At 56.8% G+C, this 55,635-nt stretch carries 57 protein-coding genes and 1 riboswitch (1 of these 58 only partly in view); of the genes, 39 read left to right on the forward strand and 18 right to left on the reverse strand.

Features of this window, described 5'->3' with window-relative positions; all coding sequences use genetic code 11:
• A partial coding sequence (locus ABNS66_RS05155; RefSeq protein WP_348655238.1) for an acyl-CoA dehydrogenase C-terminal domain-containing protein occupies positions 1-781 on the forward strand: 781 nt, incomplete at its 5' end.
• Between the two features lie 119 nt (positions 782-900).
• Positions 901-1,089, forward strand: coding sequence for a DUF3094 family protein (locus ABNS66_RS05160; protein WP_204996244.1), 189 nt, complete (start codon positions 901-903; stop codon positions 1,087-1,089).
• Between the two features lie 48 nt (positions 1,090-1,137).
• Here the strand turns inward: ABNS66_RS05160 and ABNS66_RS05165 are convergent, their stop codons facing one another.
• Positions 1,138-2,904, reverse strand: a complete 1,767-nt coding sequence (locus ABNS66_RS05165) for a CocE/NonD family hydrolase (RefSeq protein ID WP_286840153.1) — start codon at positions 2,902-2,904, stop codon at positions 1,138-1,140.
• A gap of 133 nt (positions 2,905-3,037) precedes the next feature.
• Here ABNS66_RS05165 and ABNS66_RS05170 point away from each other — a divergent pair, with 133 nt between their 5' ends.
• The 3 genes from ABNS66_RS05170 to ABNS66_RS05180 are packed head-to-tail and all read left to right on the forward strand — an operon-like array spanning position 3,038 to position 5,064.
• Positions 3,038-3,541: a GNAT family N-acetyltransferase gene (locus ABNS66_RS05170; RefSeq protein ID WP_286840155.1), complete on the forward strand. Its 504-nt coding sequence runs from the start codon at positions 3,038-3,040 to the stop codon at positions 3,539-3,541.
• Positions 3,534-4,259, forward strand: coding sequence for a Sir2 family NAD+-dependent deacetylase (cobB, locus tag ABNS66_RS05175; protein WP_286840158.1), 726 nt, complete (start codon positions 3,534-3,536; stop codon positions 4,257-4,259). Before ABNS66_RS05170 ends, cobB begins: the two co-directional genes overlap by 8 nt.
• Positions 4,260-4,281: 22 nt before the next feature.
• On the forward strand, positions 4,282-5,064 hold the full coding sequence (locus ABNS66_RS05180) for a PhzF family phenazine biosynthesis isomerase (RefSeq protein ID WP_286840160.1): 783 nt from the start codon (positions 4,282-4,284) through the stop codon (positions 5,062-5,064).
• Here the strand turns inward: ABNS66_RS05180 and ABNS66_RS05185 are convergent.
• Positions 5,061-5,951 (reverse strand): AraC family transcriptional regulator, encoded by an 891-nt coding sequence (locus ABNS66_RS05185; protein ID WP_286840162.1) that lies wholly within the window; start codon positions 5,949-5,951, stop codon positions 5,061-5,063. The genes ABNS66_RS05180 and ABNS66_RS05185 overlap by 4 nt on opposite strands.
• 163 nt (positions 5,952-6,114) lie before the next feature.
• Between ABNS66_RS05185 and ABNS66_RS05190 the strand changes: the two genes are divergently transcribed.
• The 7 genes from ABNS66_RS05190 to ABNS66_RS05220 all read left to right on the forward strand — a co-directional run bounded on the left by ABNS66_RS05190 (position 6,115) and on the right by ABNS66_RS05220 (position 13,265).
• Positions 6,115-7,554, forward strand: coding sequence for an aldehyde dehydrogenase family protein (locus ABNS66_RS05190; protein ID WP_286840164.1), 1,440 nt, complete (start codon positions 6,115-6,117; stop codon positions 7,552-7,554).
• A gap of 27 nt (positions 7,555-7,581) precedes the next feature.
• On the forward strand, positions 7,582-8,742 hold the full coding sequence (locus ABNS66_RS05195; protein ID WP_286840166.1) for an acyl-CoA dehydrogenase family protein: 1,161 nt from the start codon (positions 7,582-7,584) through the stop codon (positions 8,740-8,742).
• Positions 8,739-9,527, forward strand: a complete 789-nt coding sequence (locus ABNS66_RS05200) for an enoyl-CoA hydratase (protein ID WP_286840168.1) — start codon at positions 8,739-8,741, stop codon at positions 9,525-9,527. The genes ABNS66_RS05195 and ABNS66_RS05200 overlap by 4 nt, the downstream gene beginning before the upstream one ends.
• Positions 9,527-10,642, forward strand: coding sequence for an enoyl-CoA hydratase/isomerase family protein (locus ABNS66_RS05205; protein WP_286840169.1), 1,116 nt, complete (start codon positions 9,527-9,529; stop codon positions 10,640-10,642). The genes ABNS66_RS05200 and ABNS66_RS05205 overlap by 1 nt, the downstream gene beginning before the upstream one ends.
• A gap of 43 nt (positions 10,643-10,685) precedes the next feature.
• The gene (mmsB, locus tag ABNS66_RS05210) at positions 10,686-11,573 is read left to right on the forward strand and encodes a 3-hydroxyisobutyrate dehydrogenase (RefSeq protein WP_286840172.1); all 888 of its coding nucleotides are present in this window, start codon (positions 10,686-10,688) and stop codon (positions 11,571-11,573) included.
• 434 nt (positions 11,574-12,007) lie between these two features.
• Positions 12,008-12,568, forward strand: a complete 561-nt coding sequence (locus ABNS66_RS05215) for a hypothetical protein (RefSeq protein ID WP_286840175.1) — start codon at positions 12,008-12,010, stop codon at positions 12,566-12,568.
• 160 nt (positions 12,569-12,728) lie between these two features.
• Entirely contained in the window at positions 12,729-13,265 is a 537-nt protein-coding gene (locus ABNS66_RS05220) for an N-acetyltransferase (RefSeq protein WP_286840177.1), read from the forward strand.
• Between the two features lie 65 nt (positions 13,266-13,330).
• Here the strand turns inward: ABNS66_RS05220 and ABNS66_RS05225 are convergent, their stop codons facing one another.
• Entirely contained in the window at positions 13,331-13,813 is a 483-nt protein-coding gene (locus tag ABNS66_RS05225; protein ID WP_286840179.1) for a nucleoside deaminase, read from the reverse strand.
• On the reverse strand, positions 13,806-14,510 hold the full coding sequence (locus tag ABNS66_RS05230; RefSeq protein WP_286840181.1) for an NAD(P)H-dependent oxidoreductase: 705 nt from the start codon (positions 14,508-14,510) through the stop codon (positions 13,806-13,808). The genes ABNS66_RS05225 and ABNS66_RS05230 overlap by 8 nt, the downstream gene beginning before the upstream one ends.
• A 133-nt stretch (positions 14,511-14,643) precedes the next feature.
• Here ABNS66_RS05230 and ABNS66_RS05235 point away from each other — a divergent pair, with 133 nt between their 5' ends.
• Positions 14,644-15,495 carry a LysR family transcriptional regulator gene (locus tag ABNS66_RS05235; protein WP_286840183.1) on the forward strand — a complete coding sequence of 284 codons (852 nt, stop codon included), beginning with the start codon at positions 14,644-14,646 and terminating at the stop codon, positions 15,493-15,495.
• A gap of 47 nt (positions 15,496-15,542) precedes the next feature.
• On the opposite strand, the gene dsbG is transcribed toward ABNS66_RS05235, so the two are convergent.
• Positions 15,543-16,322 carry a thiol:disulfide interchange protein DsbG gene (gene dsbG, locus ABNS66_RS05240; RefSeq protein ID WP_286840185.1) on the reverse strand — a complete coding sequence of 260 codons (780 nt, stop codon included), beginning with the start codon at positions 16,320-16,322 and terminating at the stop codon, positions 15,543-15,545.
• 69 nt (positions 16,323-16,391) lie between these two features.
• Complete coding sequence (locus ABNS66_RS05245) at positions 16,392-16,685, reverse strand: glutaredoxin domain-containing protein (protein WP_286840186.1); 294 nt, start codon at positions 16,683-16,685, stop codon at positions 16,392-16,394.
• Positions 16,686-16,883: 198 nt separating this feature from the next.
• Here ABNS66_RS05245 and ABNS66_RS05250 point away from each other — a divergent pair, with 198 nt between their 5' ends.
• On the forward strand, positions 16,884-17,870 hold the full coding sequence (locus tag ABNS66_RS05250; protein ID WP_286840188.1) for a carbon-nitrogen hydrolase family protein: 987 nt from the start codon (positions 16,884-16,886) through the stop codon (positions 17,868-17,870).
• A 59-nt stretch (positions 17,871-17,929) separates the two neighbouring features.
• On the opposite strand, the gene ABNS66_RS05255 is transcribed toward ABNS66_RS05250, so the two are convergent.
• From ABNS66_RS05255 to ABNS66_RS05265, 3 genes are all read right to left on the reverse strand, one after another.
• Entirely contained in the window at positions 17,930-18,115 is a 186-nt protein-coding gene (locus ABNS66_RS05255) for a DUF6435 family protein (protein WP_286840190.1), read from the reverse strand.
• Positions 18,116-18,273: 158 nt separating this feature from the next.
• On the reverse strand, positions 18,274-19,176 hold the full coding sequence (locus tag ABNS66_RS05260) for an NAD(P)-dependent oxidoreductase (RefSeq protein ID WP_286840192.1): 903 nt from the start codon (positions 19,174-19,176) through the stop codon (positions 18,274-18,276).
• A 35-nt stretch (positions 19,177-19,211) separates the two neighbouring features.
• Complete coding sequence (locus ABNS66_RS05265; RefSeq protein ID WP_286694657.1) at positions 19,212-19,622, reverse strand: nuclear transport factor 2 family protein; 411 nt, start codon at positions 19,620-19,622, stop codon at positions 19,212-19,214.
• Between the two features lie 100 nt (positions 19,623-19,722).
• Between ABNS66_RS05265 and ABNS66_RS05270 the strand changes: the two genes are divergently transcribed.
• Positions 19,723-20,580, forward strand: a complete 858-nt coding sequence (locus ABNS66_RS05270; RefSeq protein WP_286840194.1) for a LysR family transcriptional regulator — start codon at positions 19,723-19,725, stop codon at positions 20,578-20,580.
• Positions 20,581-20,728: 148 nt separating this feature from the next.
• A complete protein-coding gene (locus ABNS66_RS05275; protein ID WP_286694655.1) occupies positions 20,729-21,193 on the forward strand; it encodes a YiiD C-terminal domain-containing protein in 465 nt (154 codons plus the stop codon).
• A gap of 26 nt (positions 21,194-21,219) precedes the next feature.
• Here ABNS66_RS05275 and ABNS66_RS05280 read toward each other — a convergent pair whose 3' ends face one another.
• The 4 genes from ABNS66_RS05280 to ABNS66_RS05295 form a co-directional block, all read right to left on the reverse strand.
• Positions 21,220-21,522, reverse strand: a complete 303-nt coding sequence (locus ABNS66_RS05280) for a hypothetical protein (RefSeq protein WP_286694654.1) — start codon at positions 21,520-21,522, stop codon at positions 21,220-21,222.
• 171 nt (positions 21,523-21,693) lie between these two features.
• Entirely contained in the window at positions 21,694-21,993 is a 300-nt protein-coding gene (locus ABNS66_RS05285; protein WP_204996271.1) for a helix-hairpin-helix domain-containing protein, read from the reverse strand.
• A 110-nt stretch (positions 21,994-22,103) separates the two neighbouring features.
• Positions 22,104-23,999, reverse strand: coding sequence for an amidohydrolase family protein (locus ABNS66_RS05290; RefSeq protein WP_286840195.1), 1,896 nt, complete (start codon positions 23,997-23,999; stop codon positions 22,104-22,106).
• A 21-nt stretch (positions 24,000-24,020) separates the two neighbouring features.
• On the reverse strand, positions 24,021-24,611 hold the full coding sequence (locus ABNS66_RS05295; RefSeq protein WP_286840197.1) for a TetR/AcrR family transcriptional regulator: 591 nt from the start codon (positions 24,609-24,611) through the stop codon (positions 24,021-24,023).
• A 120-nt stretch (positions 24,612-24,731) separates the two neighbouring features.
• Here ABNS66_RS05295 and ABNS66_RS05300 point away from each other — a divergent pair, with 120 nt between their 5' ends.
• From ABNS66_RS05300 to ABNS66_RS05310, 3 genes are all read left to right on the forward strand, one after another.
• A complete protein-coding gene (locus tag ABNS66_RS05300) occupies positions 24,732-25,649 on the forward strand; it encodes an alpha/beta hydrolase (protein ID WP_286840198.1) in 918 nt (305 codons plus the stop codon).
• Positions 25,650-25,835: 186 nt separating this feature from the next.
• Positions 25,836-27,056, forward strand: a complete 1,221-nt coding sequence (locus tag ABNS66_RS05305) for an argininosuccinate synthase (protein ID WP_204996275.1) — start codon at positions 25,836-25,838, stop codon at positions 27,054-27,056.
• A 123-nt stretch (positions 27,057-27,179) separates the two neighbouring features.
• The gene (locus tag ABNS66_RS05310; RefSeq protein ID WP_286840200.1) at positions 27,180-30,122 is read left to right on the forward strand and encodes a choice-of-anchor I family protein; all 2,943 of its coding nucleotides are present in this window, start codon (positions 27,180-27,182) and stop codon (positions 30,120-30,122) included.
• A gap of 71 nt (positions 30,123-30,193) precedes the next feature.
• Here ABNS66_RS05310 and ABNS66_RS05315 read toward each other — a convergent pair whose 3' ends face one another.
• Together ABNS66_RS05315 and ABNS66_RS05320 are read right to left on the reverse strand one after the other, a co-directional pair.
• Positions 30,194-30,733 carry a response regulator transcription factor gene (locus ABNS66_RS05315; RefSeq protein ID WP_204996277.1) on the reverse strand — a complete coding sequence of 180 codons (540 nt, stop codon included), beginning with the start codon at positions 30,731-30,733 and terminating at the stop codon, positions 30,194-30,196.
• Between the two features lie 11 nt (positions 30,734-30,744).
• The gene (locus tag ABNS66_RS05320; RefSeq protein ID WP_286840201.1) at positions 30,745-32,004 is read right to left on the reverse strand and encodes an ATP-binding protein; all 1,260 of its coding nucleotides are present in this window, start codon (positions 32,002-32,004) and stop codon (positions 30,745-30,747) included.
• 142 nt (positions 32,005-32,146) lie between these two features.
• On the opposite strand from ABNS66_RS05320, the gene ABNS66_RS05325 reads away from it, so the two are divergent.
• The 4 genes from ABNS66_RS05325 (at position 32,147) to ABNS66_RS05340 (ending at position 37,720) form a co-directional block, all read left to right on the forward strand.
• Positions 32,147-33,190 carry a transporter gene (locus ABNS66_RS05325; protein ID WP_286840202.1) on the forward strand — a complete coding sequence of 348 codons (1,044 nt, stop codon included), beginning with the start codon at positions 32,147-32,149 and terminating at the stop codon, positions 33,188-33,190.
• A gap of 86 nt (positions 33,191-33,276) precedes the next feature.
• Positions 33,277-33,816: a hypothetical protein gene (locus tag ABNS66_RS05330; RefSeq protein WP_286694645.1), complete on the forward strand. Its 540-nt coding sequence runs from the start codon at positions 33,277-33,279 to the stop codon at positions 33,814-33,816.
• Between the two features lie 30 nt (positions 33,817-33,846).
• Positions 33,847-34,003: riboswitch (cobalamin riboswitch) on the forward strand.
• Between the two features lie 109 nt (positions 34,004-34,112).
• Positions 34,113-36,218 carry a TonB-dependent receptor gene (locus tag ABNS66_RS05335; protein WP_286840203.1) on the forward strand — a complete coding sequence of 702 codons (2,106 nt, stop codon included), beginning with the start codon at positions 34,113-34,115 and terminating at the stop codon, positions 36,216-36,218.
• An 11-nt stretch (positions 36,219-36,229) separates the two neighbouring features.
• Positions 36,230-37,720, forward strand: coding sequence for a PepSY-associated TM helix domain-containing protein (locus ABNS66_RS05340; protein ID WP_286840205.1), 1,491 nt, complete (start codon positions 36,230-36,232; stop codon positions 37,718-37,720).
• Here ABNS66_RS05340 and ABNS66_RS05345 read toward each other — a convergent pair.
• The gene (locus ABNS66_RS05345) at positions 37,705-37,983 is read right to left on the reverse strand and encodes a peptidylprolyl isomerase (protein ID WP_286840207.1); all 279 of its coding nucleotides are present in this window, start codon (positions 37,981-37,983) and stop codon (positions 37,705-37,707) included. The two genes, ABNS66_RS05340 and ABNS66_RS05345, sit on opposite strands and share 16 nt — an antisense overlap.
• Positions 37,984-38,064: 81 nt before the next feature.
• Between ABNS66_RS05345 and ABNS66_RS05350 the strand changes: the two genes are divergently transcribed.
• The 16 genes from ABNS66_RS05350 to ABNS66_RS05425 all read left to right on the forward strand — a co-directional run bounded on the left by ABNS66_RS05350 (position 38,065) and on the right by ABNS66_RS05425 (position 53,317).
• Positions 38,065-38,817 (forward strand): hypothetical protein, encoded by a 753-nt coding sequence (locus tag ABNS66_RS05350; RefSeq protein ID WP_286840209.1) that lies wholly within the window; start codon positions 38,065-38,067, stop codon positions 38,815-38,817.
• A gap of 28 nt (positions 38,818-38,845) precedes the next feature.
• On the forward strand, positions 38,846-39,529 hold the full coding sequence (locus ABNS66_RS05355; protein ID WP_286840210.1) for an NAD(P)H-binding protein: 684 nt from the start codon (positions 38,846-38,848) through the stop codon (positions 39,527-39,529).
• Positions 39,530-39,750: 221 nt separating this feature from the next.
• Positions 39,751-39,957 (forward strand): cold-shock protein, encoded by a 207-nt coding sequence (locus ABNS66_RS05360; protein WP_168448358.1) that lies wholly within the window; start codon positions 39,751-39,753, stop codon positions 39,955-39,957.
• Between the two features lie 161 nt (positions 39,958-40,118).
• Entirely contained in the window at positions 40,119-41,504 is a 1,386-nt protein-coding gene (gene dbpA, locus ABNS66_RS05365; RefSeq protein WP_286840213.1) for an ATP-dependent RNA helicase DbpA, read from the forward strand.
• Positions 41,505-41,840: 336 nt separating this feature from the next.
• Complete coding sequence (locus ABNS66_RS05370) at positions 41,841-42,530, forward strand: YoaK family protein (RefSeq protein WP_286840216.1); 690 nt, start codon at positions 41,841-41,843, stop codon at positions 42,528-42,530.
• Entirely contained in the window at positions 42,523-42,900 is a 378-nt protein-coding gene (locus tag ABNS66_RS05375) for a nuclear transport factor 2 family protein (protein WP_286694637.1), read from the forward strand. Before ABNS66_RS05370 ends, ABNS66_RS05375 begins: the two co-directional genes overlap by 8 nt.
• Positions 42,900-43,982, forward strand: a complete 1,083-nt coding sequence (locus tag ABNS66_RS05380; RefSeq protein WP_286840220.1) for an endonuclease/exonuclease/phosphatase family protein — start codon at positions 42,900-42,902, stop codon at positions 43,980-43,982. The genes ABNS66_RS05375 and ABNS66_RS05380 overlap by 1 nt, the downstream gene beginning before the upstream one ends.
• Before the next feature lie 134 nt (positions 43,983-44,116).
• Positions 44,117-44,746, forward strand: coding sequence for a class I SAM-dependent methyltransferase (locus ABNS66_RS05385; RefSeq protein ID WP_286840221.1), 630 nt, complete (start codon positions 44,117-44,119; stop codon positions 44,744-44,746).
• A gap of 30 nt (positions 44,747-44,776) precedes the next feature.
• A complete protein-coding gene (locus ABNS66_RS05390) occupies positions 44,777-45,922 on the forward strand; it encodes a hypothetical protein (RefSeq protein WP_286840223.1) in 1,146 nt (381 codons plus the stop codon).
• 33 nt (positions 45,923-45,955) lie between these two features.
• Complete coding sequence (locus ABNS66_RS05395) at positions 45,956-46,351, forward strand: DUF6010 family protein (RefSeq protein ID WP_286840226.1); 396 nt, start codon at positions 45,956-45,958, stop codon at positions 46,349-46,351.
• A 90-nt stretch (positions 46,352-46,441) separates the two neighbouring features.
• Positions 46,442-47,179: a sulfite exporter TauE/SafE family protein gene (locus tag ABNS66_RS05400; RefSeq protein WP_286694632.1), complete on the forward strand. Its 738-nt coding sequence runs from the start codon at positions 46,442-46,444 to the stop codon at positions 47,177-47,179.
• A 74-nt stretch (positions 47,180-47,253) separates the two neighbouring features.
• Complete coding sequence (locus ABNS66_RS05405) at positions 47,254-48,435, forward strand: acetyl-CoA C-acyltransferase (RefSeq protein ID WP_286840229.1); 1,182 nt, start codon at positions 47,254-47,256, stop codon at positions 48,433-48,435.
• A 48-nt stretch (positions 48,436-48,483) separates the two neighbouring features.
• Positions 48,484-48,915: a group II truncated hemoglobin gene (locus tag ABNS66_RS05410; RefSeq protein WP_286840232.1), complete on the forward strand. Its 432-nt coding sequence runs from the start codon at positions 48,484-48,486 to the stop codon at positions 48,913-48,915.
• A 54-nt stretch (positions 48,916-48,969) separates the two neighbouring features.
• Entirely contained in the window at positions 48,970-50,016 is a 1,047-nt protein-coding gene (locus ABNS66_RS05415) for a hypothetical protein (RefSeq protein ID WP_286840234.1), read from the forward strand.
• Between the two features lie 69 nt (positions 50,017-50,085).
• Positions 50,086-52,170 carry a TonB-dependent siderophore receptor gene (locus ABNS66_RS05420; RefSeq protein WP_348655239.1) on the forward strand — a complete coding sequence of 695 codons (2,085 nt, stop codon included), beginning with the start codon at positions 50,086-50,088 and terminating at the stop codon, positions 52,168-52,170.
• 1 nt (position 52,171) lies between these two features.
• Positions 52,172-53,317, forward strand: coding sequence for a PepSY-associated TM helix domain-containing protein (locus ABNS66_RS05425; protein WP_286839241.1), 1,146 nt, complete (start codon positions 52,172-52,174; stop codon positions 53,315-53,317).
• Here the strand turns inward: ABNS66_RS05425 and ABNS66_RS05430 are convergent.
• Together ABNS66_RS05430 and ABNS66_RS05435 are read right to left on the reverse strand one after the other, a co-directional pair.
• Positions 53,314-54,624: a DEAD/DEAH box helicase gene (locus tag ABNS66_RS05430; protein WP_286839239.1), complete on the reverse strand. Its 1,311-nt coding sequence runs from the start codon at positions 54,622-54,624 to the stop codon at positions 53,314-53,316. The genes ABNS66_RS05425 and ABNS66_RS05430 overlap by 4 nt on opposite strands.
• A 225-nt stretch (positions 54,625-54,849) precedes the next feature.
• A protein-coding gene (locus tag ABNS66_RS05435) for a TonB-dependent receptor (RefSeq protein ID WP_348655240.1) crosses the window boundary here: on the reverse strand, positions 54,850-55,635 show its 3' portion. The gene runs 1,299 nt beyond the window's last position; only the last 786 of its 2,085 coding nucleotides appear in the window; the start codon falls outside the window, past its right edge; the stop codon is at positions 54,850-54,852.

Consider the following 55,635-nt stretch of genomic DNA (forward strand, 5'->3'; position numbering starts at 1 on the left):
TGCCGACCCAATCGTTGTACACCCCGATGTTCGCCGCATGCTGCTCACCCAGAAAGCACTGGTTGAAGCGGGTCGCGCATTTGCTGTGTATGTGGGCAAACAGTTGGACGTGTCTAAATTTGGCGACGGCGATGCCAAGGCGCTGGCCTCGGGCATGGTTGAATTGCTGACGCCTGTTGCAAAAGCCTTCCTGACCGATAAGGGCTTCGAGGGTACCGTACTGGGTCAACAGTGTTACGGCGGCCACGGCTACGTGCGTGAGTGGGGCATGGAACAGCTGGTTCGCGACGTGCGCATTGCGCAAATCTACGAAGGCACCAACGGTATCCAGGCGATGGATTTGATGGGGCGTAAGGTTGCCGCCAATGGCGCGAAAAACCTTCAGGCACTGATCGCTGAAATGCGCGCCTTTAGCGCCGACTCTGCATCGGTTGCGGGCATGGATGAATTCCTGAACCCGCTGAACGACGCGGTCGACAACCTCGAGTCGCTGACCAAGTTTGTACTTGAGCAAGCGGGCAGTGATGCCAACGCGATTGGCGCAGCCGCGAACGAATACCTGCACGTAATGGGCTTCACACTGTTCAGCTACATGTGGGCAATGATGTGTCGCACTGTGCTCAGCGGTGAAAGCCAGCAGGGTGAAGAGTTCGACAAAGCCAAGCTGCAAACCGCTCGCTTCTTCGTTCAGCGCCTGTTGCCACAGGCCAGCGCCCTGAGCGCATCAATCCGCAACGGCAGCAGCACGTTGATGGATATTGCGGAAGAAGCGTTCGCGTAAACGCGTATATCCCACAGCCTGCCGTGCCCTGCACGGCGACGGCTGGAGTTGAAGGCGGCATCCTGTGATAATGGGGCCGCCTTTTTTTATGGCGATGTATTATATTGGGGCGGTAATTGATGGAAAACGAACACAATAAGCTGTATCCCGAAGATCAGCTCAAAGTCGATGAATTTCTGAAGAAGGGTTATAACGACGTCGAGCGAAAGCCCTTTAAGCCGTTTAAATTGCTGCTGATTCTGGCTGCCTCGGTCACTTCGATGACCGTGCTGAGCCTTTGGCTGGCAACCTTTGTGGGTATTGGCTAAACGCTGCTCAACAACAAGCCGGAGGCGCGATGCCCCCCGGCTGAATCCTTACTGAGTGTGAATGGGGAGCTGTACCGTGCCATTCACGCTAACCGGCAGAGGCGGTTGCACCAGGCCCGCAGGATACAAGTAGTAGGGATGAATGCCATAGACCATCAGTCCCAGCTCATCGCCCGCCTGTAAGTCCTCGTTCACACCCACCAGCTCCAATTGCTTGGCGCCGATACCGCGCACCGGCCGTACCTGGTCGTTAACCAGCGCCGCGTCGCCGCCCCGGCGTTTACCCAGGCCAACATACAGAAGGTTGCCGTCACCGTTGCCGCCTTCCAATAGCAGGTTGGCGGTTGGAATACCGGCCAGTAAGCCGTCATTATCGACCGTGATCAGCGGAATAAACTGACCCGCCGCGAGGGTTTTATTGATCACTTCAGCGGGAATCAGATTCAGGATGTCATCCAGAGAATCGGCGATGGAGGCCGGGTCCTGTAGGCCGCCTAATACGGCCTGCAATACGCCAGCGGTTTCTCCGGGTAGGCCCGCTAACACCTCTAGCAAGGTGCCCAGTGGCAAGGCCTGTAAGAGGTTGATGACGTAGGCGGCACCGCCGGGAATTACCTGGCTGGCCGGCAGCAGGGTTGTGGTGCCACCGCGAACCACGCTGCTGAAACTGCGACCCTGCTGAGACGCCGCGTGGCTGAAGCACACGTCGGGCAGGTCTTGTTGCGGTTCGCCCATCAATTTATTGGCGAGGAAACCCAGCGCGATGGTGGTGGTGTCGAACTGCTGGTCGTCGCAGTACAGGGTTTCGTCGGTGCCAAACAGGATCATTTCACCGGCATCTTGCAGCAGCGGCAAAATATGTCCCTCGCGCTGCACAAACAAGTGGGTGTCCCGGCCTTGGCCGGTCCAGCATTCGTAATTCTCAACAGCCTCGTTGGCATTGAATAAGATATCGTTAGCGCCCTGAATAAACAGTGCGTCTGCTTTGGATAAGGTGCCGCCGTCGCTGCGCTCACCCAGGCAGTAGGACAGCGGGCCGTGCCCTGCGAGTTTATCGATAACAGATTGGTCGATATTGCCGGTGGAGTTGGCCTGCAGAAACGCCGGCCACAGGTAGTCTTCCAGGTTGCCCATCGAGGCGATGCCCAGCACGTCCAGCCAGCTGGTTTTGGGGCTGCTGTCGGCGTACAGGCTATAGGGCAGGTGGCTCCAGGTGGCCAGCGGTACAATAGCGTCGAAGCGTTTATCGACGCTTGAGCACACAGTCTGGAAGCCGCCGCCGTAAGAGAGGCCCACCGAGCCAATCAGTGGATCGCCATTGTCGCGCTTCAAATTCGGCAGATTGATTTCGGCCCAGTCGATGATGGAGGAAATGCTTTTGCAATCCACATCGGGGTCCATCACACTAATTTTCCCGGTGCTGTCACCGAAACCGCGCTGGTCGAAGCTGATCACATAGTAGCCCTTGTCCAGCCACGCTTGGCGAGCCACATCACCGGAAACATCTTTGGTTGTAAACGCTTCCAGTGGATTGGGGTTTTCCAGATTTTTTGCGCGGGAAAGACCAAAGCCGTGACCGTGCAGAATCAGCGGTACGGCTTTGCCGTTCGGGTTCTCCGGTGTGTAGGCGGTGAAGGCGATGGTTTCGCCGTCATCGGCGGTAATGGCCTGGTCGCTGAAGGTTTTTGCCTCAGCAACGCCGCCGTTACCACTTGGCGAGCCGTTATTGGTCGTTGACGAGGATGAACTGCTACCGCAGCCGCTAAGCAATAGCGCGGCGCTGATGCCGAGTACAGGCAAGAGTTTCTGGGACATAACGGTTCTCTTTATTGGTGTTTATGACACAGAGTATACGTAACGCGCGCGGCCGCTAGAAGTGTGAATATGACGCGCCAGGTAAGTGGTGCGCCGCGGGCCGTAAGCGCGTTTGGCAAGTTGGGAGAAACAAATGAAAGACTGGCAGTGTCGCCTGGCGGACTATGCCTGTGAGAGTGATTGTGAGGCGATCGTGTCGCTGATGGAGTGCTACGCCAAAGACCCAATGGGTGGTGCAGAAGCGCTGGCTCCAGAAGTGGTATCAAGTTTGTGTGATGCGCTGGCCGAGCAGCCGGGGGCGATCAGTGTCATCGCCTGGGACGGCGGGCAAGCCATTGGCCTGATCAACGCCTTTGTGGGATTTTCCACTTTCAAAGCCAAGCCGCTGTTGAATATCCACGACATTATCGTGCACCCCGCCTGGCGCCAACGCGGCGTGTGTTCGGCCATGTTGGAGCATATTCAAACACTGGCGCAGAGGCGCGGTTACTGCAAGCTGACGTTGGAGGTATTAGAGGGCAATACCGCTGCCCGGCAGAGCTATCAACGCTTTGGCTTCGTCGACTACCAACTGCGGCCGGAGTACGGCAGCGCACGCTTTATGGAGAAGCCTTTGGAGGGCGTCGTAGATGAGTAGCCAAACCCTGTCACGCATTGTTGTGTTAACGGGCGCGGGTATTTCCGCCGAGTCGGGCATACAGACCTTTCGCGCGGCCGATGGCCTCTGGGAAGAGCACCGCATTGAAGAGGTGGCGACCCCGGAGGGGTTCGCGCGTAACCCCGAGCGAGTTCATGACTTTTACAACCGTCGCCGTCAGCAATTATTGTCAGCGGATATTGCGCCCAATCCCGCTCATATTGCGCTGGCTGAATTGGAGAAACACTTTGACGGTGACCTGCTGCTGGTTACCCAAAATATCGACAACCTTCACGAGCGGGCCGGTTCGAATAAGCTGCTGCATATGCACGGTGAGCTGCTGAAGATGCGCTGCGCCAATAGCGGCCAGTGTTTTGAGATCCAGCAGGATCTGCTGCCATCACAGCATTGTGAATGCTGTAATTTGCCGCAGACACTGCGTCCCCACGTGGTATGGTTTGGCGAGATGCCGCTGTATATGGACGATATTCAGCAGGCGTTGTCTCAGTGTCAGTTATTTATTGCCATCGGTACCTCCGGGCAGGTGTATCCCGCCGCTGGCTTCGTTCATGAGGCGCGCCGTGCCGGTGCGCACAGTATTGAGGTTAATATCGAGCCGGCGAGCCCCGCCAGCGAATTTGCTGAGCATCGCCAGGGCCTTGCCAGTGTGGTGTTGCCACAACTTTGTGAAGACATACTCAAGGGCGCTTACGGCTAATGCGCTACAAGGAAAACAACACATGAAAAGTTTTATTGTCGATGCCTTCAGTGACCAGCCGTTCTCCGGTAACCCGGCCGCGGTCGTTTTACAAAACCGTCAGCTCGATGACGAAAGTCTGCAAAAGATCGCTGCGGAATTTAACCTCTCTGAAACCGCATTTCTTCAGCCGCTGGACAGCCAAGGGGAATGCTGGAGCCTGCGCTGGTTTACCCCGAAGGCGGAGGTGTCCCTCTGCGGTCATGCAACGCTGGCTTGTGCGCACGCCCTGTGGGAGCAGTGTCAGATCGGCGCCGACACCTTGCGCTTTGACACCCTGAGCGGCGAGTTGCGCGTGCAGCGTCGTGGCGATGGTATGTCGATGGACTTTCCCCTGTGTGTGACGCAAAGCTGTAGCTATGACAGCTGGCCGGCCAGCCTAACCAGTGGCGCCGTAGCGGCGGCAACGGCAGGGGAAGACCTATTGCTAGAGCTGGCGGATCAGCGTGCGGTGGAGAATTTTACGGCTGACAGCGCAGCTATCTCCGCCCTGAATGTAAGGGGCTTAATCGTTACCGCTCGCGGCGAGAAGCATGACTTCGTATCGCGCTTCTTCGCACCGGCTGTCGGTATTGAAGAGGATCCAGTAACGGGTTCGGCGCACTGCGCGTTGGCGCACTACTGGCAGCAAAAGCTCGGTCGCGATAGCTTTAATGCGCGGCAAATTTCCGCGCGCGGTGGCAACGTTGGTATTGCCATACACGGCGAGCGGGTTGTTTTATCGGGCAGTGCCCGAACCGTATTGGCCGGGGAGCTGCTGGTCTAAGGGCGTGGCGGAATAGCGCCTCGATGGCGCCGGTAGTCGCTGGGTGCAATGCCCAGCACTTTTTTAAAAAGCCGGGAAAAATAATACATATCGTCATAACCCAGTGTGGCCGCCACTTCCTTCACCGACATTGCCGTGCTGTCCAGCAGGTAGCAGGCGCGCTGTATTTTCATGTGAATAAAGTACTGAATCGGCGACTGCCCGCTCCAGGCCTTAAACTTTTTAATAAAGTGATACTTCGACATATTGGCGCTGGCTGCGAGTGTCTCTAAGTTCAGCTGGCCGTGAATATGCTCCTGCATTACCGCACGAATATGTTCCCAATCCAGGCGCTTGCCGCCACGTGAGGGTTGCTGGCGAACCAGCAGGGCGATGTAGCTCAACAGGGCCTGCAATTGGTGGCAGCCCTGAATAAACTCGGCGAGTTGATAGGCGCTGCGTCGCAACTCTGACAGGCCATCAAAAATGCGTACCACGCGGGGTTGAACGCCAATATGGATATGCGGGGTGTGTAGCTGACTGTGGCGATAAAAGTCGTCGGCCAATCGGCCGTCAAAGTGTAGCCAGTAAATGGTCCACGGTGTGTCGTCGTCCGCAGCGTACTGATGCGCCATGCCCTTGGGCAACAAAATTAAATCCCCGCTGGCAATGCTGAACTGGCGCTCGCCACTGCGCAGAACACCACTGCCATCAATGCAGTAAATCAGCAGAAAACTGTCGTGCTGATCCCGCTCCATACGGTGGCCGTGGGCATAAGGGTAGTAGCCCATGGCCAGTGGATACAGGGCCTCGCTCAGTGGGTGGGCGGCCAGTTGTTGGGCGACGCGCTGCGGCGTAAGGAAGCGCACACCATCGGGTGGAAGGGGCCAGTCAGAGGTGATGCTCATAATCATTGTCTAGCCGGAGTGGTTCTTTAGTGTAGCAATATAGTCCATCAATAGCCCAATATAGTCAATCCAGAAGCCAGCTTGGCTGTGGTTTTATAGCGACCTGTTAACAATTTCGTCCTATGCACGGTTGCTGGGGCACAGAGATCAGCAGGTAAACACCATGGAAAATACCCAACAGGCAGAGGCCAACGCCGCCGACTATATTGCAGGTTTGATGGCGCGGTCGCGCGCTGCTCAGCAGCAAATTGCGCACTACAGCCAGCAGCAGGTTGATGAATTGATCACCGCCATGGTGTGGGCGGTTGCCAAACCCGGTGTTGCCGAAGACGTGGCGCGCTTTACCGTAGAGGAAACCCAGCTGGGTAACTACGAGGGCAAGTATTTAAAAATCGCCAAGAAAACGCGGGCAACCCTGTTCGATATTTTGCACGACAAATCCGTGGGTGTGATCGAAGAAGATCGCGAGCGCAATATTGTTAAAATCGCCAAGCCTGTCGGCGTGATCGGCGCCTTGGCACCCTGCACTAACCCCGAAGCGACGCCGGTGATTAAGTCTATTTTTGCCGTAAAAGGGCGCAATGCCATCATTATTGCGCCGCACCCGCGCTCCAAGCTCACCAATAAAATGATCTGCGATCGCATGCGTGCCGCCATCGCCGCGCTGGGTGCCCCCGAGGATTTGGTTATCGCGATTGAGCAGCCCTCACTGGAAAGCACTAACGAATTAATGAAGCAGTGCGACCGCATTCTGGCCACCGGTGGCGCGGCCATGGTGAAGTCGGCCTATGCCAGCGGCACGCCTGCACTGGGCGTTGGCGCGGGCAATGCGGTGATTGTGGTTGATGACACCGCCGACCTGGAGATGGCGGCGGAGAAAATTCGTATTTCAAAAACCCTGGATCTGGCAGCGTCGTGTTCCTCCGATAACTCGGTGGTGGCGTTTGAGGCCATTGCCGACAGCCTGCTCGACAAGCTTCAGGCCGAGGGCGGCTATATTTGCAACAGCGAAGAAAAGCAGCGCTTGCAGGCGTTGATCTGGGAAGATGGCCACATCAATAGCAAAATTGTTGCCCAGCCGGCATCGGTATTGGCAGCGATGGCGGGTATCGACCTGCCCGAGGGCAAGCAGTTTTTCATCGTGCCGGAAACCGGCGCGGGGGCGGAGCATCCTTTCTCAGGGGAAAAAATGTCGGTGGTAATGGCCTTCTATCGCGTGGCCGACCTGGACGAGGCCATTGCCACCACCAATGCCATACAGGCGTATCAGGGGCAGGGGCATAGCTGCGGCATTTACTCGCGCAGCGATGACAATATCCAGCGCTATGCCGAGCAAACGTTTACCTCGCGGGTGATGGTAAATCAGCCGCAAGCGCCGTCGAATAGTGGTAATGTTTGGAATGGTATGCGCCAGACTTTTTCGCTCGGTTGTGGCAGTTGGGGCGGCAATGGCACCAACAATAATATTAGCTGGCTAGACCTGGTAAACATTACCTGGGTGTCGCGGCCGTTGGCTCAAACCAAACAGCTTCCCGCCGATGAGCAGCTGTTTGCCTCAGCGATCGCTGCCGAGCATGCCGCGGGTTTGGCGCCTGGCGCATAAGTGAGTTGTGGTTAAGGTAACGCAGTTATGGATTTTGAATTAAACGACGACCAGCAGGCCTATGCCCTGAGCGCGCGCCAGTTTGCCGAGGGCGTATTCATGCCCAACGCCGCAAAGTGGGACGCCGAACACATCTTCCCTAAAGACGCACTGCGTCAAGCCGGAGAGCTGGGGTTCATGGGCATGTATACCCCGGAATCTGCCGGGGGCTTGGGCATGAGCCGTTTGGATACCAGCCTGATTGTTGAAGAGCTGGCCCGCGGCTGCACCTCTACGGCGGCGTTTTTAACCATCCATAATATGGCCACCAGCATGATCGGCCACTACGGCCAGCCTGAGTTGGTTGAAGCGCTGTGCCCGGCTTTGGTGACTGGCGAGGCGCTGGCCTCGTACTGCCTTACCGAGCCCGGTGCCGGCTCCGATGCGGGCAACCTGCGCAGCACTGCTCGCCGCGACGGTGAGCACTACATTGTGAATGGCAGCAAAATGTTTATCTCTGGCGCCGGTGCCACCGACGTGTTGGTTGCCATGCTGCGCACCGGAGAGCCTGGCCCCAAAGGTATTAGCGCCTTTGCCATTCCCGCCGATAGTGAAGGCATCAGCTACGGTAAACCGGAAGAAAAAATGGGCTGGAACAGTCAGCCGACGGCGACAGTTACCTTCGACAATGTGCGGGTGCCCGCTGACAACCGCCTCGGCGACGAGGGGCAGGGCTTTCGCATTGCAATGCAAGGCCTGGACGGCGGCCGCATTAATATCGCCACCTGCTCTATTGGCACCGCGCAAGCCGCACTGGAAACGGCAATCGCTTACGTGAAAGAGCGTGAGCAATTTGGCCAGGCCATAGCCGATTTTCAAAACACCCAATTTACCCTGGCCGATATGGCCACACAGCTTGTTGCCGCGCGACAAATTGTCAGGCTGGCGGCGTTTAAACTCGACACCGGCCACCCGGAGGCCAGCAGCTACTGCGCCATGGCCAAGCGCTTTGCCACCGACGTGGGTTTTGACGTGTGCAATGCCGCGCTGCAGCTGCACGGCGGTTACGGCTACATACGCGAGTACCCCTTGGAGCGGCACCTGCGCGACAGTCGCGTGCATCAAATTCTGGAAGGTACCAACGAAATTATGCGGGTGATTATCGCCCGCCGAATCTTAATGGAAGGCGCACTGGAGGTGATTAAATGAGCATGAGCCCAACCGAAAAATTACAGCTTGACGTGCAGGGCCACACAGCCGTGGTAACCATCAATAACCCCGCCGCCAACACCTGGGATGCTGAATCCCTGAGTGGCCTGAAAACGCTGATTGCCGCGCTCAACGCCGACAAAAATATCTACGCCTTGGTGATCACCGGCAGCGGCGAAAAATTCTTCTCCGCCGGGGCCGACCTGAAAATGTTTGCCAGCGGCGACAAAGCGGTGGCGCAAGATATCGGCCTGAAGTTTGGTCAGGCGTTTGAAGCCTTAGCCGATTTTCGCGGCGTGAGCATTGCCGCCATTAACGGTTTCGCGATGGGCGGTGGTTTGGAATGTGCGCTGGCCTGCGACATTCGTATCGCCGAAGAGCAGGCGCAAATGGCACTGCCCGAGGCCAAGGTTGGCCTGTTGCCCTGCGCGGGTGGCACTCAGCGTCTTACCGCGCTGGTGGGTGCGGGCTGGGCCAAACGCATGATTCTGTGTGGCGAGCGAGTGAATGCCGAAACGGCGCATCGCATCGGCCTGGTTGAAGAGCTAGTGCCCCGTGGCGAGTCCCTGCAGGCGGCGCTGAATATGGCAAGCGCTGTTGCCCAGCAAAGCCCAGTGGCCGTCAGCTTCTGCAAAGCGTTAATCCACGAAGCGCGCGATGCCGTCATGCCAAAAGGGCTGATTCTGGAGCGCGAGCGTTTTGTGCAACTGTTTGATACCGTCGACCAAAAAGAAGGCGTGAATGCCTTCTTGGAAAAACGGCAACCGGAGTGGAAAAACGCCTAATGAGCACAAGCCAGGACGTACTATTTGAAGAGCGCGACACCGCCAGCGGTCAGAAGCTGGGCATTGTCACCCTCAATGTAGAAAAAACGCTGAACTCCCTTAACCTAGGCATGGTCGAGGCCATGCTAAAGCAGCTGGCCGAGTGGCGAGACCGTCGCGATATCGCCTGCCTGTTTATTACCGCTGCCGGTGAAAAAGCCTTCTGTGCAGGTGGCGACGTGCAGGCTCTGTATCGCTCCGCAACCGAAACACCGGGCGGCCCCTGCGAATACGCCGAGCGCTTCTTCGAGCAGGAATATCGCCTCGACTACGCGCTGCACCAGTTCGCCAAACCCGTTGTGGTGTGGGGGCACGGCATTGTTATGGGCGGTGGTTTGGGTATCTTCGCGGCGGGTAGTTACCGCGTTGTCACCGAAAAGTCCCGTCTGGCCATGCCGGAAATTACCATCGGTCTCTACCCCGACGTGGGCGGCAGTTATTTCCTTAATCGCATGCCCGGCCAATGTGGGCGCTTCCTGGCGCTAACCGGCGCGTCCTTCAATGGCCGCGACGCCCTGTACCTCGGCTTGGCCGAGGGCTTTATTGAAAACAGCCGCCGCGACGACGTGTTGGCAGCGATGGCCAACGAGCTGTGGTCGGACGATGTCAGCGACAATCACGAGCGCCTGTACAGCCTGATGGCCAGCCATATAGAAGCCTCGCAAGCGGCGCTTCCCGAGGCCAATGTCGAGCCTGCGGCGCCAGTAATTAATCAGCTCTGCGAGGGCGATGATATTGCCGCCATCAAGGCCATCACCGAGCTATCCAGCGAAAACCCCTGGCTGCAAAAAGCGGCGGCAACTTTGTCTGCGGGTTCGCCGTTGAGTGCACGCCTAATCCTGGAGCAATTGCGCCGCGCCGACGGCCTGAGCCTGCGCGAGGTATTTCGCGCTGAGCTAGTGCTGTCCACCAATGTGGTGCGTGACAGCGACTTCGCCGAGGGTGTGCGCGCCCTGTTAATCGACAAAGATAAAAACCCCCAGTGGCGCCATAGCAGCTACGAAGCGATAGACAGCGCCGAAGTAGGTGCTTACTTCGAAGCCCCTTGGTCAGAACATCCACTGCACGATTTATAACCATACCGCCGCGCCTTCCTGGGGCCGCAATAAGGAGAACACCATGAGCAGCATTGCATTTATCGGCTTGGGAAATATGGGTGGCCCAATGGCGGCCAATCTACTCAAGGCAGGCCACAGCCTGACCGTTTTTGATCTGTCTCAGTCCGCTATGCAAGCGCTAGCCGAGCAGGGCGCACAGTGTGCCAGCACCGCTGAAGCGGCCATCGACGGCGCCGAGGTGATTCTTAGTATGCTGCCCGCCGGTAAGCACGTGGCCGGTTTATACCTTGGCGAGGCCGGCCTGATTGCCAAGGCGCAAAAAGGCACGCTTATCCTCGACTGCAGCACCATTGATGCCGAAACCGCCCGCGAAGTTGGCGCGGCGGCCGAGGCCGCAGGGCTGGATATGTTAGACGCGCCGGTATCCGGTGGCGTAAAAGCCGCGCAGGCGGGCACACTTGCCTTTATGTGCGGCGGCAGCGAAGCGGGCTTTGCCCGCGCAGAAAAAATCCTGGCGGGGATGGGTAAAAAAATCTTCCACGCGGGCGACCACGGCGCTGGCCAAATCGCCAAAATGTGCAACAACATGCTGCTGGCTGTGCATATGGTCGGCACCGCCGAAGCACTGCAGCTGGGCTTAAATAACGGCCTGGATGCCAGCATATTGTCAGAGATTATGAAGAACAGCTCTGGCGATAACTGGTCACTGCAAAACTACAACCCGGTACCCGGCGTTATGCCGGCCACCCCAGCCAGCAACGACTACCAGCCCGGCTTTATGGCCCAGCTGATGCTCAAAGACCTTGGGCTGGCGATGGAAAACAGCCTGAAAACCCAAAGCGCCGTGCCCATGGGCGCATTGGCGCGCAGCCTCTACGCCAGCTTCGCCGGCAAAGACGGCAATGCCCAGCGAGACTTCTCCGCCATTATTGAAATGATGCAGGGCTAGCACACGCGCTTACCCGCTTGGCGCTGTTTCGCGCCAAGCATCCTCCCCGCCTTAAAGCCCAGGCGCCGCTATTTTCCCTTCGATATCTTATATAGACCCGCGAATACAGCCTTCTGCAAGCGCCGCATATAATAATTGATGTGCTGCCTTGGCTAGTGTTTTGGGTGTTCAGGTTATATGCTAAGTATCCCTGCAAGGAATGTGCGTAGTCATAAACATTAGCTACGGTCGAAGCAAAACAGCCACATAAGGAAATATGGGCAATCTATGAGCCCCATCTACAAGATTTAAGCGCATGCGCGTATAGCCCGCTAAGCGATTCCGGCGTTAACGACTATTTAAAATCAGAGCGTTACAAGATTTTTGCACTAGCTAACGCTGGGGTAAGTCGAACTTGCGCGATATCCAAATGTTAACAGTCTAAAGGAGTTTGAATGAGCGTTGATTATTTTGGAAAGTATTTTAATGATGGCGGTTTCGATTTTAGCGCACTTATTAATGACGATTTCTTTCAGCCAGTCCGAATTCTTTACAATGCAAAGCATTATGTGTCTGCTACAAAACTCTTGGTTGTAGCAATAGATTCTATGAGTTTTATCGAGTATGGGAATATACCGGAAAATATTTTTATTAAATGGCTTAACGAATATTCAGATATTGGAATTCTAGATATAACACCAGAAGAGCTTTGGGAGCAGAGAAACTCACTTTTACATATGAGTAATTTGAGCTCAAGAAAAGTTCAGCAAGGGAAAGTTCGCTCCTTAGTGGCTCATGTCGGTAAAATGCCGCCTAATATAAATTTGAATGAAAAAAATACTGGTTATTACGAACTATATGAATTAATCAAAGTAGTAGGGCAAGCTGTTGGTAATTGGCTTAATACATATGGCGACCACAGGGAGAAAATTCATAATTTCGTTGAACGTTACGATTTGATAGCTTCGGATGCAAGAATGCAGTACATACACTACGAAACATCGCATGAAAGCTAACGAGAAGCTGCAGTCGTTCGTGTAGTTCCCCCGGTTTTATGCGCGCTTTCTGGCAACTAATGCAGAATGTTCAAGCTGGGTCTGACTCGACACTGTGTGAGAGTAGCTGGAATGCGTTACATGTTTGATACAGTCGTTTGCACTGAGAGCAACTAGATTGATGAGACTTGCATTATTCAATGAATCCGATATAGGGCCCGTTGTCGGGCTGTTTCAGCGGGTTTTCTCAGATGCTGAAGGAGAGACAGAAGGGCAGGTGATTGCGGATTTCGTTAAGGACCTGATTTCAACTACACCCCCGTCTGCGGTTATTGGCTTTACTGCATGGGAAGGCGATGCTGTTGTTGGCGGTATTTTCTTTAGTCAGCTTATTGTGCCGAGCGGGCAGCTTGCCTTTATTTTGTCACCGGTTGCGGTGTCAACGGATATGCAGGGCAAAGGGGTGGGCCAGGCGCTTATTCGATACGGTTTAGATCATCTGAAATCGCTTGGAGTTGAGTTGGTGTTTACCTATGGCGACCCTGGCTATTATTCCAAAGTGGGCTTTGAGCAGATTACCGAAGCGATAGTAAAAGCCCCATGTCCCTTGAGTCAGCCGATTGGCTGGTTGGCGCAATCACTCGATGGCGGCGCGTTACAGGCGATGAGTGGCCCCACACAGTGTGTTGAGGCGCTCAATGACCCTGGGCTTTGGTAACGTTTCAGTCGCTATAACTTTCGGTTTTATTTAGCCGTTTCTCCTCCCCCCTTGGTGCTGTTGGTTTAATTACTGTTACGTAATTGCTGTTTTGCCACCTGAAATGGCAGCAGTTTCCTGTCGTTCTCTAGCATCACCACGTTAAGCGCATTCAGTAGGCTGGTGTTTATGTGTCTGTAGGTCCATCGGTAGTCGAAGCCGTGGTCGGCGGCATCATGGCGGCTCGAAAGGCAGATCACGTTTTTGATATCGGCCATATGGATGGCCATATAACAGAGCGCGCAGGGCTCGCCGGAGGCAATAAGTGTCGCGCCGTGTAACGCAACGCGGCGCGTTTTGCGTGAGGCGTTTCGTATTGCCTGAACTTCGGCGTGGGCGGTGCAGTCGAGCTGTTGGCCGACCTGATTGACGCCTTCGCCGATGACTTCCCCTTGTGCATTGATAATCAGTGCGGCGAAGGGCAAGCCACCGGCATTGGCGTGCTGAATCGCCAGCTCGATGGTGCTTTCTGCGTGCTCTGGCAGGCGGCTTTCGAGAGCGTTATGCACTTTCTGCCTCCGTTGTGGGCGATTGCGTCGGCATCGCGCCGCATAGTTCGGTTGCAAGGTGCTCGGCACGGGCCTTTGCCTGGTCGAGTGAGTGGCGGTGCCGGTCGTCGCCAAATTCCTGGTATTCCGAGGCGATTTCATAGCTGGTTTCCACGCCCAAATATTTGCTGAGCGTTTTCAGGTGAGGAACCAGATGGGCGGAGTGCTCGCGGATACCGCCCTTTTCAAAGCCGAATTCCCCCGTGGATGTCACGATGACTAGCGTTTTTCCAGATAGCAGTGGCTGTAAGGGGTAGTCGCCGCGCGACAGGTCAAAGTCGAAGGTTTTATTGATCCGCACAATTTGGTCGAACCAGGCTTTAAGTTGGGCGGGCATACCGTAGTTGTACATTGGTGAGGAAATGACGATGATGTCGGCCGCTGCGACCTCTGCGATCAGTTCGTCGGAGAGGGCCAGTGTTTGCTGTTGTGCCGGGCTGCGGTAGTGCTCGGGAGTAAATACCGCGCCAATCCAGTCTTGGTTGATAAATGCCGGTGGGTTTATGCCAACATCTCTGTAGATATATTCATCTAGAGGTCGGTGCTTTTTCCATGTCTCGATAAATCGCCGCGCGATATTTTTCGACAGGGAGTCATGCTCGGGGTTCGGGTTGCTTGCTGCTCTTACACTAGAATCGATATGGAGTAATGCTGTCATGGCCGTTCTCTCGCTCAGTTAGTGACAGGGATATTTTGTGTCGCTGTGGGTGGGCGAACAAACGATAAAAACACACTTGCAGATGAGCTAAACTCATCTAAAGTCTCGATGCTTATAGTTGGGGAGGTGGACGTTGCAAGTATCGTTGCAGGCACTTAAAGCGTTTGAATCTGCTGCCCGTTTGGGCAGTTTTAAGTTGGCCGCTGAGGAGCTGTCGCTAACGCCAACGGCGATCTCCCACCACATCAGTAATTTGGAGGGACGCTTGTCGGTCAGTTTATTTCATCGCCAAGGCAGGCGGATTGCGTTAACCGCAACAGGGGCGCGCCTGGCAAAGGCAACCTCGGAGGGGTTTCGTAAAATTGATAATGCCCTGGATGAGGTGATGAGGGCGGGCACAGCGGTAAGGGTGACAACGACCTCGTCGTTGGCGGCGATGGCGCTGATTCCCGCTCAGCACGAATTTGAACAGGCGAACCCGGGTATCTCTCTGGAAATATCGACAGGCGAGTCAGTGGATAGCCAGTCTTACATTTTGCCTGTTCGCTATGGCGATGCGGCGAGAGTTGAGCCCTCGGATATCATTCGACACGAGTCATTTAATGTCTTTGGCGCTCCCGGAATGGCGGCTCCTGGCAGCTGGAACGAGGGAGTTACCCTGTTTACCACGCATTGGAAAAATACTGCCTTGCCGGAGCCGCCGCTCACTGCTTGGCTTGAAGAGAATGGGCTGCAGGGTGCAAAACTTAACTGCGTTCCCTTTGACCAGGAGTTATTCGGGATTCAGCAGGCAATGGCCGGGCGCGGGCTGGTGTTTTGTTCAACAACGCTCGCTAAGCGCTTGGTGGATACCAAACTGCTGCAAAGCGTTGACACGCGAGAGGTGACTTCCAGCCTGTGTTATTACGTGCCGAATAAAAACAGCTTTGAAACGCGTGGCGCCGTGCGCTTTTTGGAGTGGGTGGAAGCGCTGTTGAATGGGTAGGCCGTGCGCGCCATCCTTGGTTTTCTGCTCGAATAAGCCATAAAGCCTCAAGGCTGGATTCTGCCCTCCATCATCAGGTTTAGCGTGTGCGCTGGCGGCATGCCCAAGTGCCTATGTAGCCGACCCTTGGCATCTTTGTAGTAGATGCCTGGTGTGGCTGGCACGCCAAGTTTTTGCATTAGTTGGTTGTTGGCCCGCACCTGTGGTTCGCCGCGTATGCGAGCGCTTTCCTGCACGACAATGCCGCCGCGTTTATGTTGCGTCACGTTTTGCATATAGGCCGCGTGCGGATTGGCAGCGCCCAGAATGGTCGCGGCTTTGGGCAGGCTGCTGGGCGTGAGCACGCCAACCAGAATGTGCCTGAGTTGAACCTGTCCCGACTGAATCCAGGGGCTAGCGGCTTCGCGGAAAGCTTGGCAGTAGGGGCAGTTGGGGTCGTAAAAGGCGTAGATAATCGTCGCTGCGCTGTTATCGCTGTCGGCGACCCAGTGGCTTGATGCAAGCTCGGCCCAGGTTTGACTAGCTTTGGCGGGGTAGTACAAGGCATCGATTGTCTCAGCGGAGAGATTGTTGCCGTCTTGGTCGATATGGGTGCCGACAAAGGCGTGCTGCTTATCTTTGCTCACATAGACGGTGATCGGCTTGCCTTGCGATTCCAGAATGTAGCCGCGCACGTCGGGCGTGGCGTCGAAGTCGGCGACCATGCTCAGGCCGCGATCCAGTATGTGCTGAATGATTTGCGGGTACTCTCCAGCAAGGGTGATGTTTGATGAGAGCAATAGCGCGCTGCCAAGGGTAATGGGTAGGCGCTTGAGCAAGTGTTTCATAGCGTTATGAACCAGAGGGTAGTGGAAGTTGGGTTGCTGGATTTGTGCGGCTTGGTGATGAGCGCGTCGCTAGCGGCAGGGCGAGAGTTGGTTTCGCGCTCGGTGAAGCATCACGCGCATATTGGCGTGAGAAAGTGCCAGGCTCTCTGAGATTTGTCTGCCACCCGTCTCGATTTTCAGGCAGGGAACCTGCGTTTTGCCGCCGCCCTGACGAAGCTCTCGGCGATAACCTGGGTTAACGGCAATGTCCCGTTGCGCCACGTCCAGCTTCAAGCTTTTGATCGCTGCGCGGGTATAGGCACAAAATGGGCATGCCGGGTAGTGATAGAGCGAAAGTCTGGTTTGAGTGCTGTCGGTATTCATCGGCGGTGCCTCCCTGAAACATGGCCTTATCTTGGCGCAGGGAGCGGCAGTGAACTTGGCCTAACATCCGGAATTTTGGTCATATTGTGTAGTGTTGGGTAATGAGGCTGCTGGGGGGCATGGCGGCAAATGGCATAGACTGTCGCTTGAGCCCGCGAAGGCGAGCGCGTGGAAAATGAGTGAACGAGGCCTGCATCAGTGAGTGCAAAGCAAGTAAAAGCCGCTGCTATTCAGCTTGAAGCGAAAGCGGGTGATGTCGCCGCCAATCTTGAGTTGGTTGAGGCGTGGTGTCGGAGTGCGATCAGCCAAGGGGCGACATTGATTGCGCTTCCGGAGTTTTTTACCAGCCGCATCGTTTTTGACGAGTCGGTATTTGAGTCTGTTTTACCAGTAGATAATGAGGCAGTGGATCTACTGCGTGCCCTTGCGCAGCAATATGCGTGTTCGATTGGCGGCTCAATGCTAATTGCCGATGGCGATGATATCTACAACCGCTATCACCTCTTTGAGCCCAGTGGTGATGTTCATACCCACGATAAAGACTTGCCCACCATGTGGGAAAACGCATTTTATGCCCCGGGTAATGACGACGGTTGTCTCCATACCGAGCTGGGGAAGGTTGGCGCGGCTGTGTGCTGGGAGTTGATTCGCACACAGACCGTTAAGCGCCTTTCTGACAAGGTGGACGTCATGATGACCGGGTCGCATTGGTGGACGTTGCCAGATAACTGGGGGGCATTGTTTACAAAATTGACTGCGGCGACACGGCAGTACAATCGCTACCTGTGCGAGAACGCGCCGGTGGAGTTGTCACGTTTGCTCCGGGTGCCGGTGGTGCATGCTAACCACTGTGGCCACTTCGAAACGGTGAGTACCTGCCTTCCGGGTACAATACGCGGCCTGAGGTTTCGATCTGAGTTTGTGGGTTGCGCGCAGATCGTTGATGGCGATGGCAAGGTGCTTGCCAGCCGCGCCGCTGCTGAAGGCGAAGGACTTGTGCTGGCGAATATCGAGCTGGGCAAACGCGGCGCGCCGCAGCCTCTAGGCGACTGTTTTTGGATTCCCAGTTTGCCTTGGCTGTTGAAACTCAGCTGGGTACAAGACCGTGCGTGGTCCAGGTCGTATTATCGCCGCGAAGGCCGGCAACTGGGGCTGGCTTCTGCTGCGCAGCGGTTGAATCGATAAACATGCGAAGGCTGCGCGTGTTGCCGCCAGAGTTTGCGTTTTGACAAATTCGCCGCTGTTCACCCGCCGCTGTGTTGGGCGTCTTTGAGCTGCTGCATCTCAGCGGCTATCTGCTCGGCTTCGGCAGTTATCATCGAATACGCTTTAATATCGCCATTGCGCTGCGCCTGCATCGCTTTTTCCAGTTTGGCCAGATACGCCTTGTTGAGCTTGGCGACGGGGTCTTTCTTGAAGAGCGAAAACATGGTGTGGTCCTTGTAAACGTGTCTTCCTTCTACGATGGCCGGTCGGTTCTGGTTGTGATGTGTTGAGCAGGGAGCGCCCGCTCACTTACCCGATGTCATTGGTGGCCTAATGAGCAGGCGGCCAGCCGCGCTCGCTTACGGCCTGTTGCGTAAAGCGATCACTTCCCGCCGTAGGCGTTTATCAGCGTGTTGATCGTCGCTTTGATCTGGTGGCGGTCGTAGCCCAGTTCGTCAACGGCTTCCGGGTCATAGCTAACCGTCGCACCGGCGCCGGCAAACATAATCACATTTGGCAGAAGCGGGTGGTCGTCCTCCCGGACCTCGAGCGTTTGCGGGTTGCCTGCTGCGTCGAACCAGAGTTCGAGGTATTCCTTCCAGCTGTAATTCTCATCGCCCAGCAAATAGGCCCGGCCTGATTCGCCGTGATCCAATGCTGCCAACGTCGCCTGGGCCACCGAGTGAGAGCTAATGTGGTTTGTGCCGCCCTTGGGGGCAAACACCGGCAGCTCTAAGGCGCCGCTTGCGTAGGCCACCAGCGCGCCAATATGGGGGATATCCAGTCCCGGTATGTGCCCCATAACAAAGGGTAAATTCAGACTGCATACGGTGAAGTTGTCGCTGCTCATTGCGCGCACCGCCTCATCGGTATTGCTGCGCGACGTCACATAGGGGCACTCGCCAATACGATGCGCCGCCACCTGCGGGTAGAAGGTGCCAATGTATACGGCGCGGCGCACACCGGCCTCGCGAGCAGCGGCAAAAAAACGCGGTACCGCGTTGTCGTTCACTTCCCGGTAGAAGTCGTCCGGCGTGACGCTGCCATCCACCGGCAGCTGACGAATATCGGCTGCGGCCGCGAAAACCAACGCATCAAAGCCGTTTAAGCGGCCGTCGTTCATATCGTCGTTGACGTAGTCTCCCTGCAAAAAAGGCAGGGCCGCCAGGGGCGGTGCTGTTGGTTTGTTGCGCGCCATAATAGTCACGTTGTGACAGTGCGACTTCAGATAGAGGGCCGCGTCGCCGCCAATCAAGCCGGAGCCACCGACAACAAGTACGTTCATAGTTATGCTCTCGTTATTGTGCGTGTAAATGGAATTTAGCTATTGAGCGGGTGATCGCTGGTCCACACCACGGTCACGTCCCGGCGGGCGTATCGGTAAGCCCCTTCGGCGTAGACCACCTGTTCCTGGTAGCGAATCCCCATGTCCAGTTTTCGTCCCTGACCGGCCTTTTCGTAGATATGGGAGGCAATGCAGTAGGTTTCGCCTTCGTAGCAGTCGCCTTGCCACTCGCCCAGCTGATTGCCAACCAAATGAAAGGTCGCACTATAGTTATCGGCGAGTAGATTCAACATGCCGACAAAGGCATCGGCACTCTCACAAAGCCACTCTGGGCCGCGCTGGGTAAAGTCGTCGACGAGTAGCTCGCGCATGGCGTCGAACGTTCGGTTGTCGACAATCTGCGCATAGCGAAGCGCCAGGGCCTGGGCATCTTGCACGCTGTGCATACATCAACCTCCAGAATTGATGGAATCGCTACAGTCTACGAAAGACTGCACTGTTATAGTTAGTTCAATGAAATAACAATTATTGTGAGAAAATGTACAAATGGACTGGGATGATATTCGCTACTTCACCGTGCTCGCGCGCAGCGGCTCGCTCAGCAGTGCGGCGCGCAAACTGGGTGTGACCCATGTTACCGTGGCTCGCCGCATCGACCGCTTGGAAACGCGGCGCAAGGTAAAGCTCTTTGACCGCCGCCAGAGTGGCTACCGCCTGACTATTGCCGGCGAACGCCTGATGAGCGACGCCGAAGCGGTGGAAGAGCGCTGTATTAATTTCGAGCGGAAAATGCGCGGCCAGTCCGATGTGCTGGCCGGTCCCTTAACGCTGTCGATTCCCGAGACCACATTGATCGACCTGTCGGCGCCGTTAGCTGATTTTATGCGGCGATACCCGGATATCGAGCTCACCGTGTTTGCCACCTCGGCGCAACATAACCTGAACCAGTCTCAGGCAGATATTCTTATCCGCATCACCGACCACCCGCCGGAGTTGTTGGTAGGGCGAAAACTGACGGATATTTCCCTGTTTGCCTATGGCACAAGGGAGTATCTGGAGAGCATCGACGGTGAGTTGAATAAGGCCTCTTGGGGTATTTGGCAGGCGGCCTTTGACAGCAATCACGGCGATCGCTACTTCCGCAATATGGTCGACGACCCGCAAATCACCTTGCGTACTAATAGCAACAGCCAGTTGGTGGCGATGGTTCGGCAGGGTGTTGTGCTCGGCTTAATGGCGGCGCCCATCGCCGCGCGCTACCCTGAGCTTCTGCCCGCCTGCGATGAGCCATTGGTGACCACCGAGCTGTGGTTGCTAACTCATACTGACCTGCGCGACTCACGCCGGGTACGCTGTTTTATGGACTTTATGTCGGAAACTGCCCTGCGCCCCTGGATACGATGAATGCCTTTTCCCCGCCCTGACGCTAAATGCGCAAACGGCCGGCGACGCTATCACGCCATTGATAAATCGGTTAGTGTGCGTTGCTTGGTACGCGGCTGGCGGGTAATACACGCCTCTGCCGTTTTTTACAGACAGTAAGGTAGACGATATGAAGTTGTCCCCGCGGCTATTTAAATTGATGCTTAATTGTTATCCGCCCTACATCGGCGCGGGTGTAAAGGTGGACCACGTCAGTCAGGATTGGCAGCAGTTGCAGGTCTCTATGCCTTTGCGCTGGTATAACCGCAACGCGGTGGGTACGCATTTTGGCGGCAGCCTGTATTCGATGGTTGACCCCCACATTATGCTGCTGCTCATGCAGATTTTCGGCAAAGACTATTTGATATGGGATAAATCTGCAGATATCGAATTTATCAAACCGGGGCAGTCCAAAGTCACGGCGGTGATGACCATTTCAGATGAAGATATCCAGAATATTCGCGATAACACGGCAAACGGCGACAAGTACTTTGCCCATTTCACCGTCGACATTGTTGATGCCTCCGAGCAACTTGTGTCGCGGGTGCGCAAGGTGATTTACATCAGAAAAAAGCCGCAGGCTCGCGCTAAGTAAAGCCTGAATAGGGCCGCAGCCCTGTTTTAGGGGCTTTCCGTATCCAACGCTAACTCCACCCAGCCCTTGATGGCCTCGATGTACACAAAACTCGCATTCAATGCGCTGACCTCGCGCACATCGCCGTGGCGGGGTGGGTCGTAGCTTTCCAGGCCTTCCAGGGCGAGGCTGCTGGCCATGCTGGGTTTGCTGGTGAGGGCAGCGGGGGTGGTGTCGAGGTGAAGTTCCTGCGCGCTCCATATTTCGCCCTGCCGCTCAACGGGCTTGTTGGCATGTTGGTCGGCGAGAACGAATACGGCGGCCGTGCCAGCCATTTTTTTGTAGTGCATGGTGCTACCCATTGGAGTCAATCAAAAACTAACACTACGGGGCCGCAGCCGAGGCTGCGCTGACCTGGATCAAGCGCTTTTCACAAACTGGCTCTGATCAGTTGGTGAGGTGGACGGCTTTGCAGAGGGGAGGGGAGCAGGGCACTGGCAGCGCTGCCAGTGCCAACGGCCTTACTTGCTTGCGGTGGTGTTTCGCGCCTCCAGCTCAATGATTGCGAGGTTATCCTTCAGCACTTTTTTGCCAACACCGGGCACGTCCAGCAGGGCTTCGCGGTCTTGGAATGGGCCGTGTTTTTCCCGGTAACGCACAATGGCTTGCGCGCGTTTTGGGCCCACGCCCTTTAGCTCCGTGAGTTCGGCAGCGGTGGCTGTGTTGATATTCAGTGCGCTGGCTGGGGCCGAGAAAGTCAGCGCCAGTACAAAGAACATACTGATAAGTGTAGCGAGTTGCGGCAGTGAATAGCTCATCATCCAAATCCTTTTTGTTGATGAAATAGAAGTGTGCGGTCCATGCACAATTTGAGTGTAGCACAGCATCTTAGGCGCGCTTGCCCGGTGCTAACATGCTGTGCCAGAGGGGCTTAATGCGCTCGGCGACGCAGCAGCCGGCCAAACTTTTGCTTGCCCAGCTGCGGCGAAAACTGCTGGTCGCGCCATGCACTTTGGCCGCCAATAAACACCTGTGTTACCACGCCGTCGGAGCGATTGACCAATTGCTCGTGCCGGAATTCCTCGCGGTAGCGCCGCTCTACATTGGCTTGGCCCTCGTAATTGGCAAGTTGCTTTGGGTCAACCAAAATCAGGTCGGCGGTATCGCCAACATCAATGCTGCCACCGTCGACGCCGAATACGTCGGCGGCGTCGCAGGTCAGGCGTTTCACCATGTAGCTCACGTCCTTGTCGCCGCCTTCGGCCGCCAGCTTTAAACAGCGCAGGTTTACATCGTAAAAGGCCATGTTGGTGAGGTGGGCGCCGCTGTCGTTAAAGCCGGGCAACAAAAGCGGGTTCATAATCAGCTCGCGGACCTTTTGCGGGTTCCTATTTGCGGTGATCGTGCTCCACGATAGCGCGGTGTCAAAGCTGCGCAGCAATTGCAGCATAAAGTCGGCTTCGTCGTTGATTGCGGTGAAGTCGCGTTCGACGAGCTGCCGCTCTTCTTCGCCGAGGTCTTGCGGTGGCCGCTGCTGCAATATTGCCAGTACGCGCTCATACACGGTTTGCAGGTCTTTGCCCTGCCAGTTTTCGATGGGGCAGCGCTCGACGGTCATATCGGCAAGGGTGCGATTGAAGGCGTAGTCTTCGAGCTTGAGTTTGCGCTTCAGGCGCGCCAGCCCCCAGCCCTGTTTACCGCTCATCCACATGCGCTTAAAGGCGCGAATATAGTCCGAGTCATTGAGGATGGCGAGGCGCGCAGCGCGGTCTTCTAAGTCGGTTTCATTGAGCGCACGCAGTTCGGGGATTTCCTCTGATAGTGGCGTAATGACGCCGTCGGCCCAGGTTTTGAACGCGGCGCCAAGGGCCTGCATATGGAAGTTGCCTTTCAGCCAGCGGCTGTTGAGCATTCGAGCCAAAAACAGGGCCAGGCGAACGATCTTCTTGTTGTTGGCGATATCCAGTGCGGCGACCACGGTGGTGGTGAGAGGGCGGCCGTGTAAGCGGCCGCTGGTGAGCAGAAACGTTTTCAGTGTGCCTAGAGCACTGTCTTTAGGCGGTGTTGCCTGCCAGATACCGCCGGCGTCACGCACCACTTGGGTGAGCGCTTTTAGCTCGCCATATTTGGCAAATTGTGTGGGGATGGTTTTGTGGCAGTTGGGTTGGTTCGCCAGATAGTGAAAGGGCAGGGCGTCGGTGGAAAGGCCGACGTAGCCGTCGGCGAGCGCGCCTTTCAGTGTACGTTGCATGGCACTGAGCTCGGCCTGGCTGGGGTCGCGACTAATGCTGTCATTAAAGCCCATCGCATCAATGCGCAGCATGGAGTGGGGCAGCAGGGTGACCACATTCGGGCCGAGTGCGAGGCCATCGAGATGGTTCAGGTATTCGGCCGGTGTCTGCCAGGAGACTTTCTCGGCGCAGTCTCGCAGTACGCCCTTGGGAATATTCTCGACGCGGGCATAGCAGTCAACGATGGGGTCGGCGCCGTTTTCGCGTTGCGCGCCGAAAGCCAGCCCCAGGCTGCAGTTGGCGATCACCACTGTGGTAGTGCCGTGGCGGGTGGACTCGGGCAGTCCCGGGGCGACCTCCAGTTCCAGGTCATAGTGGGTGTGAATATCAAAGAGTCCGGGCATGGCCCACAGGCCCTTAGCGTCGATGACTTTGGTGTTTGGTCCGGGTTCAAGCGCGGGGCCGCGGGCGAGAATGCGGCCGTTGCCGATGGCAATGTCTTCGATAACCGGGTCATGGCCACGGTTAAACACCTTGGCCTGTTTAATCAGGGTATCTATGTCGGTTGGGGCGATGCTGCTGTGTTGGTTTGTCATTATTGTTATTCCCGTTTTGGTTTAGCTTGGGTGGTGTAAATAGCTGGCGAGCATTCGGGCTGCCTGCTGAATAACCGCGTCTTTGTCCCGTTTTGTTTCGCTATGAAATACATGGCGATGAACCACGCCTTCGGCCATCGCAAAGAGGTTGTAGGCCACGAGGTCGGCATTGGGCAGCTTGAGCGCGTGGACAAACTGCACCACGTGCTGCTGCAGCTTGGCTTCGCCGCGGTTGAGAATGTCTGCGAGCGTGCCGTCGACGTTGCGGCGGTGTTCGAAGATCTGGTGGAGCTCGGGCTTTTGTTCGTGGAAGTCGTAGATAAAGCGCAGGCTGTTTTCCAGGCGCGCCTCGATGTCTGTCGTGGGCGGGCTGCTCTGGTGATCATCGAGGGTGTGCTCGAGCTCGAAAAACCACTGCTCGGCCAGCGTATGAAGCATGTCGTCTTTGTTGTCGAAATACTGATAGAAGGTTCCCGTCGCAACCTCGGCGTGCTCAGCAACAATTTTTGCCGTACAGCCCTCGTAACCCAGTTTGGCAAAGCAGTGCTCAGCGGCGCTAATCAGTGCATTGCGTTTGGCGAGTGCGCGCTGTTGTGTGGGCAGGGCTTTCATGAGTGGTTAGTGAGCCTTGTGTTGTTGTGGTGGCTAAAGGCAGTTCAGTATAAATTGAACTAGACGTCAAGTTCGGATTTAGCTACGGTGATTGCAACAACAATAACAAGGGGCGAAATAATGGCTGCCGCTAACGATAAAACACTGTGGAATGAGGCCAACAAACAGCTTTGGCGAGAACAAGGGCGGATGCTGACAGTGCTGGGCCACCGCCTGTTCGTGCGCGATGACGGCGCGGCAGATCAACCGACAATACTTCTGATTCACGGCTTTCCCACATCCAGTTGGGACTGGCAGGGTTTATGGGAAGGGCTGCGCCCGGACTACCGCCTGATCACTTTGGATATGCTCGGGTTTGGCTTTTCGGATAAGCCCAAGCGCCGCGACTACAGTATCCATTTGCAGGCTGATCTGGTGGAGGCCGTGCTCAGCGAGCTGGGCGTGCAGCGCTATCACGTGCTGGCCCACGACTACGGCGACACCGTCGCTCAGGAGCTACTAGCCCGTCAGCAGGAGGGCGGCGGCGTCGGGCAGTGGCTGTCAGGCTGTTTTTTAAACGGCGGCTTGTTCCCGGAAACCCACCGCGCCTTGTTAACGCAGAAATTATTGCTGTCGCCGATTGGGCCGCTGCTGAATCGCCTGTCGGGCTTTGCCCAATTTCGCAAGAATTTCAGCCGGGTATTCGGCCCGGATACTCAGCCCCGCGACACGGAGTTAAACGCCTTTTGGTCGTTGATCAACGAAAATGACGGCAAGCATATCTTCCATAACTTGATCACCTATATGCGAGACCGAAAGCAGCACCGGCAGCGTTGGTTGGAGCCATTGCAGCGCGCGGAGCTGCCGCTGGCGCTGATTAATGGCTCGGTTGATCCGGTTTCCGGCGACCACATGGTGCAGCGCTACCAGCAGCTTGAGTGTCGTTTGGACTTTCTTGCGCGCCTGCCGCGCATCGGCCACTACCCGCAGGTGGAAGCCCCCAATGAGGTGCTGACGGAGTACAAAAACTTCCTGGCCGCGGTGTCAGCGGAAGACTAGCGCCAATATAAGGCGGCGCGGCTTTCGCTAAATTTCGGTTCGCGGCGCTGAGGCGGGGGCATTTATTGCGATGATTCCTGCCCCAGCGGGCTTGCGGCATGGCACCAGCGGCCAAAGAGCGTTAAAATGGCGGCCTTTTTCCCACCCTGCGGCCCAGGTGCCTGCAGGCGTTTTTCGGAGTGTGTTATGTCGGATATCAACAAGGTGGTACTGGCCTATTCTGGCGGCCTGGACACCTCGGTCATTGTTAGATGGCTTCAGGAAACCTATGACTGCGAAGTGGTGACTTTTACTGCTGACATCGGTCAGGGCGAAGAGGTTGAGCCAGCCCGCGCCAAGGCTGAGGCGCTGGGTGTGAAAGAAATCTACATCGATGATCTGCGCGAAGAATACGTGCGCGACTTCGTGTTTCCGATGTTCCGCGCCAATGCCATTTATGAAGGCGAGTACCTGCTGGGCACCTCCATTGCCCGCCCGCTGATCGCCAAGCGCCTGATCGAGATCGCTAATGAAACCGGCGCCGATGCCATTTCGCACGGTGCCACAGGTAAGGGGAATGACCAGGTGCGCTTCGAGCTGGGCGCGTACTCACTGAAGCCGGGGATTCAGGTGATTGCTCCCTGGCGCGAGTGGGATCTGACCTCTCGCGAAACGCTGATGGCCTATTGCGAGACCCACAATATCCCGGTGGATTTCTCCAGCAAAAAGAAGAAGTCGCCCTATTCTATGGACGCCAACCTGCTGCATATCTCCTATGAAGGCGGCAAGCTGGAAGACCCTTACTGGGAGCCTGAAGAAGACATGTGGCGCTGGAGTGTTAGCCCAGAGGCGGCGCCCGACAAGCCAACCTATATCGAGATCGGCTACCAAAACGGCGACCCGGTTACGCTGAACGGCGAAGCACTGAGCCCCGCGACCATGCTTGAGACCTTGAACAAGCTTGGCGGCGCCAACGGTATTGGTCGTCTGGACTTGGTTGAAAACCGCTACGTGGGTATGAAGTCGCGCGGCTGTTACGAAACACCGGGTGGCACGATCATGCTCAAGGCCCACCGCGCTATCGAATCAATCACGCTGGACCGCGAAGCGGCCCACCTGAAAGATGAGCTGATGCCGCGCTACGCCAAGCTGGTATACAACGGTTACTGGTTTAGCCCCGAGCGCCGGATGCTGCAAACGGCCATTGATGAGTCGCAGGGCTTTGTGAATGGCACCGTGCGTCTGAAACTCTACAAAGGCAATGTGGTCGTAGTAGGTCGCAAGTCAGACAACTCCTTGTTCGACGAAGCGATTGCCACCTTTGAAGATGATGCCGGCGCCTATGATCAAAAAGACGCCGAAGGCTTTATCAAGCTCAATGCACTGCGCTTGCGCATCGCGGCGAACAAAGGCCGCTCGCAACTGTAAGGCAGGGCGAGGATGAGTAAGGGGGCTGCGCAGGCCCCCTTTTGCTGTGCGTGGCAGTGACTTAACAACAATAGTAATGAATAAATGGCGCTGCGGCGCCTTCCTCTGATTTAAGGCGTATTGATGATGGGATCCACCAAGGCTTTTGCAAAAACTCTATCGGTGCTTGCCGCTGCCGCACTCGGCCTGGCTGCCTGTAGTGGCGACAGTAGCTCCAGCAGCCGCAGCTTGTCCTATGAACTCAATTCGCGACAGTTTTTTGTTGAGGAGTCACTCGGCAGCGTGCAATTCCAAGGTGGCGCCAGCTTGGATCTCAGCCTGTCTATTGGCAGTAGCGCATTTCGCTCGACCGATGAGGGGAATAATTTTTTCTACACCTTAAGCGATCGCGGTCCGACTTTTGACTGCTCAGAGAGCCAGGCAATTATCGGTGTAGCGAATTTGTGTGGTGGAAATGCGGGTACGGTTTTCGCTCTGCCACAGTTTGCGCCGCAAATTCAAAAGTGGAAACTCAGCGGTGTGGGCACCAAGCTCAGCATTGAAAAGCTTGAGACCATTCGTATTTCCACGCAAAACGGTTCGGATGTAAACGGCCTGCCCAATGAAGGCTCAGGCGAAGTGGGTTACGACCCCAACGGTAATGAGCTGGGCACCAGTGCCAATGGCTTCGATCCCGAGGCGCTGGTGCGCCTGAATAATGGCCGCTTCTGGGTGGCCGATGAATACGGCCCCAGCCTGGTGTTGTTGGAAAGTGACGGCCGCATTGTGCGCCGCGAAGTTCCTCAGGGGCGTGGCGTCGACTACGTTGCTGCCGGGTACACCGTGAGTGAAGGCTTCCTGCCCGGTATTCTTGCTCGTCGCCAAGTCGACCGCGGGATTTCAGCCTTGGCCGTGACGCCAGACAACGAGTTCTTATACTTTGTGATGGAAGCGCCGCTGGCTAACCCCAGCGTGGCGGCGGTAGCCGATTCGCGCGTGGTGCGTATCGTTAAACTGGCGTTGAATGACGACGGCAGCATTGCCAGTGTTGATAGTGAATACCTGTATCGCCTGGATACGCCCTCACAGTTTGCGACCAAACACGATGGTAAAGGCGCGCTGGACAACGGTGAGTTTGTCAGCCAAAGCGAGGTGCGCGTAACCGAAGCGGCCGCCGTGGATGTGGACAGCCTGGTGGTGGTTGAGCAGGCTCGCGACGTGAGTAAGTACTACCGAATCAACCTCGCCAATGCGACCAGTATTCTTGGCAGTCAGTGGGACCAGGAGAGTACCTCGCCCAGTCTGGAAGAGCAGTTCCTGGTTAGCGACGCGCCCTTTGTCGTGAAGCAATTGGGTTTTGATAGCCTGAGCATGCCGCTGCCGGCGGGTATTGATGCGCTCGGCGAAAATATTGAAGGCCTGGCACTGCTCAGCTCGGCGTTTGTTGCCGTGGTGTCGGATAACCGCTATGGCGTGTATGACCAAAGCAGTGCCGGCGCGCGCAGCCGTATCAGCATTCTGCCGCTGGGTAGCTTCATTATCAGCAGCACGCCGCCCTATCGCCCAAGCCTGGATTATGCCGAGTCGGCCAGCTATCAACGTGCCGATGCCCAACCCGATACTGGCGCGGCAGAGATTGTTGCCGTGGATACCACCAATGACCAGCTGTTTGTGGTCAATGCCCAGCTTGGCATTGTCGAAGTGTTAGATATTGAAACGCCCCTGCAGCCTACGCTGTTGGGGCAACTCGATATTGCGGCGGCGGCCACCGATAGCGGTGTGACCCTCGGTGCAATCAATAGCGTGGCTGTGGGCACACAACACGTTGCCGTTGCTATTGAAAACAGCGACCGTCAGCAAAACGGTATTGCCGCGCTATACAACCTTGAAGACCTTACCCTGGCGGCCACGTTCGAGGTGGGTGCCGGGCCGGATATGCTGACCTTTGACCTGCTGGCGCAGCGCTTGCTGGTTGCCAATGAAGGCGAGCCCAATGATGACTACAGCATCGACCCCGAAGGCAGCGTAACCCTCATTGACCTGACTGACGGTGTTGATGCCGCGGAAGTCACACAGATAGGTTTCAGCGAATTTAATGCGGGCGGTGCGCGCGCCAGCGAATTGCCCGCCGGTGTGCGGGTGTTCGGGCCGGGTGCCAGCGTCGCCCAGGATTTGGAGCCGGAGTACATAGGCGTAGCGCTGAACAACAGCAAAGCCTTCGTCAGCTTGCAGGAAAACAATGCCGTAGCGGTGATCGATTTCGACAGCAAATCCGTCAGCGAGATTTTCGCGCTGGGCACCAAAGACTTTGGTGTGAAGGGCAATGAGCTGGATGTTAACGACGACGGCAGCATTAATTTTGGGCTGTGGCCGGGCGTGGTGGGTATGTACCAGCCGGATGCGATCGCGGCCTATCAGTTTGCAGGTAAGAATTTCTTTGTTACCGCCAACGAAGGTGATGCCCGCGATTACAGCGGTTTTTCCGAGGAGCTGCGCGCCAGTGACCTCGATGGTGTGAGTGGCCCGGATATCGACCCGGCAAACCCCAGTGCCAATGCAGCCGCTGACGACAACCAACTTGGTCGCTTGAAGGTGAGCAGCGAGGCGGGCAACACCGATGCTGACAACGACATTGAAGAAATCAGTGCCTTTGGTGCGCGGTCCTTTGCGATCTGGGATGAAGAGGGCAACTTAGTCTTCGACTCCGGCGCGGATTTGCTGCGCGTGACCCACGCTTTGCTGGGCAACAATGCCAACGACCGCGACACCCGCAGCGACGACAAAGGCGCCGAGCCTGAAGGCTTGACGCTGATCGCCAGCCTGGGGCGTGTCTATGCCTTTATTGGTTTGGAACGCACCGGCGGCATTGCGGTGTACGACGTGACCTCGCCCTACGGCGTGCAGTTTGTGCAGTATGTGAACAATCGCAATTTTGCGGCTGACCTGCAAAACGAAACGGGCGATGTGGGTCCAGAAGGGCTGACCGGCTTCCTGAAAGAGGGCGTGGGTTACATTGTTGTCGGCAACGAGGTGAGCGGCAATGTACGCATCTTCGAACTCGATGCCGGAAACAGCGTTAGCGATTAATTCTGGGCCCTGCGGGGCCTTGCATCTCTGCCCCGGGTGTTGCCCGGGGTTGCTGACTTATATAGCCGCTTTTAAGACTTAACCGGCCGCTTCTGTAGTTTTCGCTGCAAGGTGCGCCGGTGCATTCCCAGCTGCCGTGCCGTGGCAGAAATATTGCCATCGTTATCCTTCAGAGCCTGTTGAATATGCTCCCAGGTCATGCGCTCCAGCGACGGTGCGTTACTGGGGGGAAGGGCTTGCCCCGGCTCAGGCTTTGAGCTCTCCTCCAGCGCGGCGAGAATCGCGGCGGTGCCAGCGGGCTTCTGCAAATAATTATCTGCACCCAGTTTTATGGCATCCACGGCGGTCGCGATGCTGGAATAGCCGGTCAGCATCAGCATGCGTATGTCGGGGAAGCGGTTGCGCAAATAGGGAATAATGTTCAGACCCGACTCCTGGTCAATTTTCAGGTCCACCACCGCATAATTCGGAACGTACTGCTGACAGCATTCGCGGGCCTCATCGAGATTATTCGCCAGCTTTACCTCATAGCCCTTGCGCGTTAGCGAACGTTGCAAGGCGGTGCAAAAGGCGTCGTCATCATCAATGACTAAAAAGCGTTTAGCGGTCATGGCGTATCCCCTCAATAGCTTCGCTGAGTAATCGCGGCCAGCGGCAGGCTTAGCTCCAGGCGACTGCCGCCTTCCGCGCGGCGCTGCCACTGTAGCTGGCCGCCGTAGCGTTCGGCCGTGGCGTGGCTGAGCAATAGGCCCAGCCCGAGGCCCTTTCCTTTGGTGCTGACATAGGCGCGGTGAATACGCCCCTCCGCGCCGGGCAGGCCCGGACCGCGGTCACAAATCGTTATGTATAAATGAATATCGTCGCGATGAACCGCCAGCGCAACATCGTCGGGGCTGGCGTCGGCGGCATTGTTTAGCAGGTTGAGAATGCTCTGCGAGACGGTGCCGTCTAAGTTGATGGACAGGCTCTTGCAGTCGTCGGCAATGGACACGGCGACAGCGCAAGCGGGTCGCATAAGCTGCCAGCGGTCGATAACACCGTCGATATAGCTAACCACTGCTGTGGCTTCTGCTTGCTGGGTACTCAGGTCGCGAGCGGTGCTCACCAACTTATCGAGAATCTGTTTGCAGTGGTCGACTTGCTCGCTAAGTGCCTCCACATCGTCGGCATAGTTGTCGTCTATTTCGTCCAGCAAGTCTTCGCTAATTACCTTAATTGTGGCTAGCGGCGTGCCGAGTTCGTGCGCTGTACCGGCCGCGAGTGTGGCGACGGCGAGCAGTTGTTCGTCTTGTAGCTGGCGTTCACGCACCTGGGCGAGCTCGTTTTCTTTTTGGCGTAGGCTGGACGCCATGGCGGATACGAAGTAGCTAATAAGCAGGGCGCTGACCACGAAGTTCATCCACATGCCGACCATATGCATATTGATGGCCGGGGCGTTGTGCATATGCTGGGCGTGGGGCGAAAGGGGCGCCAGCGGGATGAAGTAAAACAGCAGTAGCCCATATGCCAGCAGCGATACGATCACCAGGCCCCAGGTGTAGCGCAGCGGCAGTGTTGTCGCCGAGATGCACAGGGGCACCAGCAGGTAAGAGATAAATGGGTTGCTACTGCCACCGGAGAGGTACAGAACGGCGGTAAAGCCGGCGACATCAATGCACAGCTGAACGAAAAATTCTAAGTCGGTAACGGGCCAGCGCTGATAGCTGCGCCACCAGCAAAAGGCGGCAAAAATAGCGATGACGCCAAGCAGCAGCTCGAGTGTTACGTAGGGGAGGAGCCAGCCAAGCTGGTATTTGGCGAACTGCAAGGCACCGAACTGCCCGGCGATAACAACGCTACGAATCGCGCAGAGTCGGCGCATATTGGCGATGTCTGAATTCACAGGCCGCTCCAGATAAAGAGGCGAGTATAGCGCTTGTCGCCATGTAGGCGAATGACTGCGACATTTTGTCGCAGAGAGGGTGGCGGCGATTTTGCTACCATGTAGCCAACTTTAGGCTTAGTCATAACAACAGGCAATTTCTATGTCCCGCTCTACTCTTTGCACGGCGCTACTGTCGGCTGCGGTTTTAAGCTCAACCCCTGTATTTGCGCACGACGACATTGTGCAGGTGGCGTCGATGGGCGCGGCCGCCCACGGCCCCATTGGGGTAATGGGTGACCACACTCACAAGGCGGGTGAGTGGATGTTCTCCTACCGCTATATGGCGATGGAGATGGAAGGCAATCTCGACGGTGGTGACTCGCTCTCTGCCCGAGAGATTACCGGCACGATGATGAACCCCGGCCCCTATATGGTTGCGCCGCTAAGCATGGATATGGAAATGCATATGTTTGGTGCCATGTATGCACCCAGCGATGACGTTACGCTGATGTTTATGCTGCCCTACCTGAGTAACGAAATGGATCACCAAACGCGCATGGGTGGCCGCTTTACGACAGAGAGCAGTGGTTGGGGCGACGTGAAGGCCTCGGCGCTGGTCACACTGTATACCTCTGCCGATAATGCCCATCGAGTGCACGCCAACCTCGGCCTAAGCTTGCCAACTGGTAGCATTGACGAGCGCGATGACACGCCAGCAATGAAAAATGCCAAGTTGCCCTACCGCATGCAACTGGGTAGTGGCAGCGTCGACCTGCTGCCGGGTGTGACCTACAGCGGTCAGGATGCGTCACTAAGCTGGGGCGCCCAGCTGGCGTTGACCATTCGCAGTGACTACAACGACAACGACTACCGTCTTGGCAATCGCGCCCAAGTAAGTGCGTGGTTGGCGCACAGCTTCTCTCCGGCGTTGAGCGCTTCGTTGCGCGTAACTCACAGCGCCTGGGGAAATATCGAAGGTGCGCGAGACGATCTGAATCCGATGATGGTGCCAACGGCGGACCCCGATGCGCAGGGCGGCGAGCGCAGCGAGCTCTCATTGGGCCTCAATTACCTGTTCCTGAAAGGGGCTGCGAAGGGGCACCGGCTGGCGCTGGAATATGGCGAGCCGGTTTACCAGCACTTGGACGGTCCGCAAATGGAACTGGACTCGACGCTAACCGCGGGCTGGCAATACGCATTTTAATGCGCCTGTCATAGAGCTGCGTCAAACTCCAACATCAATGGCATGCTATTCTGGCATGCCATTTTTGGTTGTAAGGGAGTGCAGTAATGTCCAGAAAGCTAGTTATCAATATCCACCTGTATTTAGCCGCGTTCTTTGCGCCGATGGTGGTGATCATGGCGCTCTCAGGTGGGCTCTACCTGTTGGGTGTAAAGGGCAGTGTCGAAAAAGAGACCGTAGCCGTTGTGCCGGTAAAGATCGATACCCAAAGCCCCGACCTGGAGCAGCAGGTGCGCGACTTACTCCAAGAGCAGGGCCTTAACAGCAACTTCCAATATTTGAAGCACCGCGGCGAAAACCTGGATACTCGTCCGACCAACCGTCAGTTCTACCAGTTGTTGCAACGCGACGATGGCCTGCATATTGTCGCTGCCAAGCCCGATTTGATTGCCGCTTTAATCGAGCTGCACAAGGGGCACGGCCCCACGTTGTATAAGCAGTTTGAAATTGCGTTCTCGATGGCGCTGGTCGTGATTATGCTCAGTGGTTTGTATTTGGGCTTGGCCTCAAAAGGGCTGAAAACACGCACCATACAGCTGAGCTTGTCCGGCACAGCGCTATTTCTGATTCTTGCCTTATTGGCCTGACAAACTTGTACAGCGGGCGAGCTGTGGTATGCTCCCCCGCGTTCTGAAGGTGCCTGTCGACACGAGCAATCGGTCTGGCAGGTTAAACGGGAAGTTTGGTAAACCGCCAAGGTGAATCCAACGCTGCCCCCGCAACGGTGATCATTTCGATGAGAGCCCGATACCGGCCTTTAGACGTTAACAGCAATGAAGCGGAGGGCTTCATGCGTTGGACTTCTTCTGGCCCTTGCGGCTCGCTGTCGAATTCCCTCGTCCCCTCCCTCATGCGTTTTTTAACTTACGTTTGAGGTTTCACAATGAACAATACGCGATGTTTGCTGCTGTGCAGCGGGCTGGTGTGGTGCGCGCCAAATTTTGCGGAGCATCTTCAACTTGAAGAAATGGCGGTGACCGCCGAAGCCGACACGTCGGCGGGCTTATCGTTGTATGAGCAACACCGGGCCGGGTCTCGGCTGGGCTTAACCGTTATGGAAATTCCCGCCAGCGTGGCGGTCATCACCGGAGAAGACATTGCTGAAAAGGGCGACTTCTCGGGCTTGTCTGCGCTAACGCGGGCGGCGGGCTTCGCCGCCAATGCCTCGCCGGGAAATGGCGGCAGTGCCACGTCCGTTCGCGGGTTTGCCGGGCACAGTTCGGTGGTTAGCACCTATGATGGCAAGCGCTTGTATGTGGGCAGTGGCACGGTCAGCTTTCCTGCCGACACTTGGACAATGGCGCGCATTGAGGTGCTGCGTGGCCCTGGTTCGGTGATCAATGGTGTGGGCGCCATTGGCGCCACGGTGAATTACGTGCCGAAAAAGCCGTCCTTCGAGAAGGCGCCGAATGAGCTTGATATCAGTGCAGGCAGTTTTGGTTTGCGACGTTTTGCGCTGGGCCTGGGGGATGCGGTATCCGACCAGCTCGCCTACCGCATTGATGCGGTGGATCACCGCAGCGATGGTTACGTGGACCGCGCCGATGAGCATCGGCAGGCGCTGGCAGTTGGTGTCTTGTTTCAGCAGACGGCGCAGTTGTCGTGGCAGCTTGCCGTCGATATTGCCGACACTGATGCCGCGCCCTACTGGGGAACACCACTGGTCGATGGTCGGGTGCATCCGTCGACACGTCGCAATAATTACAATGTTAGTGATGCCATCGTGTCTTACCAGGATTTGTGGCCGCGGCTCTCTGCCACTTGGCAGATCAGCGAGGCGGCGGTACTGCGCAGTGAACTCTACTACATGCGTGCCGATCGCCACTGGCGCAATGTTGAGAGTTACGCCTACAACTCGGCCTCTGGTGAGGTGGATCGGAGTTTCTATCTGGAAATACTGCACGACCAGGAGCAGTTGGGCTATCGCGCGGATGTCACCTTAGCGCGACCCCTACTGGAGCGTGACAACCGATTCAACATCGGTCTGGAAGTGAACGATATCGACTTCAGCCACCGCAACAACTCCCCTTACCAAGGCAGCAGTAGCGTCGACCTGGAGCAGCCTGCGCCGGGCCGTTGGCGCGACGGTGTGCAGAGTGCCACCAGCGATGACTTCAGCAGTGAGACACAGCAAGTCGCCTTGTTTCTCGACGATCATCTGCAAATCACGCCACAGTGGAGTGCCGTGTTGGGCTTGCGCTACGACCGACTTGAGATCGAGCGCAACGACGTTGCGCGCAGCAACGGCCAGAGCGCGTCGCGCAGTACCTCGTCGCCCAGTGGTGGCAGTTGGCGTGTTGGTGTGGTTTACCAGCCGTCAGAGGAAACCTCTGTCTATGCGCAATACAGCCGTGCACTCGACCCCATTGGATCGGTACTGACATCGGTGAACGATGACGTAGAGCTGGCCAAGGGTGAGCAAGTAGAGCTTGGCGTAAAACAGCAGTACTGGCAGGGGCGTTTGCAAACCAGTTTAGCGGTATACGATATCGTCAAACGCGACCTGTTGAGCGCTGACCCCGGCGGTGTGCAGCGGCAAATTGGTGAGCAATCTTCCCGAGGTATCGAGTGGGAGGTGTATACACAGGTAAGCGAGTCGGTCAGCCTGGATTTTAATCTGGCATTGGCGCGGGCGCGTTACGAGGAGTTCGTGAAAGGTGGCGATGATCTCTCCGGGAACACCCCGCGCAATGTCGCCGAGAAAACCGCCAACCTGTGGCTGCGTTGGCAGTGGCATCCTCACTGGCAGCTGGGTGCGGGCCTGCGCTATGTGGGTGAGCGCTATGCCAATGACAGTAACACCTCGGTATTGCTGTCCTACCGCGTTGTCGACGCGGCCCTTCACTGGCAGGTTAGTGATGCCCTGCAAATAAGTTTGCGCGGTAAAAACCTGTCGGACACCCGCGACTATGTGTTGGCACCCTATGGTGATCAGTGGATCCTGGCAGATGGACGGGCTGCTGACCTCAGTGTGAATTATCGCTTCTGAGGCGCGCCGCGATGAAACTAAAACGGTATTTATATCTGGGGCATCGCTGGCTGGGTGTGGCTATGTGCGTGCTGTTTGCCATGTGGTTTATCAGCGGCATTGTGCTGATGTATGTGCCCTATCCTGGCTTGAGCGAGGAGGAGCGACTGGCGGGCTTGCCGCCGCTGCGGGCCTCTGCCGTTGCCGTTTCCCCGCGGCAGTTGTTGAGCGAGGCGGGCGTTACTCAGCTAAGTCTGCGCGCCATTGGCGATCGCGCTGCCTATGCTGTTGGTTTCAGTGATGGCCGAACAGAGCGGTATTACGCTGATACGGCCGAGCCCGTCGCCGCCATTTCTGCGGAGGAGGCCGTCGGGCTTGCGCAGGCCTTTGCCCGGCGCAGTGGTCGCCTGGCTGCCGGTGACGCCGGGGTGGTATCGGTGGCGAGTATCGACTACGACCAGTGGAGCTTATCGTCGAGCTTGCGTGAGCATCGCCCGCTCTTTCGGGTGGACCTTGGCACCGAGGATGGGCTTCAGCTTTATGTGTCGTCGCAAACGGGCCAGGTGCTGCGTGATACCACGCGCTTTGAACGCAGCTGGAATTGGCTGGGGGCCAACCTGCATTGGCTCTATCCGGCGGCGCTGCGTCGCCACTCAGAACTGTGGGCACAGTTGGTAATTGCTTTATCGCTATTGGGGTTGCTGTCTATTGCCAGTGGGGCCGTTGTAGGTATTTGGCGTCTGCGTCTGCGCAAACCCTACAAGGGGCGTCGCTATAGCCCCTATCGTGGGGTGATGAAATGGCACCACCTAATGGGGCTGATCTGCGTATTATTCTTCGCCACCTATATGTTCAGCGGTTTGATGTCGATGAACCCGTGGGGAATTTTTTCGTCAGGTGAGCCCTACTCACGGCAGGCGCAGCGCTATTACGGCGGCGGCGAAATCGCGGACGAGGTGGCGTCACTGCCCGCGCTTCAACAGGTTCTCCGTAGCGGGGAATACCGAGAATTGCATTGGCGACGATTGGGCGGCGAATATTACCTGCTTGGCTCGCGCTCCCCTCGCCACACAGACCTATTGCGGCCGCTGTCCTGGCAGCGTGAGCCGGTGATGGCGGCGAAGATCGCCGAGGCCGCAGCGCAGCTGCTGCCCGACCACGGCTACCGGGTTGAGGTGCTGGCCGGGCACGATGTGTACTACTACAGCCATCACCAGCGTTATCGTCCGCTGCCTGTGATGCGTCTGCGTTTTGACGACCCACAGGCAACGTGGTTCCACATTGACCCGCTCACGGGTGAGCTGCGTGGCAGGCTTAACCAGCGCGAGCGATTGCGGCGCTGGCTATACAACGGCTTGCATAGCTGGGACTTTTTGCCGCTGTTGAACCGTCGTCCTCTCTGGGATGTGTTGGTGATTGCAATGATGATTTTGGGGGCTGGCTTTTCGATAACCGCGATAATCATCGCGGCGAAACGCCTTCAGGCGCGGCCCAGCAGGCGCCGCGCTTACCCGCGAAAATAAACCTGCACCAAGTGATAGCCGAACTTACTCTTGATCGGGCCGTGGGTCTGGCGCAGGGCGTTATTGAAAATCACCTTGTCGATGCTGGGTACCATTTGCCGGCGGTGAACTTCGCCGAGATCGCCGCCTTTCTTCGCTGAGGGGCACGTGGAATACTTGCGTGCCAGCACATCAAAGGCCTGCCCTTTCGAAAGGCGGCGTTTGATATCCAAGGCTTCGGCCTCCGTCGCGACAAGGATGTGGCGCGCCATTGCTGTGTTCATTGCGGGCATTCCCGGGCTGGTAATTAGGGGAGGCTGATTATAATGTGGCGGGCCAACGGTCGCGAATAGTTCCGAGTGTGTATGTACCGCCCCGCCTTTAGCTTTGATGATATTGCTGCAGAATGCACGGTTACTACGGGATGCTATCGCCTGGATGGCCGTTTGTTAGGGCTTCGTATAGCCGTGCCTGAAGCGCTGCACGGCTGCCACCCTTTTAATGCCTCGGCCTACGACTTCTTGCAGCAGCTGCGCAAGGAAATTTTTGAATGGGGCATTATCGAATTCCCCGGTTTGCCGCTGAACCCCACCAATTACACCCTGGCGCAACGCGCGCCTCAGCAGCATGCATACAGCAGCAATCCCTATCTCACTGACTTTTGTCAGCGCCCTCACCAGGACACACCGCCGTATCCGACGGCCTTTTGGCTGGCTGCACCGCGCCGTTATTTCGCTACCTGGGTGATGGGCCATACGATGGCTGAGCGCTTTTACCAGTTGCAGGGCCAGCAGCCACAGCTTTCTGTTGATGCCTTACACGAGCAGTGGGTGGCTCGCAGTCTTGAAGAAGGCAGTGGTCTGCTGCTGAATCGTCAGCCGGGTTTATTGATACTCGATAATAGTCACCACAATCGCTTGTACCATGCGCGAACCAGCCTGCTGTCGGCGCAGCAGGCCGCCGATGTTTGCAGCGATACCCCGATGTACGCGTTTAACGAGGTGGGGCTGCTGCATTATATTGACCAAATGGACAGTCGGCGCGGCGACGAACATCGCGATGCGCAAGCGCGACAACGGGTTGCAGAATTTATGGCCCGCGAGGGCTTGCAGGGCTGAGCTCAGGCTGACAGGCGAGGGATAAAAAATGCGAATTTGTGTGGTGGGCGCTTCGGGCAAGTTGGGGCAATACATGGTTCGGCAGTTGTTGGAGGCGGGTGACGAGGTCGCCGCTGTGTGTCGCCCCGATAGCGTGAAAAAGCTGGACGAATTTGCCGGCCGCATTGAGATCTTTCCCGGTAAAACCAATGACCGGGCAGTGCTGCGCCGTGCCCTTCAAGGCTGCGATGGTGCCGTAGTTGTGCTGGTGCCCTGGGGTGTCCAGCAGTATGCCTCTGGTACGGCGCAGGCGGTGCTGGATTATGCTGAGCCCGCCGCGCGCTTGGTATTTTCCTGTGGCTGGCACATCACCATGGATGGTCGCGACCGCTACCCCTGGCACTTCACGCTGTTGCTGAAACTGGTGGGTGCGATCGCAAAAATGCTGCGCCTGGTTGAGCTGGACGACCAGGTGGAAGCCTGTCGTCGGGTTTTTGCCAGCGACCGGCGCTGGACGGTAGTGCGTGGTTCCGACTTAGAGGAGGGCCCCAGCGAGGGGTTGCCAGTGTGGAGCGAGCACGTCGGCGACCCGATTTTGGCCAGCAATAAAACGCGGCGGGTGGATTTTGCTGGCTTTATGGTCGCGGCGCTTCGCGACGACAGTTTGCTGCACAAGGCGCCGGCAATCGTCAGTTGTCGCGCGCAATCTGTTATTGCTCTGCGTGGTGAATAGTCGGGTTTGGCTGCGGTTTTTACGGCCTAAAAAAAGCTATACCTCTATTCACTTTACCTATATAGTGGGCACCAGCTAGAAAGTAGCTCCTAATATTTATGCACGCCATTTCGATGTTCTACCTTTAGTTCTCGTCCTGATCTCATAAGTAATAGAAACACTTCCAGCACAACCGCCTCGTGTGAGGCAAAACATTATTTTTGAAAACTCAGGATAGAAATATGTCTACAGTTACTGGCACAGTAAAATGGTTCAACGAAACTAAAGGCTTCGGCTTCATCGAGCAAGAAAATGGCCCAGACGTGTTCGCACACTTCAGCGCTATCTCTGGCAGCGGCTTCAAAACTCTGGTTGAAGGCCAGCGTGTAGAATTCTCTGTAAGCCAAGGCCAAAAAGGCCCACAGGCTGACAACATCGTTGTACTGTAATGATGTGATCCGCTAGTCGGATCAGCATTACTCGGCTACGGCCGAATAACGAGAAGGGGCAGAACCGCGAGGTTCTGCCCTTTTGCTTTTGGGCTTTTAAAACACGGCTGAACTGGCATCATAGCCCTATACCCGCCAGCTCAATATACATAGGTACCACCTTGAATCACTACGATTTCGCCAGCCTGTCGCTCAAAAGTGGGCTGCGCAATAACCTTTCCTCTTTGGGCTATCAGAAAATGACTGCGGTACAGGCTGGCGCCCTGCCGCGCATTCTCGACGGCGTGGACCTGATCGCACAGGCCAAAACCGGCTCAGGCAAAACGGTGGCCTTTGGTTTGGGGGTGTTGCAGAAGCTGGAGGTCAAACGCTTTGCGGTGCAGTCATTGGTGCTGTGCCCAACCCGTGAGCTGGCCGATCAGGTGGCGAGAGAGCTGCGCAAGTTGGCGAGGGGCGTGCACAATGTGAAGGTGCTGACCCTGTGTGGTGGCATGCCCTTTGGGCCGCAGGTCGGCTCGCTGGAGCACGGCGCGCATATTATTGTGGGGACGCCGGGAAGGGTAGAGGAGCACCTGCGCAAGGGCAATCTTAAGCTCGACGCGCTCTCCATGCTGGTTCTGGACGAGGCCGATCGCATGTTGGAAATGGGCTTTCAGGCGACGCTGGACGCCATCGTGGAAAAAATGCCTAAGCAGCGTCAGACCCTGTTGTTCAGTGCAACATACCCGGATGAGATCCGCGCAATTTCCAAGCGGGTGATGAACCAGCCTGAATTGCTGCAAATTAAAGAGCAGCACAGCGCAACGACAATCGCGCAGAGTTTTTATTACGTCAATGACAATGCCGAGCGAGTAGAGGCAGTGCTTCGCTTACTGCTTGAACACCGTCCCGACTCCGCCGTGGTGTTTTGCAACACGCGGCGCGATACCGAAGAGGTGGCGGCGCGACTGCGCGAGGCCAATCTGAAGGTCATTGCACTGCACGGCGAGTTGGACCAACGCGCCCGTGACCAGGCCTTGGTGTGTTTCGCCAACAAGAGCGTGTCGGTGTTGGTGGCCACCGATGTGGCCGCGCGAGGCCTGGATATTGAAGAGCTGGATATGGTGATCAATTACCACATCGCCCGCGATCCCGAGGTTCACACTCACAGGATTGGTCGAACAGGTCGGGCCGGTGCAAAGGGGCGCGCCTGTAGCTTGTTTGGCGATCGCGAGCGCCAGAAAATTGAGCGGCTCGAAGCGCAGAGTCAGGCGGCGATCCGCCCCGAGCCCCTGCCCAGTGCCGCCGTATTGAGCGCCCCGGGCTACAAACCGGCGATGGTTTGCCTACAATTGGACTCCGGCAAAAAGCAGAAAATTCGCCCGGGTGACATCCTTGGAGCACTCACTCGTGAAGACGGTGTTGCCGGCAAAGAAGTGGGTAAAATTCATATCTTTGATAACTGTGCCTACGTTGCCGTGCGCAGACATGTCGCCGACCAAGCATTGCGCACGCTGACGGCCGGTAAGCTGAAAGGCCGCAGTGTACGGGTGCGCAAGATTCGCTGATGGCCGCTGCTGCTGGCGGAGCCGCAGCACGCCGCTCTGGTAGCTGACTTTCAGCGCCGCTACTCGGCGTCTGCCACGCCGCGGGTTTTGATAACCAGGCACGAGTCAGAGGGGCGCTTGCACTGTGAGGTACTGGTGTATTTTTCGCCCGGTTGTGAGGCACTGGCAGCGGCTTGGCAAGCGAGGCCCTGCCGAGCGCCCGGTGGCAGTGGGCTGAGTTATAGCACGGGTGCCGGTAGCGAATGGCAACGCGCGTTTCCACTGGCGTAGCGTCAATTTCGCAAACCGTGCTGCAACGGTTCCACGGGTTTGCCCGACAGACAAAGGGAGCTAGCGTTGATTCATTCACTGCCGCGTTGGTTGGAGCTGGGCGCCTTTACCTTGGCGCTGCTGGCCGGCATCGTTAATGCGGTGGGCCTGCTGGGCTTTGCCCACCAGTCGGTTTCGCACCTGTCTGGCACCGCTACGCTGCTGGGCGCTGGCCTATTGAGCGATACCGGGGCCTGGCATTTATTGGCAATTCTGCTGAGCTTTCTATTGGGCGCCGCAATTTCCGGGTATTTGAACCGCAGCGAAACCCTGAGCCTGGGGCGCCATTACGACACGTTGCTCGTGATAGAGGGGGCACTGTTGTTGATCGCGATCGCGTTTCTTCAGCGTGAGCAGGGCGCCGGGCACTACTTTGCGTCGGCGGCCTGTGGCCTACAAAATGCCATGGCGACGCGGTACAGCGGGGCTGTGGTTCGCACCACCCATGTGACCGGCTTGTTCACTGACCTCGGGATAATGATCGGCGCCGCGCTGCGGGGCGAGCACTTTGACCGCCGCAAAGCCATCCTGTTTATGCTGATCATTTTGGGTTTTACCGGCGGCGGCAGTGCCGGGGCCTGGCTCTATGCCGGGCTTGGCTTCTTCGCTTTGACAATACCCGCTGTGCTATGTTTTTTGCTGGCGCTGGCCTACCGCATAACGCGGTTGCGTGCGGCGAGTACCCCTATAGGCACAGAGGCGACGCGGGATGAGTAAAGCGATTATTGAAGACTATTTTCGTACCTATAATTCAGAATCCCCCGATGCACTGAGGGATTTTTATCACCCCGACATTGTGTTGCATACCGCCGATGGGGCACTGCGTGGGCCTGACGCGATTCTAGCGGTGTACAAACACATTATCGCCCAGTTCTACGACCACATGACGCCTGAACATATTGCCTGCCAGGGCGACGAATACGTCGTTGATATTCGCGACCGCTTCACTGCCAAGGTGGCGGTGGCAGACTTTATGGGTCACTCATTTGCCGAGGGCGAGAGCCTGGAGTTGTTGTTGCACGCGCGCTATCGCCTGCGAGAGGGCCGCATTGTCAGTGCCGATATTCGCATGGCCGAGGAATCGTAATGGGCGCAGTAATTGTAGTATTGAGCTTGGTTTGCGTGGTGGCCTCGCTATTGCCGGCCCTGCCCAAGCAGCAGTGGTGGGTACGCGCGTTTGATTTCCCGCGCATGCAAATTGCTCTGCTGGCCAGCGCCTTGGTGGCAGCGCAATATCTGCTATTAGATAGCAATCAGGAGTGGGTGCAGGCGATGGTGGGGGTGACCGCAGCCTGCGCCGTCTATCAGTGGTGGTGGACCATTCCCTACACGCCGTTTTATCCCAAGGAGGTGCCAGATGCACCGGCTCAAACACGGCTACCCACGCTGCGCCTGTTAACGGCGAATGTGCTTACCCCCAATCGCAACGCTGAGGCATTTTTGTCGCTGGTGCGGGAGACGCGCCCCGATGTGCTCGTGACCCTGGAAAGTGATGCGTGGTGGCAAAACGCCCTGGCGGAGCTGGATGTCGACTACCCCCACAGCGTTAAATGTCCCCAGGATAATTTATACGGTATGCACTTGTATTCGCGCTGGCCGCTGCTCGATAGCCACGTTGAATTTTTGGTCGAAGAGGATGTGCCGTCGATACATGTGTTGCTGCAAATGCCAGGCGGACCGCGGCTGCGCTTACACTGCCTGCACCCTGCACCACCGAGCCCGACAGAAAATGACGAATCGGCGGAGCGCGATGCCGAACTGATGGTGGTTGCCAAGAAGCTGGATGCCTGCCGTGAGCCAGTGGTGGTATGCGGCGACCTGAATGATGTGGCCTGGTCGCGAACAACGCGCTTGTTCCGCAAGAAAAGCGGCCTGCTGGACCCCCGGGTTGGGCGCGGGATGTTCAATACCTTCCATGCGAAATATCCGGGCATGCGCTGGCCCTTGGATCACGTGTTTCACAGCAGCCACTTTGCTGTTGCCGGGATTGACCGACTGCCGGCCTTTGGCTCCGACCACTTCGCCTTGTACACCGAGCTGGTATTGGTGGCTGAGCAGCATCGCGCAGATGCCGGTTTGGACGCCGACGCCGATACCGACAGCGAGGTGGATGCCTTGATAGCCCAGCAAGATGTGGGTGTTGACGATGTACCCACACCGAGAGCGTAGGGCGCGTTCGCGGACTGAATGGGATTTTTGCAAAGTGGCGCAGATATTAAAGCGGAACTTTATTTTATGCTGGGCCTCTACGTTAAGGTGAGCTTCACTGCCTGTTGATACCGGCCCACAGCAAGGACGAATCCATGACGCCGCAGGAACTTGGCGCAACCTACGACTACATTGCCCCGCTTTATCAGCGCGATATGCTGCATTCTGACTACGGACTGAGTGCCCTGCGGCGCGCGATACGTTATTGCCCGATTGTGGGCGACGCACTGGATGTCGGTTGCGGCGTGGGAGGGCGGATGATTGACGCCCTTCAGCAAGCGGGCTTTACGCCTGAGGGCATCGATGTTTCGGCGGGGATGTTGAGTCTGGCGCAACAGGCGCATCCGGGGCTGGGATTCTGTCGCGCCGACATTTGCCAATGGCAGAGCCAGCGGCGCTTCGCACTGATTCTGGCCTGGGACAGCCTTTTTCACCTCCCGCTCAACGAGCACGAGCCAGTGCTGAGAAAGCTGTGTCGACTACTCGATGACAACGGCGTGCTGATATACAGCTTCGGCGACGCCGAGGGCAGCCACATCGACCAGTGGCACGGTCGCGATTTTCACTACAGCTCTATCGGTATTTCGGAAAATCTCCGCGTGCTAATGAGCGAGGGGCTGACCATCCTCCACTGCGAGCGCGATCAGCACCCGCAAACCCATGTCTATGTAATCGCTCACAAGCGCCAAAAAGACGAGGGCGCCAGCGCGCAGCGTCTGCTTTAATCACGCTTTTATCGACAAGAGACCGTGCGAATGAAAGCCCTTCTTCTCTGCCTTGGCGTGCTGGTGGCTGCTGAGTTTGCGGTGGCAGAGCCTGCGCCGCAGACCCATATTGGCCGCTACAATATCCTCGACGCCGATATTCACTACCGCAATCCGAATACCGGGGTGGCACTAGGCCAGAGCGAGACGCGGGAGCTGGTCATCCGACTTTATAACACCCGGGCGGTGAATCACGCTGATATCGTTGAGCAGCTCGCCCTGCAGAGTGATGTGAATCGCGGCGAGGGCTTTGCCAGCGCCAATCCCTATTATCCTCGCGCGGAGGAGGTCTCGATAGCGTTGCCCAAACCGCGCAGTGTCGTTCGCGACGGCAAAACGGTTCACAACCCGGAGGGTTACGCTGATATTGCTGAAGGCTACGAGCTGGAAAATGGCCGTCCCAATTACTTCCAGCAACAGCGCGTCAGCCAGTGGTTCAGCGACGTGAGTCACGGCAAGGCTGTGGCGCAGGAGGTGTGTGCGGTAAAGTTTACCGATGCAGCCCAGCAGCGCTATGAGCTGAAAACCTTCGCCAATGGCGAGGCAGCTAAACAAGCGGGCTGGACCATTACGCATCAGTACCACTGCGGCACGTGCTCGACGCTACAAGATCTAGCGGCTTACATGGGCATTCCCGATCAAACGACACCGGTGCGCGCCTGTACCAAGAAGGGGCGAGGGCAGCTCAGCAAGCTGGACGACGTTAAGCAGTGCATTATCGAGGAAGTGGGCTTCACAGAAATGTGTGCGGAAAGCTGGGCGTACAACGGCATTCATACAGGCGCCGAATGTGCTCTGGACTGTATGCGCAGTTACGGGCGCGATGCCTGGTTGTCGCCGCTGTTGCGCGGCGTTTTCAATACCATGGTGAAAGGCGAATTTAGTGCCTGCCCCGCGGATGTGGAAAGCGACGACCCAGCCTTGCGGGCCATCCTTCAGGCCAATGGCTGCCCGCTGGAGAATGAAAAAACCGGTAAGCTCAATGCCTGCTTGTGGTGTGACGAAAAAACCTCCGGCCCCGGGTTTAAGTACACCGCTGCGCGGACGCGGCGTGGCTCGGGCTTGCCCTCGGCCATTCCCCGTCCCAATGATCGCTTATTTTACGAGGCTGATCACAGCGCGTATTTCAATGACTGAGCAGCCTGCGATTAGTGTTTGTGGAGAGAAAACATGATGCCCATTATGCTGGGGATCTCGCTTGCGGTGGTGATCGCGGCATCTGCACGCTGGATGCAGTTTGACCGGGATAGAAGCTTTTACCCCACCGTGTTAATTGTGATCGCCAGTTACTACCTTTTGTTTGCCTGTATGGCTGGGCAAGCTGTTTTTGAGGAGGCGCTTGTTGCGCTGGTGTTTACCGCAGCGGCCTTGCTTGCCGCGTTTTACTGGCCGCTGGGGGTGGGCATTGGCATCGCGTTGCACGGCATATTCGATATTCTCCACGACGGCCTTATCGACAACCCCGGTGTACCGATCTGGTGGCCAGCCTTTTGCGCAGCGGTGGATCTTACCTTGGGCGCTTGGCTGGTGGTCTATTCGCGTAGGGCGCCGCAGAGTCGTCAATAACCGCCGGGGTATTACAGCCGCGATTACCGGGCGCCGATCGCTGGCTGATTTGCATCTTCAGATTTCACCGAGCGGTACGGGAGGTTTTGCGTGGAGCTACTGCTAATTGTCACCGCTGGATTTGTTGGTGGGGCGATGAATGCACTGGCGGGCGGCGGCAGTTTTGTCACCTTACCGGCACTGGTGTTTGCCGGATTGCCGCCGGTAATGGCGAATGCCACGGGTACAGCGGCGTTGCTGCCCGGCTATATCATGAGCGCCTGGCGCTTTCGTCGCGATATTCATGCGCCTGCAGGCCTGTCTTGGTCACGTCTGTTAGGGATTAGCCTACTGGGTGGCAGCCTTGGCGCGGCGCTGTTAACGGTCGGCGACCCGCAGTGGTTCGCGCGCCTGGCGCCCTGGTTGATACTGCTGGCAACCATGCTGTTCGCTCTGGCCCCTTCATTACTGGCTTCCGTCCGCGAGGTTAGGCGACCTCTGGCTCTTAGCAGTGTGTTTGTGGTGTGTCTCTATGGCGGCTATTTCAATGGTGGTTTGGGAATTATTTTGTTGGCGGCCCTGGGCTTACTCGGGCAGCGCAATCTGCACAGCATGAACGGGGTGAAAAATGTGTTGTCCGCGGTGCTAACTGCTATTGCGGTGTTGGTGTATGCGGCGGGTGACATGGTGGCGTGGGCGTCGTTCCTGCCGATGGCGCTGGCCGCTATTGTTGGCGGGTATGCGGGTGCCGCGTTGGCCTATCGTATTCCGGCGTCGTGGTTACGTGGCGGTATTGTGGTGGTGGGGCTGGTGATGGCAGCGGTCTTCTTTCTTCGTTTGCCTGCGTAAGATTTATTACTTGCATTGTGATACCTTTTTCTGCCCGCCCGTGAGCGGTGAACCGAGAGGAATAAGGAGCAGAAATGGACGCGTACCTATACGACTGTTTGCGCAGCCCGCGAGCCAAGGCCAAAGCCGAACAGGGGAGTTTGGCGACGATGCCTCCGCACGAGATGGTTAGGCAGTTGTTGTCGGCCATGGAAGGGCGTCACCCGGGCGTGCGAGAGTCGGCTCAGCAGCTGCTGCTGGGCTGTGTCGGTCAAGTGTCCAGTCAGGGCGGCAATATTGCCCTGGTCAGCAAAATGGCCGCAGGGCTTAGCGACAGTGCAGCCGCTTACACGCTGAATAACTACTGCGTATCGGGTCTCACGGCCATTAGCCAGGCGGTGCTGGCAGTACAGGCTGCCATGAGTCATATGAGCCTGGCGGGCGGCGTCGAGAATCTAAGCCAGGTACCTTTTATGGCCGACCGTGCCAGCTATTACAGTGACACTAGTCTGCCGCGCAAGGGTCGATTCATTCCTGTTCCGGTGGCCGCCGACCTGTTGGCCAGTCAGTTTGATGTGACGGTTGAACAACTCAATGCACAGGCATTGCGCTCCCACCAGCGAGCGGCGGCTACGCAGCAACAGGCGGCGTTCAATGCGTCGCTGGTGGCGATGACGTCGGCCGACGGCAGTGTGCTGGCAGATCGCGACGAAGCGATTCAGGCGCAGCTTTCTGCTGAAAGCCTGGCGGCGATGCCGCCGGCCTTTGCCGACTTTGCCAAGCCCTATGCTGAGACGCTGCATGGCCGCGCATTGGAAGCGCGACACAGTTTTGCGCATATGCCGCCCATGGTGGATGGTGCTGCGGTGGCGTTGATCGGCCCGGCGAATTTGCCGTTGGAAAGCGCGCCGCGGGCCCGCTTCATTGCGCTGTCAGAGCACTGCGGCAGTCCTGAGGAGTCCCTGACAGGCGGCTTTGCGGCGATGGAGCAGGTGCTGAGTCGCGCGGGTTTATCGCTGGACGATATCGATGTTATCGAGATGATGGAGGCCTTTGCCGTTGTGCCGGCGCTGTTTGAACAGCGCTATCGCGTTGACCCCAGTAAAGTGAATATTACTGGCGGCCACCTAGCAAAAGGGCACCCAATGGGCGCCACCGGTGCGGTACTATTGTCGTGTTTGGTGGATGCGTTGGAACAGCGCGATGGCCGCCTGGGGATGGTCGTTGCAACCGGAGCCTCGGGTATTGGCGCCGCTGTCATCATAGAGCGACTGTGACGATAACGGTGACTGAGCGCGCGGCGGCGATGATATTGAGGAGCGAGTGTGAGTCTTAAATTGGCATTTGGCGAGGGCGATGCGTCCTACAAAGCGGCGGGGGAGTTGGCGGGCATTACTGCGCTGGTCGATGATTTTTACGCCGTTATGGACACCGAGTCCCATGCGGCGGTAATCCGCGCCATGCACCCTGACGACCTGTCCTCTTCGCGCCAGCGCTTGAGTTATTTTCTGTCGGGCTGGTTGGGCGGGCCGCGCCTGTATCGCGAGCACTTCGGTGCGATCAGTATTCCCGATATCCACAAGCATTTGCGAATCGGGTCAGAAGAGCGAGACCAATGGCTGTGGTGCATGCAGCGCGCACTGGATCGGCAGGACTACCCGCCGGAGTTCAAAGAATATTTGCTCGCCCAGCTCAGTATTCCTGCTGAGCGGGTTCGCCAGCGCAGCCAACTAGAGCACGCCGCCAAATCGGGTTGAATCCTGGCGGCCTTGGTCGGTCACAGTATTGATCTCGCCAAAAAGGATGCCGCGATGAGTGAGCCAGAAGAATCCGCGAAGAGCCGTCACAGCCGCCAACAGAGTAGCCGCCTGGAAGAGCAGTTACTGCTGTTGTGGGATCTGTTGGTGATATTGTTAGTGTCGGCCAACCTGCTGCTTATTGTCTTCGATAGCCTGTTTATTTTCGCGCCGTTTAACCAGTTTTTAGCTGACGTGTTGCCTGCTTTTCATCAGCACTATACCGATCAGGTGCATGCAAATTTCCAAGTTATCGACTTACTTTTTGTGGCGGTGTTTGTCTTCGACGTCGTTTTGGGCTGGGGCTTGGCAGCGTGGGAGCGCCGCTATGAGCGCTGGTGGTTTTATCCCTTTGTTCACTGGTATGACGTGCTGGGTTGCATACCCCTGGCGGGCTTCCGCTGGCTGAGAATATTGCGGGTGTTTTCGATATTGTTCCGCCTGCAGCGTCTGGGCCTGATTCATGTTCAGCAGTGGCCCGCCTACGGCATTGTGATGCGTTACTACCGCATTTTGATTGAAGAGCTCTCGGATCGCATTGTCGACAATGTGCTCTCCGGCGTTCAGTCTGAACTGCGCAGTGGTGCGTCGGAGCTACCTGACCAAATTTTGCAGAAGGTCATTGCGCCGCGTCGGGAGCCGTTGTCATCGGCGCTGGCCGGGCGCATCGGTACAACGGCAAATACCGTCTACGGGCAGCGCCGCCAGGATATTCATCGTTACGTTACCGAACTTGTGCAGCGCACTCTTGCGCACAATGCGGCGGCGCAGCGCCTGGATCGGTTGCCGGGCGTCGGCGATGCCATTATCGAGGCACTGGAGAGTATTCTGGTCAGCGCCAGTTGCGACACCATTGATGAGTTATTTGGCTACGGCGACAACAACGCGGCTCTGGGTGGAGAACTACTGGAGAGCTTGGTGCGCAGTGTTATCGATGACCTCGTCGATGAGCGCCGCGCTAGACCGCGAGATTTCGGCCCCGCGCTTGATGAGGTGGTCAGTCTGTTGCGCGCCCAGGTGCGACGCAAGCGCTGGTTGGAGGAAGATGGTCGCAATCAATAATAGAGTTGATAATCAATATCATTTGCAATAGCATGCTGCGCTCTTTCGTTAGATCATGGAGCGTGCAGTATGTCGTCTTGGCGGATTTACACCGGGCCACTGGCCCTGAGTCTTACTTTTAGCCCCCCTATTTTTGCCAATGACCACTTGGAAACCGTCGAGGTATACGGCCAGCGCGATGCCGCGCAGTACGGCCTTAGTGATGGCGAGACGGCTACCCGCCTGGGGTTGTCGGTATTGGAAACCCCCCAATCGCTAAGTGCGATCAGCCGTTCGCAACTCGATGATTTCGCTCTGCACAATCTCAATGACGCGCTGGCAAACCAGGCGACGGTTCAGGTACAAAGTATCGAAACCGATCGTACCTACTACACGGCTCGCGGCTTCGATATCACCAATTTTCAGCGCGACGGCATCGGCTTGCCGCTCAGCTCAGGTAGTGTTTATGGCAGTGTCGACTCGGCGCTCTTCGAGCGTATCGACGTGCTGCGTGGTGCCAATGGCTTGATGTCGGGGGCCGGTAATCCCTCGGCCACGATCAACTTAATTCGCAAGCGCCCTAGTGATGACCTCGCACTTTCGGTGGCCGCGACGCTGGGCTCTTGGAACACTCGGCGTTTAGAGTTGGATGCTGGTGGCGCACTTGCCGTAGGCACTCGTGGCCGCTTGGTCGCCGCCATTGAAAAAGGCGAGTCGCATTTAGATCGCTACGAAACCTACAATCGCGTTATCTACGGGGTGATTGAACAGGACCTCGCCAGTGCCGGTCGCTTAACCGCGGGCCTCACCATTGAAGACCGCCAGGCAGACAGTCCGCTTTGGGGGGCGCTGCCGATGAACTACAGCGATGGCAGCCAGACAGACTACGACGTGTCGACAAGTACCTCGTCAGATTGGGCATATTGGGATAATCGCAACCGCAGTGCCTTTGTCGAATGGTCGGTGCCGGTTGCTGAAGACTGGCAGTTTAAAGCGGTGTATCAATACGACGACACCGATAGCGATAGCCACCTGTTTTATATGTATAACTTGCCGGACCGGGCGTCTGAGTCAGGCATGATTGGGTATGCCAGCGAATACACGCTGGATGATCGCCGCCAGCAGCTAGATGCCTACATGCAAGGGCGTTACACGCTGTGGGGGCGTGAACACGACGCTGTTTTCGGCGTTAACTATGCGCAGAGCAATATTGAAGATGTTTCCCTGTATGACTACACCAATGGCTTCCCCGCGATAGGCGATTTTTCGCAGTGGCGGGGACGCGCGCCGACGCCGAATTTTGTCGATGGCCGCACGGGCAGCGACTGGCAGGATGTTCAGCAGGCGGCTTACGCGGCGAGCCGTATTCGACTGAGCGAGCAGTTAAGCTTTATTGGTGGCGCCCGGGTGTTGGACTGGCGCAGCAAGGGCGACAGTTACGGGAAGTCGAAGGCGACGCGGGCCAGCGGCAAGATACTGCCCTACAGCGGTGTGGTGTATGAATATGCCGATAATCACAGTGCCTACCTGAGCTATACCGAAACGTTCATGCCCCAGCGCGACCTGGATCGCAATGATGACCGTTTAGACCCCGCCGAAGGGAGCAATACGGAACTGGGCTTGAAGTCGGCCTTCTTTGACCAGCGCCTAACCGTTGCCGTGGCGCTATTCCAAGCCAAACACCAGCACGTTGCCGAGTCGGATGGTTTTGACACAACGCTGGGGCGTAACGTCTATGTTGGTCGCGACTATCAAAGCGAAGGCCTGGAACTGGATGTCTACGGCCAGATCACCGAGGGCCTGTCGGCGAATGTCAGCCTTACCCAACTGCGTATAGAGGATGAAGAGGGCGATACGGCCCGGCGCTTTGTGCCTAAGCGTATTCTTGCTGCGGCGCTGAGCTATCAATTGCCCTGGGCGTCGAAATGGAAGGTGGGTAGTTCCGTGCGATGGCAGGATGATACACGCCGGGATACTAAAGATGGAATGCGTGTGGAGCAGGAGGCGTATTCCGTTGTGAATGCCTTTGTCAGCTATCAGTATGATGAAACGCTGAGCATCGCCATCAATGGCAATAACCTCGGTGATGAAAAATACCTGAACAGCCTCTATTGGGACCAGGCGTTCTATGCCGCGCCTCGCAACGCGTCGCTGACGGTGCGCTGGAACTACTGACATGAATAAGTGGCTGTTCAAATGGCACAGCTGGTTGGCGCTGGCCGCTTGCCTACCCTTGGTCATTATCTGTGCGACCGGCAGTGTCCTCGTGTTCAAGCACGAAATTGACCGCCTGCTGATGCCCGAAAAGGTAAGGGTTGAGGTGGCCGGGCCGCGGCAGTCCCTGGATGCATTGCAAACGGTGCTGCACCAAGGTTTGCCGAATCATGAAATCGTCGGCTGGACGCTGTTTGGTGATCCACAGCGTGCCGATCAGGTGTATGTGATTGCGCACGGCAGCCGAGACTGGCTGTATACCTTGGTAGATCCCTATCGCGGTGAAATATTGGCGCCAGCGGTGGCCACCGATCACTACCTCAGTGACTGGTTGCTGGAGTTGCACTACACCCTGTTGTTGGACGATGCCGGCATTATCGTGAGTGCGGTGGTGGCGGTCGTGCTGTGCCTGCTTGGTATTAGCGGCCTGATTCTGCATCGCAGGTTTTGGAAAAATCTGTTCACCTTGCGCCGCCACGGTCGGCGCATCGTCTACTACAGCGACCTGCACAAGTTGAGTGGTGCGCTGGCATCGCCGGTATTGTTGGTGCTCGGTATTACCGGAGGCTATTGGAATATCGCGCACAGTATCGAGGAATACCAAGAGCATGCCGATGGCCACGAGCATCCGATAGTTGAAGGGCCGATGTACAGTCGCGACCTGTCGCTGGATGCCTTGCTTGCCAAGAGTCAGGCACAGTTGCCCGGCTTTACGGCCCGCTACGTGTCCCTGCCCTGGGAGCCCGGTCGGGCGATCCGTTTCTGGGGTGACGTTGGCTCGGCTAATCCTCTGCTGAGTGAATACGCGAGCAGCGTCGGTTTCAATGCCGATACGGGGGAGGCATTAGCGGCGAGCGACATTCGAACTGCTGGGGTGGGGGCAAAAGTATTGGACAGCTTTCGGCGCCTGCACTTTGGTAACTTCGCCGGGCTGACCAGTCGCGTTATATGGAGTGTGCTGGGGTTGGCGCCGCTACTGTTGGCTTTCACCGGCGGCTATCTGTGGTTGACGCGACGCGCCAAACGACGCCGCGCCAGCCATAAGCGCCGCAGCAAGCAGCGAGCGGCGGCAGGCGTCTCTACCCGCGCCGCGCTCGGTCGGGATTAGCGGTTTCCATTTGCTGGCCGCGCACTGCGGTTGCCGTCAGCGGCGGGGCGGCGTCGACGCCGTCTCGCTTGCGGTGGGCGCTGTCCGTCCCGGTGCTCCGGGCGGGGTTTGCGGTTTTGCTGTGGCTTACGGCCGCGCCCGGGGCGCGCGTTCAGGCGCGATTCCGGCAATACGTGGCTTGGCTCAAAGCCTTCAATTTCTTCGCGGCGCAGCAGTTGTTTGATCAGGCGTTCAATGTCGCTGAGTTGATCAAATTCGTCGGCGCTCACCAGTGAAACGGCTTGCCCGGCGGCGCCGGCGCGCCCCGTGCGACCAATGCGGTGCACGTAATCTTCCGGCACATTCGGCAGGTCGACATTCACAACGTAGGGCAAGTGACTAATGTCCAAACCGCGCGCGGCGATATCGGTGGCCACCAGCGCTTGAATCTTACCGCTTTTAAACTCTGCCAGCGCTTTGGTGCGGGCATTCTGGCTCTTGTTGCCGTGAATCGGTGCCGAGGGAATGCCGCGTTCGTCGAGAAAACGGCTGAGTTTATTGGCGCCGTGTTTAGTGCGTGAAAACACCAGTACCTGATGCCAGCCATTCTCTTCGATTAATTTTGCCAGCAGTGCCGGTTTGCGTTTTTTATCGACCGGGCATATCCATTGTTCAACGCGTTCGGCGGTGCTGTTTGGCGGCGTTACCGACACTTCGACCGGATTGTTAACAATGCCCTTGGCAAGCTTGCGAATATCATCAGAGAAAGTCGCAGAAAACATCAAGTTCTGTCGCTTGGCGGGCAGCAGTGCCAGAATTTTGCGAATGTCGTGAATAAAGCCCATGTCCAACATGCGGTCGGCTTCATCCAGCACCAGTACTTCCAGTTCGTCAAAGCGAACAGCATTTTGTTGGTACAAGTCGAGCAGGCGGCCAGGGGTCGCCACCAAAATATCAACGCCTTTGCGCAGCTTCATCATCTGCGGGTTGATTTTTACGCCGCCGAAAACCACCGTTGAACGCAGCGGCAGGTTCTTACCGTACTTGTGAACATTGTCGCCGATCTGGGCGGCGAGTTCGCGAGTCGGCGTTAGAATCAATGTGCGCGCCTGGTTGGAGGACGCGCGCTTTCCTTTCGAGAGTATTTCCAATATCGGCAGGGTAAAACCAGCGGTTTTGCCGGTGCCGGTTTGCGCAGCAGCCATGACATCGCGGCCGTCGAGTACGGCGGGAATCGCTTTCGCTTGAATAGGTGAAGGTGTGCTGTAACCGCTATCGGCAACGGCTTCTAGAATCGGGGCCGACAGGCCCAGGGAAGTAAACTGCATAGATCGTCTCAATGTGGAAGGCGCAAGGGCGAGTGGCCGATGCCAGTCGCGCGGGCTTCCTGTATTCAAAACCGCCGATTTTGGCGGCGGGCTAGCTTACGCGATAACGCGGGGCAGCACCAGATAAACGGCTAAAATTTAAACAGTGCAGGCGGGGTGCGCTGGAAATCGACAAGCCCCGCGAATGCGGGGCTAGGGCGTGTCATGGCCAAAAGCCACTTTCGCTTAGAAGCTGTAGCTAACAGACAACCGTATATCTCGCCCAGCCTCCCAGGGGCCGGCAACCAGCTCATAGCCGGGTATCGCTGTATAATCACCAACACTGGAGTGATCGCGATAGTGTTTATCAAGCAGATTGATAACGGCAACGTTAAGGCTTAGCGCCTGAGTTGCTTGCCATTCAGCGAAAATATCAACCGTTGTGTAAGAGTCTTTGCTGAGCTGATACAGCTCGGGCACCCAGCCTTCATTCACGTCTTGATAAAGCGTATCCATCTTTAATTCTTCCACGTGGACGATATTTATACCGGTTTTTAGATCCGGTCTAGGTGTGTAGTCCACCCCGAAATTCCACGTGTCGCCGCGTGAGTTCCCCAAATGCCTGAATTCATAGGCACTGAGTTTTATCGAGCTAAAGTCTTGGGTGTAGTAACCCGCTTTTGGGTCGAACTCAGAGTCAACATCGGAATATCCAGCGAAAATGTTGAAGTTGCCCCAGCGGTAGGCCATATCCAATTCGAATCCGCTGGTTTCTACGGTGCCCGCGTTGTCGTAGAGGTTGCCTGAGTAAAGCTGGTTAAAGATAACGTCGTCAATTTTGGATTCGAAAATCGCTAATTTCACGTTGAGGTTTTCATCCGAATACTCTGCGGAGGCTTCAATATTCGAGACCGTTTCTCCTTTCAGATCATTGTCAACGGCGACGCCCACACTCGGTTTTTCTATCGTAAAGCCGTCGCCAACTTCTTTGCCGCGATACGCTTCGGCGTAACCTACGCCCAGCACCCAGTG

This window comes from uncultured Spongiibacter sp. (genome assembly GCF_964011655.1).
GTDB lineage: Bacteria > Pseudomonadota > Gammaproteobacteria > Pseudomonadales > Spongiibacteraceae > Spongiibacter > Spongiibacter marinus.

Coding starts and splice junctions, on each gene's coding strand:
- ABNS66_RS05160 (WP_204996244.1), top strand. CDS start 901: ATGGAAAACGAACACAATAAGCTGTATCCCGAAGATCAGCTCAAAGTC.
- ABNS66_RS05165 (WP_286840153.1), bottom strand. CDS start 2,904: ATGTCCCAGAAACTCTTGCCTGTACTCGGCATCAGCGCCGCGCTATTG.
- ABNS66_RS05170 (WP_286840155.1), top strand. CDS start 3,038: ATGAAAGACTGGCAGTGTCGCCTGGCGGACTATGCCTGTGAGAGTGAT.
- cobB (WP_286840158.1), top strand. CDS start 3,534: ATGAGTAGCCAAACCCTGTCACGCATTGTTGTGTTAACGGGCGCGGGT.
- ABNS66_RS05180 (WP_286840160.1), top strand. CDS start 4,282: ATGAAAAGTTTTATTGTCGATGCCTTCAGTGACCAGCCGTTCTCCGGT.
- ABNS66_RS05185 (WP_286840162.1), bottom strand. CDS start 5,951: ATGAGCATCACCTCTGACTGGCCCCTTCCACCCGATGGTGTGCGCTTC.
- ABNS66_RS05190 (WP_286840164.1), top strand. CDS start 6,115: ATGGAAAATACCCAACAGGCAGAGGCCAACGCCGCCGACTATATTGCA.
- ABNS66_RS05195 (WP_286840166.1), top strand. CDS start 7,582: ATGGATTTTGAATTAAACGACGACCAGCAGGCCTATGCCCTGAGCGCG.
- ABNS66_RS05200 (WP_286840168.1), top strand. CDS start 8,739: ATGAGCATGAGCCCAACCGAAAAATTACAGCTTGACGTGCAGGGCCAC.
- ABNS66_RS05205 (WP_286840169.1), top strand. CDS start 9,527: ATGAGCACAAGCCAGGACGTACTATTTGAAGAGCGCGACACCGCCAGC.
- mmsB (WP_286840172.1), top strand. CDS start 10,686: ATGAGCAGCATTGCATTTATCGGCTTGGGAAATATGGGTGGCCCAATG.
- ABNS66_RS05215 (WP_286840175.1), top strand. CDS start 12,008: ATGAGCGTTGATTATTTTGGAAAGTATTTTAATGATGGCGGTTTCGAT.
- ABNS66_RS05220 (WP_286840177.1), top strand. CDS start 12,729: ATGAGACTTGCATTATTCAATGAATCCGATATAGGGCCCGTTGTCGGG.
- ABNS66_RS05230 (WP_286840181.1), bottom strand. CDS start 14,510: ATGACAGCATTACTCCATATCGATTCTAGTGTAAGAGCAGCAAGCAAC.
- dsbG (WP_286840185.1), bottom strand. CDS start 16,322: ATGAAACACTTGCTCAAGCGCCTACCCATTACCCTTGGCAGCGCGCTA.
- ABNS66_RS05245 (WP_286840186.1), bottom strand. CDS start 16,685: ATGAATACCGACAGCACTCAAACCAGACTTTCGCTCTATCACTACCCG.
- ABNS66_RS05255 (WP_286840190.1), bottom strand. CDS start 18,115: ATGTTTTCGCTCTTCAAGAAAGACCCCGTCGCCAAGCTCAACAAGGCG.
- ABNS66_RS05260 (WP_286840192.1), bottom strand. CDS start 19,176: ATGAACGTACTTGTTGTCGGTGGCTCCGGCTTGATTGGCGGCGACGCG.
- ABNS66_RS05265 (WP_286694657.1), bottom strand. CDS start 19,622: ATGCACAGCGTGCAAGATGCCCAGGCCCTGGCGCTTCGCTATGCGCAG.
- ABNS66_RS05270 (WP_286840194.1), top strand. CDS start 19,723: ATGGACTGGGATGATATTCGCTACTTCACCGTGCTCGCGCGCAGCGGC.
- ABNS66_RS05275 (WP_286694655.1), top strand. CDS start 20,729: ATGAAGTTGTCCCCGCGGCTATTTAAATTGATGCTTAATTGTTATCCG.
- ABNS66_RS05280 (WP_286694654.1), bottom strand. CDS start 21,522: ATGCACTACAAAAAAATGGCTGGCACGGCCGCCGTATTCGTTCTCGCC.
- ABNS66_RS05285 (WP_204996271.1), bottom strand. CDS start 21,993: ATGATGAGCTATTCACTGCCGCAACTCGCTACACTTATCAGTATGTTC.
- ABNS66_RS05290 (WP_286840195.1), bottom strand. CDS start 23,999: ATGACAAACCAACACAGCAGCATCGCCCCAACCGACATAGATACCCTG.
- ABNS66_RS05295 (WP_286840197.1), bottom strand. CDS start 24,611: ATGAAAGCCCTGCCCACACAACAGCGCGCACTCGCCAAACGCAATGCA.
- ABNS66_RS05300 (WP_286840198.1), top strand. CDS start 24,732: ATGGCTGCCGCTAACGATAAAACACTGTGGAATGAGGCCAACAAACAG.
- ABNS66_RS05305 (WP_204996275.1), top strand. CDS start 25,836: ATGTCGGATATCAACAAGGTGGTACTGGCCTATTCTGGCGGCCTGGAC.
- ABNS66_RS05310 (WP_286840200.1), top strand. CDS start 27,180: ATGATGGGATCCACCAAGGCTTTTGCAAAAACTCTATCGGTGCTTGCC.
- ABNS66_RS05315 (WP_204996277.1), bottom strand. CDS start 30,733: ATGACCGCTAAACGCTTTTTAGTCATTGATGATGACGACGCCTTTTGC.
- ABNS66_RS05325 (WP_286840202.1), top strand. CDS start 32,147: ATGTCCCGCTCTACTCTTTGCACGGCGCTACTGTCGGCTGCGGTTTTA.
- ABNS66_RS05330 (WP_286694645.1), top strand. CDS start 33,277: ATGTCCAGAAAGCTAGTTATCAATATCCACCTGTATTTAGCCGCGTTC.
- ABNS66_RS05335 (WP_286840203.1), top strand. CDS start 34,113: ATGAACAATACGCGATGTTTGCTGCTGTGCAGCGGGCTGGTGTGGTGC.
- ABNS66_RS05340 (WP_286840205.1), top strand. CDS start 36,230: ATGAAACTAAAACGGTATTTATATCTGGGGCATCGCTGGCTGGGTGTG.
- ABNS66_RS05345 (WP_286840207.1), bottom strand. CDS start 37,983: ATGAACACAGCAATGGCGCGCCACATCCTTGTCGCGACGGAGGCCGAA.
- ABNS66_RS05350 (WP_286840209.1), top strand. CDS start 38,065: ATGTACCGCCCCGCCTTTAGCTTTGATGATATTGCTGCAGAATGCACG.
- ABNS66_RS05355 (WP_286840210.1), top strand. CDS start 38,846: ATGCGAATTTGTGTGGTGGGCGCTTCGGGCAAGTTGGGGCAATACATG.
- ABNS66_RS05360 (WP_168448358.1), top strand. CDS start 39,751: ATGTCTACAGTTACTGGCACAGTAAAATGGTTCAACGAAACTAAAGGC.
- ABNS66_RS05375 (WP_286694637.1), top strand. CDS start 42,523: ATGAGTAAAGCGATTATTGAAGACTATTTTCGTACCTATAATTCAGAA.
- ABNS66_RS05380 (WP_286840220.1), top strand. CDS start 42,900: ATGGGCGCAGTAATTGTAGTATTGAGCTTGGTTTGCGTGGTGGCCTCG.
- ABNS66_RS05385 (WP_286840221.1), top strand. CDS start 44,117: ATGACGCCGCAGGAACTTGGCGCAACCTACGACTACATTGCCCCGCTT.
- ABNS66_RS05390 (WP_286840223.1), top strand. CDS start 44,777: ATGAAAGCCCTTCTTCTCTGCCTTGGCGTGCTGGTGGCTGCTGAGTTT.
- ABNS66_RS05395 (WP_286840226.1), top strand. CDS start 45,956: ATGATGCCCATTATGCTGGGGATCTCGCTTGCGGTGGTGATCGCGGCA.
- ABNS66_RS05405 (WP_286840229.1), top strand. CDS start 47,254: ATGGACGCGTACCTATACGACTGTTTGCGCAGCCCGCGAGCCAAGGCC.
- ABNS66_RS05415 (WP_286840234.1), top strand. CDS start 48,970: ATGAGTGAGCCAGAAGAATCCGCGAAGAGCCGTCACAGCCGCCAACAG.
- ABNS66_RS05420 (WP_348655239.1), top strand. CDS start 50,086: ATGTCGTCTTGGCGGATTTACACCGGGCCACTGGCCCTGAGTCTTACT.
- ABNS66_RS05425 (WP_286839241.1), top strand. CDS start 52,172: ATGAATAAGTGGCTGTTCAAATGGCACAGCTGGTTGGCGCTGGCCGCT.
- ABNS66_RS05430 (WP_286839239.1), bottom strand. CDS start 54,624: ATGCAGTTTACTTCCCTGGGCCTGTCGGCCCCGATTCTAGAAGCCGTT.